This window comes from Paeniglutamicibacter sp. MACA_103, from assembly GCF_045798555.1.
Taxonomy (GTDB): domain Bacteria; phylum Actinomycetota; class Actinomycetes; order Actinomycetales; family Micrococcaceae; genus Paeniglutamicibacter.
This window is the reverse complement of sequence record NZ_JBIXLN010000024.1, coordinates 1-57,671: the sequence shown is the minus strand read 5'-3', so window position 1 is coordinate 57,671 and position 57,671 is coordinate 1. Positions and strand designations below refer to the sequence as shown.

The window sequence follows — 57,671 nt, the reverse complement described above, 5'->3', positions numbered from 1 at the left end:
CTCGCTGTCCATGGTCGCCAAGAATTGCGATGGACTAGTGCCCACCCCCGGGGAGTTGCACGAAGCAGACGAGAGAATCCTGGAAGCTGCGGCAAACTTGTTGGAAATCAACCAGAGCGCATACTCACGCCAGGAGTTCAGCCGCGCTTTGGAAGCCATCTGGAATGTTCTGGGCGACGCCAACGCCTACTTCGCTGAGCAGGAACCGTGGAAGCTAAAGAAGAGCGATCCGGCACGTATGGAGACTGTTCTGTACGTCACGATCGAGGTGGTGAGGCAGGTTGCCATCCTGCTGCAACCTGTTCTACCGCACTCCATGCCTGCCATGCTCGATTTACTTTCTGTTAATGCGGGAGTGGCCCGCAGTTTCGAGAACTACGGTAAGGCATTAGTGCCCGGCACCTTGTTGCCGCCGCCGGCACCGGTTTTCCCTCGGTACGAAGAGCAAGAATAAACGAAGTGCCAATTTCTTATATTCCTGCTCGCGTCCTGATTACGCCGAAGTAACTTGCCGCAAGCCGAAAAGCAATAAATCAAGATACGTTACGATGGGTAAGGTCCTTTTTTGGGATTGGAATCTGCGGGCGCACGGTCCATATGCAGCAATATTGACGCAACTTGCTGTCCCGCGGCACCATCTCGGAGAACTTGGCCAAGATCGAAACACAACCAGAGAGAAAAGCCAATATGCAGAAACTCGTCATTGTCGGCCAAGGATATGTTGGTCTGCCGCTGTCTCAAGGGGCAACCCACGCTGGACTTCAGGTTACTGGGCTGGAACTGAATCCGACCACAGTGGAGAACCTTAACCGGGGTATTTCCCACGTGGATGATATTTCCGATGCCGAATTGTCCGACTTGATCTCGAAGGGTTACCGCGCGAGCAACGACCCAGCCGTGATTTCGGATGCCGACGTCGTGGTGATCTGCGTGCCGACACCTCTGGGCGATGCTGGTAGCCCTGACCTGGGTGCTGTTATTGGTGCGACCAAGACCATCCGTGACAATCTGTCCGGAGAGACCTTGGTCATCCTGGAGTCAACGACGTACCCGGGAACCACCGAGGAGGTCTGCCTCCCGATTCTCACGGAGAATGGGGCTAAGCTCGACGAAGATCTTTTCCTTGCCTTTTCGCCTGAGCGGATCGACCCAGGCAACCTTGTATACGGCTTGAAAAACACGCCGAAAGTCGTGGGCGGGATCTCCGAAGTATCTGGCGACCGGGCATTTGCGTTCTACAGTCAGTTCATCGACACCGTGGTTCGTGCCAAAGGCGCCAAGGAGGCCGAGACGGCGAAGCTTCTGGAAAACACCTATCGGCACATCAACATCGCGTTGGTCAATGAAATGTCCAAGTTCTGTAACGAGATGGATATTGACCTCTGGGACGTTATTGACGCAGCGAAGACCAAGCCTTTTGGTTTCCAAGCTTTCTACCCTGGGCCGGGTGTTGGTGGACACTGCATCCCGATTGACCCGAACTACCTCAGCTACTCGGTACGCAAGTCATTAGGCTACCCCTTCCGATTCGTTGAATTGGCGGAAGAAATCAACAACTCAATGCCGCGCTATGTCGTTGATCGCGTCCAGGAAGTCCTCAACCAAAGCGCCAAAGCGCTAAATGGTTCAAAGGTACTTTTGCTAGGCGTTACCTATAAGCAGAACATCGCTGACCAGCGTCACTCGCCGGCGATACCGGTTGCCGAGGTCTTCTTGGAGCGCGGTGCCGACATTTCCTTCCACGATCCGAAGATTGCGGAATGGCAAGTCTCTGACCAGACTTTCACGCGCGTCGAGTCCCTTGACGAGGCAATCAAGAATGCTGACGTCGTCGTCCTGTTGCAGAACCACGTCGGCTACGACCCTGATGCGATGGCTGAAGCCAGCCAGGCCTTCTTTGATACCCGGGGTGTTTCCACCAACGGGAACGCTGTTCGTCTGTAGCGAGGATTGAAACAACAGATGAAAAAGAAACTTCGCGGTTTTCAGCCTTGGCAGCTGATGGCTCTGGCCGTTGGCTTGTTTGGAATTGTCGTCGGCATGATCGGTGGCGCTTTTGACATCCTTGCGTTAGCTGTTTTGGGCCTAGGTATAGCATTGGCGGCTACCTGTGTGCTGGTTTTACTTTTCAGCCGGCAAACTTGGCGTCAGCTGAAAAGGCTTGACTCCAAAGTGAATAGCGTATCCCTGGAAGGCTTTGCTCCCGTGTACGTCACGGGAGCAGGCGCTTCTGAGGGCGTGCAGCCGAAGGTTTCGGTGAATGCTCCACGCCTGGGCCTAGATTTTGAATGGGCGAGGCGGATGCCGCATATTCGTCCCCACATGGAAACATTTGCTCTGCGCTCGAAGAGCGTTCGGGTCCGTGACTCCATCGCGCTAGCAGCCACTGGGGGCGCCTACCGGTACCACGAGCTTCGTGAGCTGTTGGCTGTTGCTGATATTGGAATGATCGATCGAGCCAGGCTTGAGATCGTTCGTAACTGGGACGTCGAAATGTTGCTCACATTGGCCCGCTTGGCTGCCAACCAGCGAGCGTTGGAAAGCGACATGGAAGATTCGGTTCGATTATTCGCCTTGATCGAACGCTACTTCGGGATCAAGGCTCTCGGGCGCAATGACCGTTTGGTCTACGTGGAGGTGCTGACTGAGACCGGCGAATTAAAGAAACAGCGGGACGCGATTAAGCGCTTCGGACTCAAGAACAAGTTCCCGATCCAAGCGGAGCTCCTGCGCTTGAACTCCGTGGGCTACGTTGACGGTGACATTACTGAACGCTGGGTGGACGAGCTCAACGGGCTGTTCCAGGCGAAGGGCTTCGCGAAAGTTGAGCTCCATCAGGACACCTCGCTGGCACCCTTGGATCGCCTCCGAAGTGCTTCAATCAAGAAGATCGACGGACCGATGGTTTCGGTTCTTGTACCGTCGTTCCGCGGAGGCGAACTGCTGAAGACTGCTTTGACGTCTCTTTTGGAGCAGTCATGGCAAAACTTGGAAATCATCGTAGTGGATGACTGCTCGGGTGAAGAGTATGAGCAGTCCTTGCTCGACGCGGAAGGCATGAGCCCGAAGATCAAGGTGCTTCGCCAGAAGCAGAACCTTGGCGCATACTGTGCCCGGAACGCCGCACTGACGATCGCGCAGGGTGAGTACATCACTGTGCACGATGATGACGATTGGTCACACCCGGATAAGATCGCCATCCAGGTGGAGCACCTGCAAGGCAATCCCGAAATTCCGGGCAATATGTCCTTGCATGCTCGTTCGACCGATGAACTTAAGTTCTTGCGGATCAACAACAACCCGCAGTTTGCACAACCGAATTTCTCTTCGTTGATGGTTCGACGCGGACTGTTTGATGAGATTGGTTCGTGGGATACGGTCAATCGCGGTGCCGATGCAGAGTTCCGCGACCGTATTGTGACGCGTTTCGGAAAGACGGTCCAGTCTGTCGGCGAGGTCCCAATGTCGTTTACACGGACACGCGAGGGTTCGCTGACCGCCGGTGAAATGAGTCGCGGTTTCGTCGATCCATCGCGTCTGCTGTACCTCGCCAGCTACACGAAGTGGCACGGGCAGCACAAGGAAAATCCTGTGGGACTGCGGCGCGGATCAGAACGTGAGTACGTTGTCCCAACAACCATGGAAGCCGGAAAACGAGGTGCAGATCTGGGAACCTATGACGTTGTCTACGTGACGGACTTCCGATTCCCCGGTGGCACCACCACGTTGACACTTTCAGAGATGAAAGCTGTTGCCCTTGCTGGTAAGCGGGTTGGATTCATCCAGCTCGAATCGCCTCTGAATAAGCCATCCACACCGATCAGCGAGGGATTGCTCGCTATGCAGGCGACCGGTGCCGTGCAGCAATTGGGCCTAGCGGATGTGGCACATGCGAAAGTCATGATTGTCCGACACCCTACTGTGGTTACCTTCTTGGATCGTGCTGATTCAAAGATCACCGTTGATCAGGCGTTGTTAATCGTCAATAATCCACCGGTAAATAAAGACGGCACCGGCATGGTCTTTGATCTGGATGCGTGCATACAGAACATGGATCGGTTGTTCGATACCACCACCCATGTGGTCGGAGAATCAGAACTGACGCGTAAGCTTTCAGTGACATTGGTACCGAAGAGTCGTCTGGTTGATGGTACGTGGCCTGGTGTAATTACCAGTGACAGCGTCCCCAACCCTGGTTTTGACAAGAAGCCAGTTCTTGGGCGTCACTCTCGTGACCACGCCCTGAAATGGCCCAGCACCGCGGAAGCCTTCCGCGCGGCATACGTATCTGATTCTTTTGACACTCAGATTCTTGGTGGCGCCAAGGAACTTCATAAAAAGCTAGGGGTGGACGTCACTGATGGCGTGCAGATCCACGAATTTGGTGCGCTGGAAGTCGTAGACTTCTTGGACGATGTGGACTTCTGGGCGTATTTCCATGATGACAAGTTGACGGAATCCTTCGGTATGTCTGCTGCGGAAGCCATGGCTGCCGGCAAGGTTGTCATTCTTCCTGAATACATGGAGTCCACTTTCGGTGAGGGTGCCGTGTACGCGCAGCCGGGACAGGTCGCGGAAGTGGTCCAACGACACTGGAGCAATCCAGCAATCTACACAGCCCAGTCCGAAAAGGCTCGCAAGTTCATCGCGAAGCGCTATGGTGTTGAGGCACTCTTAGGACGCATCGCAGAATACTCACAGAACGAAAATGAAAATGCGGTCTGATTCTAAAGAAGAGAAAGCCTATTTATGAGGTTGATCTCATTTCGGGGCCTTGCGCGCAACTTGCGATATGGTATCGACAGGTTGCGCGCAAAGTTTTCGTATTTGGCGTTGGCTGACGGGAACGTCAAGAATTTCACGTTCAAGCAGTTGTCGAGCGATACGCCTAACGTCCTATTTGTAACCAGTAATGGCGCGGGAATGGGACATATCACTAGGTGCCTAGCCATCGCCACTGCCGGCAGGGATCAATTTCATTCGTCATTCATAACATTGTCGAGTTCCGCAGCCGTGGTTGGCGATCAAGGATTCGAGTATCTCTACTTCCAGAGTGCGGCCAAAACTGGGCAACCAGCTCGACTGTGGAACAACCACTTTTATCAACTCATGATGAGCGTGCTGAAGCGCAACCATTTCGATGCTGTCGTTTTCGATGGTACGTGGGTCTACCGCGGACTTGAGGGGGCCCTGGATCGCTTCCAAGGCACGCGACTAATTTGGCTCCGTCGTGGGTTGTGGAAAAAGGAAGCACGCGCCGACCAATTGATTCGCATGGAAGCCCGCTCGGACGGAATCATCTCTCCGTGGGACGTAGGATGCGGCTACGAAGATGGCCCGTTGAAAGGCAATGGCAATTCAACCGGGGTAAATGGTATTGTCTACCTTCCAACTGGAGCGCCATATAGCCGCGAGGAGTCGTTGTCGGCACTTGGTCTTGATGCTGGTTCCCGTTATGCATTAATTCAATTGGGGGCCGGAAACATTAACGACATCGCTGATGTACGAAGCCAAGTTCTGGCGGACATTTCTGCGCTGGGCCAAAATCGCATAGTTCCAGTATTGGCGATTTCACCATTGAGCACAGAAAAGTTTGACGTCGACGGCGTTCGAATTCTGCGTCGATATCCTTTGTCACCGTATTTGGCTGCTTTTGATTTCGTCGTGTCGGCTGCTGGCTACAACAGCGTCCATGAAATTGTGCGTTGGAATATTCCGTCGTTGATCATTCCGAATGAATTAGCTTCGACTGATGACCAAATCGCGAGAGCTAGGGGAGCCAGCGATCTTCCTTTCTGCATTATGGCTTCAACCAGTGCGGATATTCGAAATGGCATAACGCAACTCGTTAACGGCAGCTATGATGGGTCGCCCATTGCCATGTCCAGAAATCGCCAGCATCACAAAGCAATTCAAGATATTGATGGCGGCGAGCAGGCCGCCGAAGTAATTTTCGACATGATTCAAACAGACTGAGGGAAATTCATTGAACGACTCGGTGGAGAAGGAAGTGGGGCAGCGATGCGTATCCAATTGCTGACACATTCTTTCGGGCCCGAAGTTTCGCCACCCCAACGCCGCTGGTATGCCTTCGTTGAGACATTTCTCAACGAAGGCGTTGACGTAGATGTCGTGGCGCCAAATCGCTATGGTCGCCGGGCTTGGCATCCGTTTAGTCATTTGGATGTCGAAGTTGGCCCTGGGCGGTTCAGGTTACTGACTTTTCCGTTCAAGATGAATGCCAGCCGATGGTCTACAAAAGTATTGGCGCACTTTGCTATGGTGCTTTTCATGGTGCCCAAGTCATTGGTGGCTCTTCGCCCGGATCTTGTTGTGGTGACCGTGCCTGCACTGCCGACGCTAATTGCGGGGTATATCGTATCGAAATTGAGGAGAGTTCCCTTAGTCGTCGAAATGCGTGATGCATGGCCTGAGCTACTTGAAGAATCGGGAATTATCAGATGGAAGCTTGCCGAACGGGTGAGCGTCTGGGTGATACGAGGTATTCAATCGTCAGCCTCACTCGTCGTCGCAGTTACACCCGGACATGCAAAACGACTTGTTGACGATGGCATTGAAACAGTAAGCACAGTCTCGAACGGGTATAGCTTCGCGTCATTGCCTCGTATGAAATCGCATCAATCGAATTGCGATTCGAAATTGCGGGTCCTATACCTCGGTAATCTCGGTGAAAGCCAAGGGTTGGAGCATGTTCTCGACATCGCTGCCGTATCCCAAGAGTGGCTGGACCTACGCATCGTGGGCAGAGGATCTGCCCTCTCAAGATTGCAAAATCGGGCAACTGAACTTGGGCTGAGTGGGATCTTTGTTCCATCGGTGAAGTCCGAGGGCGTTCTCGAGTGGTACGACTGGGCGGACACCTGTCTAGTTTCTTTGCGCGACGATTGGGAAAGCTTCGAATACACCGTGCCATCAAAACTCTTCGAATTGGCGGGCTATGGATGTCATATCACCGGCCTAGTGAGAGGGGAAGCCGCAGACCTAATTTCTGAGTATCGACTTGGCACTAGCGTTGGCGGAGATGTTTTAGGAATCTCACGGACCCTTGGAGAGTTAAGTAATGAAATCAAAGGCTGGAAATTCGATCGGGAAGCTTTGGAAGCCTTCAAGTCCAAATATGATCTTGAATCGCTGGCCCTAGACTATCACCTTTTGCTTAGTGAACACCTGAGCAATCTTCGAGAAGGGCGCAAATAATGCGAACTCAACAATTGTCTGGTCTTCGCGCTTTGGCGTACATTGCCGTTAACGGGCTCCTCGAAGAGCCAGCGCATTTTGCATTGATGGTTTCGCGGCGTTTGTCATCGGCTGCCGGCTTCATGAAGTTGAGTAGCTTGTTAGAAGCTTTGTTGGACTCGAAACTAGTTCCAAAATCTAATGCTCGCCTACGAACGTTGAGCGCCATCTACTTGCTCAAGGGCTCTCCACAACTGTCACTGAAAATTATCGAGTCAGATGAATCGGGTCGTGGACATGTTGCGCGCGCCCGTGCTCTATTTTTTTTGGGAGAACATGAACAGGCAATTTACGAAGTTCGCCGAGCTGGAGGAAAAGGCCGCCGGTTGGAACGTCTAATTGCTGCGGAAATGGAAGTGTTGACCGGAGTTTATTCGGGATTGAAATCAGGTGGTACGCAGCAAAATTCTCGAAGAGCCGCACTGCACCTGGTAACTAATTCACTTCCATTCACCAACAGCGGTTATACACAACGCACTCATAGCGTCTTGTCGTCAATTCATGAAACAGGGTGGGAAATTCTTGCATATTCTCGGATCGGTTATCCCTGGAATGTGGGACAACTTCCTATCAGCGACGTGAGTAAAGTCGACAACATAGAATATCGCCGGTTGCTGCCAAAACGATTGCCCGCATCTCAATTAGGGCGGGTCACACTACAGACTAGTATGCTTCGGGACGCAGTCCGACTCCAATCACCTTCCATTCTTCACACCACTACCGAATTCGTAAATGGTATTTCCGTCGGTACCGTCGCCGCCGAATCTGGTCTGCCTTGGATTTATGAGGTTCGCGGACAACTCGCAGATACATGGTTGTCTGCATGTTCCGAACGAAGTCCAGAGTCATTCAAGTACCGTCACTTCAAAGAATCCGAAGCTGAGGTGGCGAAAGCTGCAAGTGCTGTGATCACCCTTGGTGAAGCTATGAAACAGGAACTCGTTGAAGCTGGTGTCGATACTTCTAAGATCCTTGTCTGCCCAAATGCTGTAGGAGAAGAATATATCTCCAGTTTGCCCCAGAAGTCCGAATGCCGACGTGAGCTGGGTTTGAACGACAGCCACCTATATGTGGGTACCGTCTCCAGTCTTGTCGGCTATGAAGGACTTGACCTATTGGTTCGTTCATTCGCGGAGCTGGCTGATGAAATCAAGAACCTAAGGCTGCTCATCGTTGGCGACGGTACCGAGCGTGATGCCTTGATGTCACTGGCCAAGGATTTGGGTGTAGCGGACCGTTCGATCTTCCCCGGAAGAGTAGAGAAGTCCTTGGCACGCAAATATCACCGGTCACTTGATGTATTCGTTGTACCGCGGCGCGACCTGGCGGTGACCAGGGTTGTCACACCCCTAAAGCCAGTCGAGGCGCTTGCCTACGAAGTTCCGGTCGTTGTTTCGGATTTGCCAGCCTTGCGCGAAATTGTGACGGACGGGGAAGATGGCTTCTACTTCATACCGGAAGACCAGACGGATCTCGTGCTTAAGCTTCGACTACTATTGAATGATGCGAGCTTGAGAGAACGTATGGGGTCAGCTGGACGAGAGAAGATACTGTGCACTCGCACTTGGGCACGAAATGCGGCAAACATCTCAGATCTGTATGACCAGTTGACCGGTCAGTCGAAATCATAATCGAGATTGCACGGCTTCTGCCTCTTTGACCAGTATTATCACAGGTCCGAGAATATGAATTGAAAATGAAAGTAGCATCTAAATGTCTGTAATCGATGTCTGTGTTGTGGGGCTGGGTTATATCGGGCTTCCCACATCGATCGTTCTTGCAACAAGCGGGACACAAGTTCACGGTGTTGACGTCAACGAGTCCGTGGTTGAACGATTAGAGGCCGGCGAAGCGACTTTCGAAGAACCCGGGCTTCAGGATGCTCTGAATGCTGCATTCAGTGCAGGAAATCTGACGGTTTCCAACCAGCTCGTGCCGGCAGCGACCTACATCATTGCGGTGCCGACGCCTATCGATGCAGCCAATTCACCAGATACGACTTACATCCGGGCGGCCGCTCTAGAGATCGCCAAGTCCATTCAAGCTGGCGCTCTCGTGATTCTGGAAAGCACATCGCCTGTTGGCACCACAGAATCCTTGGCGGACATCATTTATTCGTTCCGCGAGGATCTAGTAGACGGTGATCTGTCGTTCGCGCACTGCCCAGAACGAGTTATTCCCGGTCGGATGCTGGATGAGATAAGGACGAACGACCGCATTGTAGGTGGCCTGACGCCTGAGGACGCTGAAAAAGCGGCAGCGATTTACCAAGGATTTTGCTCGGGCGCTATCCACTTGACCGACGCAAAGACTGCCGAACTCACCAAACTGGCTGAAAACTCCTTCCGTGATGTCAATATTGCCTTCGCCAACGAACTTTCAATGCTCGCCGAGGATTTGGGGGTGGATGTCTGGGGAGTGATTGATTTAGCCAACAAGCATCCGCGAGTAAACATCCTTCAGCCCGGGCCAGGTGTTGGCGGTCATTGCATAGCAGTTGATCCATGGTTCTTGGTTTCGTCGGCGCCTGCCAATACGCAGCTGATCCGGGCCGCGCGACATGTCAACGACTCCAAACCTCAGTTCGTGATTGACCGTATTGGACGGGAGATCAAATCCGGCGCTCTTGAAAGTGTGGCAATACTTGGATTGGCTTTCAAAGCAAATGTTGATGATTTGCGGGAGTCGCCGTCAGTTCAAATCGTTCAGCAACTTGCGACCGATTTTCCAGAATTGAAAATCCGGATTGTCGAGCCGTTCGTTACAAGCCTGCCCGAGAACCTTTGTCGTAATACAAACCTCTCACTAGAATCGCTGGAATCCATACTTGCGAGTGAAGAGCTCGTGGTCTTGCTGGTTGATCATGACCAATTTCGGGTTATCTCCCGGCGGGAACTTGCAACAAAGCGTGTCATCGACACGCGTGGACTGTGGCGCGAATTGGATGTCTAAGCTCGTGAAAAAGAAGAAGTTACTGGCCATTTTTGGTACGCGGCCGGAGGCAATCAAGCTCGCCCCGATCATTGAAGCGGCCCGCACATCATCCGTATTGGATTGCGCAGTAGCCGTTACGGGGCAACATCGTGAAATGCTGGATCAAGTTAACGATTTGTTCGGTATTAATCCCGACTATGACCTCAACGTCTTTGCCCGTAAGCAGACCCTCAACAAGTTGGTGTCTCGTATCATTGACGGGCTGGATGTCGTCTTTGACGACTGCCAGCCGGATGCGGTTGTTGTACAAGGCGACACCACGAGCGCGGTCGCAGGTGCAATTGCTGCCTTCTATCGGGGAATTCCCGTTATTCATGCTGAAGCTGGTTTGAGAAGCTATAACCTGTTATCTCCTTTTCCAGAAGAGGCAAATCGAAAGCTCGCAAGTCAGTTGGCCGTCCTACACTTGGCACCAACAATGTTTAATAAGCGAAATCTACTGCGAGAAGCGATTGAAGAAAGTACAATCGTTGTAACCGGAAATACAGTAATCGATGCGCTTTTTATGACACTTGAGCGTAAGGTCGCATTCTCTGACGAACGCCTAAATCGCCTGGAACACTCGGGCAGGCGCATCGTCACCGTGACCACGCATCGTCGCGAAAACCATGGTGAGAAGATGAGCGGAATTGCTCGCGCCATTTCGGAAATTGCTCGAGCTGAGCCCCAAACTGAATTCGTGCTGCCGCTGCACCTGAACCCCGAGGTGCGCGATAGGATCATTCCCGAAATCGAGGGTTTGATTAACGTCACTGTCACGGCTCCCTTGAACTATGCGGAATTTACGAAATTGTTAAATTTGTCGACCGCAGTTTTGACGGACTCTGGGGGCGTCCAAGAAGAGGCACCAAGTTTGGGAATACCAGTATTAGTCATGCGCTCGAACACTGAACGGCCCGAAGGCATCGTGGCCGGAACGGTGAAACTGGTGGGGACTGTCACGGAAGACATTGTTCGTGAAACACGAGCGATACTCAACGATGAGAGCCTCTACACGGCCATGGCAACGTCGGCAAATCCGTACGGTGACGGACGTGCCGCCGAGCGAAGCATCGCAGCGATCGAAAAGCTATTTGGTATAGGTGACGGGGCTGCAGAGTTCGACTCATGGGATCCGAACGAGGACGAGCTGCGCCAAGCTGCGAGTTTGATCGAACGCTAATCGCACTTGAGAGGAAATGCAGCCCTAAGCACAGTGAACGAAACCGGCGTGCATCCATCTTCTGATCAGGCCACTGCCGAGGTCACGGACAAACTACTCCGGTCTCGTAAGCGATGACGACCGCTTGCACTCGATCCCGTGCGTTGAGCTTGGCCAGGATGTGCCCCACATGCGTCTTGACCGTCGCTTCGGAAAGAAACAGTTCCCCGGCAATTTCCGGATTGGACCGGCCCAGGGCAATCAGTTCAAAGACTTCGCGCTCTCTTCTCGTCAGTGACTGCACCGACACGACGTGGGCGCTGTCCGGAAGGGCGGAACGTCTTAGCATCGGCGCTACATGGTCAAGAAGGCGACGGGTGGTGGACGGTGCTATCACGGCATCCCCGCGGTGGACGGTACGGATGGATTCAAGGAGTTCTTCGGGGGGAGCGTCCTTGAGCAAGAAGCCGCTGGCGCCGGCCTGGATGGCGGCCAGCGCGTACTCGTCAAGATCAAATGTCGTCAGGACAATGACCTTGGGGTCGGGAGCTTCTTTGGATTGTCTTGCAAGCAAGTGCTCGGTTGTCTCGATGCCATTCATTTCAGGCATGCGAACGTCCATGAGAATGACATCAGCCGCTGCCAATGCCGGGGAAGCGATGGCCTCGCGGCCGTTGGATGCTTCCGCCACCACTTCGAGGTCCGCCTGGGAATTGATAAGCATCCTAAAGCCGCTGCGGACCAGGAGCTGGTCGTCGACCAGTGCGACGCGGATGGGGTTTTCTTTTGGCAAAAGTTCTAATCCTCGGTGTAAGGGATGAATACGGAAACGCGGAAGCCTCCGCCGGGTGCGGGCCCTGCCTCGACGTCACCCTCGTAGAGGGCAACGCGCTCGCCCATTCCCCGGAGGCCCTGTCCCGAATCGGAGCTGCCTAGGGCGCCGGCTCCGCGCCCGTTGTCCGAAACCAGCAGCTGGAGTCCCCGATTGTCCCAACGCAGTCTCACACGGGCCACTGCTTCGGGTCCGGCATGCTTCAGGACATTGGTCAGGGCTTCCTGCATGGCCCGGTACATGGTGAGCTCGGCACCTGCTGGAAGCTCACGCCGAGCGGTGCCTTCCTGAACGAAATTGATGGCCAAGCCACTCATGCGCGTGGCATCCAGCAATTCGGGAACATCGACGAGCGCGGGAAGGGGCCGGGTTGAAGCCTCTTCATCGCTGCGCAGCACGCCCAGCAGCCGGCGCATCTCGCGCAGCGAGCTTCGCCCCGTCTGCGAAATCGTGGCGAGGGTTTCCCGGGCGATCTCCGGATCGTGTTCACTTGCATAGCGCGCACCATCGGACTGGGTGATGATCACCGACAGTGAATGGGCAACGATATCGTGCATCTCCCGCGCAATGTGGCTGCGTTCGTCGGCGGCGGCCAAGGCGCGTTCCTGCTCCCGCTCGATTTCGAGCCTCCGGGCACGGTCCTCGAGCGTCTGCAACGCCAACCGTCGGGTCCTGGCCAAATCCCCAAAGGTCCAGGCCACCAAGATCAGGAGGCCAAGCCCGATAAAATTGCGCACCGCACCTTCCGGTGAACTGCCTGCGGACCAAGCCCCTACTCGAATGCTGGCAAGAAGAGCGCCCACGAAACCCGCGGCGAGCCCCGCGAATGACTGCCAGCGTCTTCCAAAGGCGGCCAACGAATACACCGTAATAGGCACGGCAATTTGGGAAGGCAACAACTCGTCAGTGACTGCAACTTGGATGAGGTGGGCGAGGACAATGATTCCGGCGGCCAGGCCAGGATGCCGGCGTCGCCAAATCAAGGGAAGCGTTTGCACGGAGCCCAGGATGGCCAATTGCCAGCCGTTCCCCGAAATTCCAAGCATGATTCCAGCGAGAAGTCCGAATATGAGCCATATCCCGAGGCCAAGGATGAGGTCGACCTTGTGTGGATTCTCGCGAATCCACTTATCTAGGCTGCGGTGTGGCGTCATTGGTTCCTGCGTCGGCAACGGGGCTGGTTCTTCCTTGATTAGCCTACGGTGTTGAAGCAGGGCATTCGTCATGCCAAGGCATGAGATTTGAAGCGGAATCAAAGCCCCGGTTCACAATATGAGATGGGTTGCTCACATAGTGATACGAGTCGATAAACTCGTAGGCATGAGCGAATCCTTGAATATTGCCGTCATTCCAGGTGATGGCATTGGTCCTGAAGTAATTGCCGAAGCCGTAAAGGTCTTGAAGAAGGCAACCGAAGAATCGGGCGTGCAGTTGGTGCTGACCGACTACAAGCTCGGTGCCGAGCACTGGCTGGAGACGGGGGAGACCCTTCCGGAGGAGACGCTCACTGCGCTCCGTGGCCATGACGCCATCCTCTTCGGTGCTGTCGGTGCGGCCCCGGGGGATACCCGTATTCCGTCGGGGTTGATCGAGCGCGAAATGCTCCTTAAGCTGCGCTTCAGCCTGGATCACTTCGTGAACCTGCGGCCCTCCAAGCTGTACCCAGGAGTACCTAGCCCGTTGGCAAACCCCGGTGAAATCGACTTCATCGTCGTTCGCGAAGGCACTGAGGGGCCATACGTCGGTAACGGCGGCGCCTTGCGCGTGGGCACGCCGCACGAAATTGCCACCGAAGTGTCCATCAACACTGCCCACGGTGTCGAGCGAGTTGTGCGCGACGCTTTCCGCCGTGCCAATGAGCGTACCCGCAAGCATGTGACGCTGGTCCACAAGCACAACGTGCTGGTGTTTGCCGGCCACCTGTGGCGCCGGACCGTTGAGGCAGTCGCTTCCGAATTCCCGGATGTCACACACGATTACCTGCACGTCGATGCCGCAACGATCTTCATGACGACCAACCCCTCGCGCTTTGACGTCATCGTCACCGACAACCTCTTTGGCGACATCCTCACCGACCAGGCCGGCGCCATCACCGGCGGCATTGGCCTGGCCGCATCCGGGAACATCAACATGGACCGCACCGCGCCATCGATGTTCGAACCGGTTCACGGCTCGGCCCCGGACATCGCCGGTCAGCAAAAGGCCGACCCGACCGCGGCAATCCTTTCGGCAGCCCTCCTGCTGGACCACGTCGGTCTTCCCGATGCGGCCCGCCGGGTTGAGGAAGCAGTGGAAAGCGACATTGCTTCGCGCGACGAGATGACCGATCCGCGCACCACGGCCGAGATCGGCGATGCAATCGTTGCCGCACTGGCTTAAGCTGGTGACTAGGTTCATTTAGGAACCAATTCTTAGGGTGGCAAGCTCTTGCTGGCTTGCCACCGCAACACCCTGTCGAAGAGGAAGCCTGACGGCATCATGGAATTCATTGAAGATCTCTCAACTCACCGTAAAAGCGATCAGGAACGCGCCAACATTTTGGCGAACCCAGGTTTTGGGGATTTCTTCACTGACCACACCGCGGTCATCGACTGGTCGGCCGACGGAGAAGGTCCGGAGGGCACCTGGAGCAACGCGCGCATCGAGCCCTACGGTCCCATTGCCATGGATCCTGCGGCTTCGGTTCTGCACTACGGCCAGGAAATCTTCGAAGGCCTGAAGGCCTACCGCCATGCGGACGGAAGCGTGTGGACGTTCCGTCCGCACGCAAACGCAGCCCGCCTGAATCGATCCGCCGAGCGTTTGGCCCTTCCGCAGCTGGACGAAGAAGCGTTCGTAGAGTCGTTGCGCCGACTGGTCACGGCAGACGTCGAGTGGGTCCCAAGCGGTGACGGCGAAGCTCTCTACCTTCGTCCCTTCATGATTGCCACAGAAGCTTTCCTGGGTGTTCGCGCCGCTCGGAAGGTTTCCTACCGCGTAATCGCTTCTCCCGCCGGCAACTACTTCGGCGGCGAACTGAAGCCGGTGGGTATCTGGGTGTCGCACAACTACGCCCGCGCAGGACGCGGTGGAACCGGCGCCGCCAAGTGCGGCGGCAACTACGCCGCTTCCCTCGTAGCCCAGCTCGAGGCCGAACAAAACGGCTGCAAGCAGGTGCTGTTCCTGGACCCGTTCAACGACGAGGCCGTGGAAGAGCTCGGGGGGATGAACGTCTTCTTCGTCATGAAGGGCGGCAAGCTCGTCACCCCGCGCCTGACCGGAACCATCCTTGAGGGCATCACACGTTCTTCCATCATCCAACTCGCCACGGACCGCGGCCTGGAGGTTGAGGAACGCACCATCACCCTGGGTGAATGGCGCGAAGGCATTGCCAGCGGCGACATCCAGGAAGTCTTTGCCTGCGGAACCGCCGCCGTCATCACACCGATTGGTGTGTTGAAGAACGGCGAGGAGCACATCGGTGATCCGGACGCGCCGACAGGCGAAGTGACCATGGCCCTGCGAGAGGAACTGCTGGGCATCCAGACTGGTGCCGTCGAAGACCGCCACGGTTGGCTGGAACAACTCGCCTAGGCGAAATGCGTGCGTGGTGGGGGAGGGAATCGAAAAGAATCCCGCCCCCACCGCCGTTTAAGTCGGGTGTGCAGGGCAATGTTCCATAGAATGAGTTACATGCGCATTTTGGTCACCGGCGGTGCCGGCTACATTGGATCCCACACGGTCTTGCTTCTTCTGGAAGAGGGGCACGAGGTCCACGTCTTCGACAACTTGAGCAATTCTTCTCCCGAGGCCTTGAATCGAGTTGCTGAAATCACCGGGCGCGAGGCACGGCTACACGTCGGCGATCTGTTGGACCAAAGGCAGTTGGATGACGTCTTTGCCGAGCTGAAGCCCGATGCCGTCATCCATTTTGCGGGGCTGAAAGCCGTTGGAGAGTCTGTCGATTTCCCTTTGAGGTACTACCGCAACAACGTCACCGGAACCTTGAACCTCCTTGAAGCGATGGATTCCCACGACGTGCACACGCTGGTGTTCAGTTCGTCAGCGACCGTCTACGGTGACGCCGGGGTCGTGAAATACCGCGAAGACTTGAAGCTGGACGCCGTCAACCCGTACGGCCGGACCAAGATGCACGTGGAGCAAATGCTCGAGGATGTTGCAGGCTCGAGTGACAAATGGCATATTGCCCGCCTCAGATACTTCAATCCCGTGGGCGCACACGAGTCAGGGCGGATCGGGGAAGACCCAACCGGTATTCCCAATAACCTGATGCCCTTCATTTCCCAGGTTGCCGTTGGTCGCAGGCCGGTCCTGCGCATATTCGGCAACGACTACGCGACACCCGACGGCACAGGAGTCCGGGACTACATCCACGTCGTGGACCTGGCCGCCGCGCACCTTGCTGCACTCGAATACTGCATTGACCATTCAGGAGCCCACGCCTGGAACATAGGCACCGGCCACGGCAGCTCAGTCATGGAAGTCCTGCATGCCTTTGAACGCGCATCGGGACGAGACATTCCTTTCGAGCTCGTCGATCGTCGTCCCGGCGACCTTGCAGAATACTATGCAGATCCCACGCTAGCCCGCGAGGAAATCGGCTGGAAGGCCGAGCGCGGATTGGAGGAAATGGTGGCCGATAATTGGCGCTGGCAGTCGACAAATCCAGACGGGTATCCGGACGCGGATCCAGCGGACCTGCCAGACACGGATCCATCCGAAGAAGACGGAGTCAAGGGATCGAAACCCAAACGCGCAACCGGCCCCAACGAAACCACTAAGCTATAAACCATGCGTATTGCTCGTTTTGTCGTTGACAGTGACCCCATGTACGGCGTCGTGGAAGATGACGAGGTCATCGTCATTTCCGGTGACCCTTTCTTCCAAGGAATCAAACCAACCGGAGCCAAGCACAAGCTTGAGGATGTCCGGTTGCTTGCCCCGATCATTCCACGCTCCAAGGTGGTGTGCTTCGGACGGACCTACGCCGACCACGCAGCCGAACTTGGCAACGAAGTGCCTGCGGAGCCCTTGATGTTCCTGAAGCCCAATACCGCCGTCGTCGGGTCGGGCGACCCGATCACCCTGCCAAGCTTCTCCGAGGAAATTTCCTACGAGGGCGAGCTTGCGGTTGTCATTGGAAGGATCTGCAAAGACGTCCCCGCAGAGAAAGCCCAAGACGTGATTTTCGGCTACACCATCGCCAATGACCTCACCGCGCGCGACGCCCAGCGGACCGACGGACAATGGGCACGCGCCAAGGGTTGGGACGGATCCTGCCCGCTGGGACCATGGATCCAGACCGAGCTGGACCACGAAGACACCCAACTGACCACCCGCCTTGATGGGAACGTCGTCCAGGACGGCAACACCTCCGAAATGGTCTGGGGAATCAACGACCTGGTTGCGTATGCATCCCAGGCCTTCACCTTGCTTCCCGGCGACGTGATCCTTACCGGCACGCCGGCGGGAGTTGGCTTGGTGACCGAGGGACAGCGTGTGGAAGTAGAGATCGAGGGAATCGGCACCTTGAGCAACCCGTTCCGTCGCTAGACTTCTCGTTTCTTCTCTTCTTTGTTGGCCCCGGTTTCCGGGGCCAACTGACTTTAACCAGCTCCGACCGCGTGCGTGAGCAGTGCGCTTGCCGGTTGACCAGGCGCGGGGACATAGAATGGTCACATCATGACTGATGTATCCCTCATTCCCACCGTGACCGATGAAACCCCCGTCCGCGTACGCTTCTGCCCGTCTCCGACCGGCACACCGCACGTAGGCCTGATTCGCACCGCCCTGTTCAACTGGGCCTATGCACGCCACACCGGCGGAAAGATGATCTTCCGTATCGAAGACACCGACGCCAAGCGCGACTCCGAGGAAAGCTACCACCAATTGCTTGACGCCTTGGATTGGCTGGGGATCACGTGGGATGAGGGCGTCAATGTCGGCGGGCCGCACGAACCGTACCGCCAGTCCCAGCGCGGGGACATCTATCAGGACGTCATAGCCAAGCTCCGTGCCGGCGGGCATGTCTACGAATCCTTCTCCACCCCCGAAGAAGTGGAAGATCGCCACAAGGCTGCCGGCCGGGACCCGAAGCTGGGCTACGACGGCTACGACCGCGACCTCAGCGAAGAGCAGATCGCCGCCTACCGTGCCGAAGGTCGCGAGCCGGTGTTGCGCGTGCGCATGCCGGATGAGGACCTGACCTTCACCGACCTGGTCCGCGGGGAAATCACCTTCAAGGCCGGATCCGTTCCGGACTTCGTGGTGGTGCGTGCCAACGGCCAGCCGCTCTACACGCTGGTGAACCCGGTTGACGACGCGCTGATGGGCATCACCCACGTGCTGCGCGGCGAGGACCTGCTCTCCTCGACCCCGCGCCAGATTGCCTTGTACCGCGCATTGATTGCCATCGATGTTGCGAAGTACATGCCGCTCTTTGGCCACTTGCCTTATGTGATGGGTCAGGGAAACAAGAAGCTTTCGAAGCGCGACCCCGAATCGAGCCTCTTCCTTCACCGGGACCGCGGCTTCATCCCCGAGGGCCTGCTGAACTACCTTTCCCTGCTTGGCTGGTCCCTGAGCGCAGATGAAGACATCTTCACCCGGGACCAGCTCATCGAGGCCTTTGACGTCCACGACGTGCTCTCCAATCCGGCACGCTTCGACATCAAGAAGGCCGAGGCCATCAACGGCACCCACGTGCGCATGCTTGAGCCGGAAGACTTCCGCGCTCGCTTGGTTCCTTACCTGCAGGCCCATGGCTTGGTGGGGGAGCAGCTTACCGATCGCCAGAACGAGATCCTTTCCGAGGCCGCACCACTGGTCCAGGAACGCATCACCCTGCTGGGCGAGGCCCCGGACATGCTCGAGTTCCTCTTCACCGAGGACTCGGCCATCGAGCCTGCCGCAGACGCATTGAAGGGTCTGCCGGAGAACACCGCCGAAGTCCTGGATGCCGGCCTGGCCGCGCTCGAGGCCGCGAACCAGTGGGACGCCGAGACGATCCAGGACGTCTTGAAGTCTTCCCTGGTTGAGGGTCTCGGCATCAAGCCGCGCCATGCGTTCGGCCCGATCCGCACCGCCGTGTCCGGCAAGCGGATCTCCCCGCCATTGTTTGAGTCCATGGTGATCCTGGGCAAGGAATCCTCGCTGAACCGCGTGCGAGCCTTCCGGGCAACCCGGTAGCCAGGAAAAATAGAGAATCGTGGACAACGCGACTAGCGCCCTCAACCCAACTCACGGAACACCTTCCGTGGCCCGGGTTGAGGGCGTTCTTTTTGACATCGACGACACCCTGGTGGACCTGAACTCCGCTGCGATCAAGGGCTTTCACCAGCTCACGGCCGAAGACTTCAGCGGCGTGCCCGCCGCCGTGCGAGAGCACGTGGCCCGAGACTACGCAGACGACGCTGCCGGCGCCTACGAGCGCTACATGGCTGGGGAGCTGACATTCCTGGGGCAACGTGTCGAGCGCATCCGGCGCGCCTACGGCCTCGTGGGGTTCGAAGCCCCTCCCGCCGCGGCCCTTGGAGCATGGAGCGCACGCTACGAAGAGGTGGTGCAAAGCATGTGGGCACCGTTCCCCGACGTGCATGCCTGTCTCGACGCGCTGGATGCCATGTCCATTCCCTATGGTGCGGTCAGCAACAATGGCGAGAGCTACCAGCGCAACAAGTTGGAGCTGTCGGGCCTTGGCCGGATCGAGATGCTTGTGGGTTCGGATACGGCAGGTGCACCCAAGCCGGATCCGCGCCCGTTCCATGCCGGCTGCCGGATGCTCGGCACCACACCAGGGTCCACCCTCTATGTGGGGGACAACCCCGTCAACGATGTCCAGGGAGCCAAGGACGCGGGGCTGCAGGGAATCCTCCTGGATCGTGCGCCAGATCACAAAAACGGGTCCGCCGAAATCCTGCAAAATCTCGGCTCCTTGGCCGCAATAATCGCCGGAAATACGGGGTTTTTGGCCCACTAGGATCCTAGTGAACCCCCGATTTGTACTTTATGCAGATCCGCCGGTATAGTTATTTCTCGTGCTGAGGCGCACGAAAGCTTTCGAAAAGAAAGCCGGAGAGCAAATCAACGCTGTGGGGTATGGTGTAATTGGCAACACACTGGTTTCTGGTACCAACATTCTAGGTTCGAGTCCTGGTACCCCAGCGTCACGGTCTTCGCGAAAGCGAGGACCGGTTTGCGTGGGGGACGAAAGTCCTCCACGCAAAGCATACGGCCCCATCGTATAGCGGCCTAGTACGCTGCCCTCTCACGGCGGTAACGCGGGTTCGAATCCCGCTGGGGTCACGATTCATCTGAATCGGACGGTAACAGTCCTAAAACGTTGCAGCTATGCGGCCCCATCGTATAGCGGCCTAGTACGCTGCCCTCTCACGGCGGTAACGCGGGTTCGAATCCCGCTGGGGTCACCAGCACAAATGGTTCCAAGCTTCGGTTTGGAGCCTTTTGTCATTAAGGCGAATTTTCTGATTGGTCTTCGATAACTTGGGCCAGCTTGCGAATAAAACGCCGAAGTGTTTGGCATGATGTAGTGGTGACTACTAGCAATGGCTCTGAACCCCACGGTTCGCCACCACTCTCGGCCGTGCCGGCCGACATGGAAGCCATCAATCTGCTCACCGACGTCCGCACGGATCTTTCGGGCAGCATCCTGCCGCTGGACATCTCCGGAGTCGACCAGGCACGTGAAAACGCCCGCACCGCCGTGGAACAACTCGACGACTACATCCTGCCGCGTTACCGCAGCTTGGACGCGCCGTTGCTGGCCGTGGTGGGCGGATCAACCGGGGCAGGGAAATCCACTCTGGTCAATGCGATTGTCGGACACCCCGTTACCCGTGCAGGAGCCATCCGACCCACCACGCGCCAACCCATCCTCCTGCACCACGAATTGGATCGTGCATGGCTGGAGAACGACAGGATCCTTCCCGGCCTGCGACGCATCACCGGAACGGCCGTCAGCCGGAGCCAAGCGATTCCCGCGGCACAGGTCGGGGCCACGCCGGACGCAGCCCTGACCGACTCGATCATCCTGTTGCAGGACGACGCGGTTCCCCGCGGCATGGCCATCCTGGATGCGCCGGACGTGGATTCCATTTCGGATGAAAACCGGCGCCTGGCCGGACAGCTGCTTGCAGCAGCCGACCTCTGGATTTTTGTCACCACCGCGAACCGGTATGCGGACGCGGTTCCTTGGAAGCTTCTCTCCGAGGCCGCGGGACGCAACATCACGGTGGCCGTGGTCTTGGACCGGGTGCCCCCGGGAGTCGAGGAAGAGATAGCCGGCGACCTGCGCGGCATGCTTCAACGCGAAGGGCTGGGCTCGGCCGAGCTCTTCGTGGTTCCGGAAGTGGATCTTGATGAGATGGACATGTTGCCGGCAAGCGCAGTTGCGCCGCTGACAGCCTGGCTGGGCGCATTGGCTGCCAACGCCGAATCGCGGGCAGCGATTGCCCGCCAAACCCTGGCGGGAGTCCTTGGCCGGCTTGCCGATCGCAGCGACGTCATTGCCTCGGCCATGGCGGAGCAGGACACCAGTGGCGCCCGGCTGGCCCAATACGCCGACGAGGCCTTTGAACTGGCGCACGCCGGGATACTGGCCAGCGTGCAAGACGGAACCTTGTTGCGCGGCGAGGTCCTGGCACGCTGGCAAGACTTCGTGGGCACGGGGGAATTCTTCCGCTCACTGGAATCCGGAATCGGCCGGTTACGGGACAGGATTGGTGCCTTCTTCACGGGAAAGCCCAAGCCCGTGGGCAACGTGGAGGAAGCCATCGAGAGCGGCCTGCATGCGGTGGTGGTCGACCAAGCCGCGAAGGCCAGTGAAACCACCGAGGAGCGCTGGCGCGCCGACCCGGCAGGAAACGCCCTGGTAGGCACCGCCAACCTCGGGTCCCTGTCTCCCGGATTCTCCGACCGGGTCGCCGAGCAGGTCCGTGCCTGGCAGGGTGACCTCATGGAGATCATCCGCACCGAGGGCGCGAACAAACGCATGACCGCACGCATGGTCTCCTTCGGCGTCAATGGCGTGGCGGTGGCCCTGATGGTGGTTGTCTTTGCCTCCACGGCCGGTTTGACCGGGCTCGAAGTCGGAATCGCGGGAGGGTCAGCGGTGGTCGGACAAAAGCTCCTCGAGGCAATCTTTGGCGAGGACGCGGTGCGCAGGCTGACCAAGCAAGCGAAGGATTCCCTGGCGGCCCGTTGCGCGGATCTCCTGGAGACGGAAAAGCAGCGTTTCACCGCACGACTCGAAAACATCCCCACTGCACAGGACGCAAATCGCATGAAAGAGAATTCGGCTGCCATACGCCGACTGGCCCGGGAGCAAGGTGCATGAGCCGCCGCCGACAAACCACCACCGTGAGTCCGCTTGAACTTCGGCTCGATGCACTCAAGGAAGCCACCGAGCTGGGTGCCGACCGCATGGATCCGGCGGTAAGCGAGGCCTCGTGGCAGATCCTTGAACGGGCCTCTACTCGCAGGACGCTCTCCGCAGAGCACACCGTGGTCGGCTTTTTCGGTGCGACCGGCAGTGGAAAGTCCTCCCTCTTCAATGCGGTGGTGGGCCAAGACCTTGCACGGGCCGCGGCAACCCGGCCGACGACCAGCCAACCCCTGGCAGGAATCTGGGGCCGGGCCGGCTCGGACCCACTGCTTGATTGGCTGGGGGTGCAGGAGCGCCACGTGCTTGACACCCCCTTGCGCCTGGAAAAAAAGGGATTCTTTGGATCCGAGAAGGATGCCAGCGGGCTGATCCTTTTGGACCTGCCGGACTTCGATTCCACGGTCGCGGCAAATCGTGAGATCGCCACCAAGTTGGCCGGGCAAGTGGACGTCTTGATTTGGGTCCTGGATCCACAAAAGTATGCCGACGCGGCCGTCCACCATGATTTCATCAGGCCGCTGGCAACACACGGCTCGGTGACCTTGGTGGTGCTGAACCAGATCGACAAGCTCAAGCAGGACCAACGCGAACCCGTCATGGATTCGTTGCGTTCCATCCTGCTCGCCGACGGCTTGGCCAGCCCGAGAATACTTGGCCTTTCGGCGCTGACCGGCGAAGGCATCGACCTATTGCGGCAGGAAATCGCCCGGGTCGTCACCCAACGCGGTGCCGCCACAAACCGGCTGACCGCCGACGTGGCAACGATCGCCGGGCGGATGGCCGAGGGGTCTCGGCAAGAAGAACTCAAGTTGCCTGGGGAGCCGGGGAAGAAGGCGCTGATAGGGGAGCTTGCCACGGCCGCGGGCGTGGATACCGTGGTGGATGCAGTGCGCACTTCCTACCGGTTGGACGCCCACAAGAAGACGGGCTGGCCGCTGACCCGTTGGCTGGCCAAGGTCCGCCCCGACCCGCTGCGCCGACTTAATCTCAAGAGCACGGATGTCAATCCCAAGCTCAACCGAACCTCCCTGCCGGCCCCCGGCGCCGCACAAATAGCCCAGGCGGATTCCGCGGTTCGCCGCTACGCCGATGAAGCAAGCGCCGGTGCGCCCGAGGCCTGGCAGGGATCGATTCGCCGCGCCGCGCGCTCCGGCGGGGCGAAACTCCCGGATGAGTTGGACCAGGCCATCGCCAACACCAAGATCGGCGCCACCACCGGGGCCTGGTGGTGGCCGGTGGTCTCCGTCATCCAATGGATATCGTTGGTCACTGCCCTTGCCGGAGCGCTATGGCTGGGTGCCTTGTTTGGAGCCCAATACCTCCAGCTCACCTTGCCCGAGGTTCCCAAGGTCGAAGGTTTCCCCGTCCCCACCTTGATGCTTGTCATCGGCATACTCCTGGGAATCGTCTTGGGACTGGCCACAGGAATAATCGCCCGCATCGGGGCCGCCGGTCGTGCCCGCAAGGCCCGGCGTGCGCTGCATGCCTCGATCGGAGCCGTGGCGGAGCGATCCGTCATTGAACCGGTGGGCGCGGAAATCACCAGACACAACCTTTTCATTGGAGCTTTGCAACGTGCCCGCAGCTGATCTTTTGACCGTAGGAAATCTTGGCGAAAGCGGGCTGCTGGCCAGGATACTGCCGCGCCTCCAAGGCGCCTCGGCCTTGCTCGGCCCCGGAGACGACGCCGCCTTGATTGCCGCCCCCGGCGGCAAGTTCGTGATCACCGTCGACACCCTCGTGGAAAACCAGGACTTCAGGTTGCGCTGGCCCAGCGGATTTGAAAGCAGCGGCTTTGACGTGGGTTGGAAGTCTGCCGCGCAGAACCTATCGGACGTGAACGCCATGGGTGCCGTTGCGACCTCCGCGGTGATTTCACTGACTCTGCCGCACGCAACACCGGTGTCGTGGGTGGAAGACCTGGCCGAGGGCTTCAGCGCCGCAGTCCGCGAACTTGGTGCCACCTCCTGTGCCATCGGCGGGGGGGACCTGGGGCGGGGGAGCGAGGTGTCGATCACCGCGGCTGTCACCGGAAATCTTGCCACGGACCATCCCGTCCTTCGCAGCGGGGCGAAGCCGGGGGACGTGGTCGCGGTGTGCGGTTCCCTGGGCGTGGCCGCCGCAGGCCTGGCGCTTTTGGATGTGCCGATTTCGCACCTGGAGTGGTCCAAGGATGAACAGGCCCTGGTCGTTGGCCAGCGGCGCCCCGCACCGCCCTTGGCCGCCGGGCCCGCGGCGGCCGGCGCCGGAGCCACGGCAATGATGGATCTTTCCGACGGGCTGCTCAAGGACGGACGCCGCATGGCCACGGCCAGCGGGGTTGTCATCGATTTCGACAGCCGGACCCTCAAAGTCGACGCGCAGCGACTGTGCTCGGCTGCGGCAAGGTTGCGGACAGATCCCATGGAATGGGTTCTCGGGGGCGGGGAGGACCATGGGCTGTTGACCACCTTCCCTGGCGCGCTGGAACTGCCGGAGGGCTTCCGCGCCGTGGGTGTGGTCAAGGAGCCGGTTCGCGGCGGGCTTGCTTCGGGCGTTCTCCTGGATGGCAAGTTACCGGAATCGGCCCAGGGGTTTGACCACTTCGAGGGTTAAAGGGAGAGCAGCTCCCGTTTAGTCCCCGGTTTTTCGCAGGGCCTCGCTCAAGGCATTGGCGGTCTGGACGACGACCTCCTGGTGCGCCTTGCCCGGCTGGCGGGAGAGACGTTCAATGGGCCCCGACATCGACACCGCGGCAATCACACGTCCGGAGGGACCACGCACGGGAGCCGAAACCGAAGCAACGCCAGGTTCGCGCTCGCCCAGGCTTTGGGCCCAGCCGCGCCGCCTGACTCCAGCCAGAATGGTGGGCGTGAAGCGTGCGCCATGTAGCCCGTCCAGCAGCCGTTCGTGGTCCTCCCATGCCAGCAGGACCTGTGCGGCAGAGCCGGCCTTCATGGAGAGCTGGGTCCCCACCGGGATGGTGTCCCTCAATCCCACGGGGCGTTCGGCAGAAGCCACGCAGACACGGTAGTCGCCCTGCCGGCGAAACACCTGGGTGCTTTCGCCGGTGGAATCACGCAATTGGATCAGCAGCGGGCCGGCGGCGGCAATCAGTCGGTCTTCGCCCGCAGCGGAGGCGAGTTCAACCAGGCGCCCGCCCAGGACAAAGCGCCCATGGATGTCCTTGCCCACCAGTCGGTGGTGCACGAGCGCCTGGGCAAGGCGGTGCACGGTGGGCCGGGAGATCTTGGTCAGGGAGACCAACTGGGCCAGGGAAGTGGGCCCGGCCTCAAGGGCATTGAGGATGAGGGCCGCTTTGTCGATGACGCCAACGCCACTTGAAGTGTCCATAGTTTGATATTGCTATCTCACTATTTGAGATGCAAATCCGCTTACTGGATATTACGTGCACGCGAGTGGAAGAGTTGTCATATAGGACTTTTATCAAGTGAGGGAGTCGGTTATGGCCGCACACCAGGCAGCACAGACGCTGGCCGAAAAAGTATGGAATACACACGTCGTGCGCAAGGGCGAGGGAACCGGTGGTTCGCGCCAGCCCGACCTGATCTTTATCGACCTGCACCTGATCCATGAGGTGACGTCCCCGCAGGCATTCGAGGGCCTTCGCCTCACCGGGCGCCAGCTGCGCCGACCGGACCTGACGATTGCCACCGAGGACCACAACACCCCGACGCTGGAAATCGACAAGCCGATTGCCGACCTCACCAGCCGCACGCAGATCGAAACCCTGCGCAAGAACTGCGCCGAGTTCGGTGTGCGCCTGCACTCGCTGGGCGACAAGGAGCAGGGCATTGTCCATGTGGTGGGACCCCAGCTGGGGCTGACCCAGCCGGGCATGACCGTGGTCTGCGGCGATTCCCACACCTCCACCCACGGTGCCTTCGGCGCCCTGGCATTCGGCATCGGCACCTCCGAGGTCGAACACGTCATGGCGACCCAGTCGCTGTCCCTGAAGCCGTTCAAGACCATGGCGATCAATGTCGAGGGAACCCTGAAGCCGGGCGTTACCTCAAAGGACATCATCCTGGCGGTCATCGCCAAGATCGGCACCGGCGGGGGACAGGGCTACGTCCTGGAATACCGCGGCTCGGCCATCCGCTCGCTGTCCATGGATGCCCGCATGACGATTTGCAACATGTCGATCGAGGCCGGCGCCCGCGCCGGCATGATTGCCCCGGATGCAATCACCTATGAATACATCAACGGCCGCCCACACGCACCCCAGGGTGCGGACTGGGATGCAGCCGTTGCCGAATGGGACACGCTGGCCACCGACGAGGGCGCAACCTTTGACGCCGAGGTGTTCCTCGACGCGAATGAACTGGAGCCGTTTGTCACCTGGGGCACCAACCCGGGACAGGGCGTATCGCTCTCGGACACGGTGCCGGCCCCCGAGGACTTCGAAGACGAGAACGCACGTGCCGCGTGCGAACGCGCGCTCGAGTACATGGATCTGAAGGCCGGAACCCCCATGAAGGACATCCGGGTCGACACCGTCTTCCTGGGGTCCTGCACCAATAGCCGCATGGAAGACCTGCGCGCCGCCGCCAGCGTCATCCAGGGACAGGAAAAGGATCCCGACATCCGCATGATCGTGGTCCCCGGTTCGGCACGCGTCCGCCTCGAGGCCGAGGCCGAGGGACTGGACAAGGTCTTCAAGGAATTCGGTGCGGAATGGCGCTTTGCCGGGTGCTCCATGTGCCTGGGCATGAACCCGGACCAGCTCGCCGAAGGTGAGCGCTGCGCGTCCACCTCGAACCGCAACTTCGAGGGGCGACAGGGCAAGGGCGGACGCACCCACCTGGTCTCCCCGCTCGTCGCCGCAGCGACGGCGATCCGCGGGACCCTGTCCTCGCCGTCCGACCTGGGCGCCCCTTCCACGTCCGCAAAAGTAGCCTAAGGATTCATCATGGACAAAATCACCACGCATACAGGAATCGGCGTCCCGCTGCGACAGAGCAACGTTGACACGGACCAGATCATCCCGGCCGTCTACCTCAAGCGCATCACCCGCACCGGATTCGAGGATGCACTCTTTGCAGGTTGGCGCAAGGACCAGAACTTCATCCTGAACCAGGAACCGTTCTCCAGGGGCTCCGTCCTGGTGGCGGGCCCCGACTTCGGTACCGGTTCCTCGCGTGAACACGCCGTCTGGGCGCTGAAGGACTATGGCTTCAAGGCAGTCCTTTCCTCGCGCTTTGCCGATATCTTCCGCGGCAATTCGGGCAAGCAGGGACTAGTGGCCGCCGAGGTGGCCCAGAGCGACATCGAGTTGATCTGGAAGGAAATCGAGAACCACCCGGGAACTGAAGTCACCGTGGACCTCGAGGCCCGCACCGTTACCTGCGGTTCCATCGTTGCCCCTTTCGAGATTGACGATTACACCCGCTGGCGGCTCATGGAGGGCTTGGACGACATTGGCCTGACCCTCCAGCACGAGGAAGACATCACGGCCTTTGAATCCCAGCGTCCGGCGTTCAAGCCGACCACGCTTCCGGCTCGCTATTCCTAGCCTTAGCTGACCGCTTAACGCCGGCCCACGGGTCGGCCGTTGCCGCTGATCATGCCCGGATTCCCGGGAAATATTCAAGCGATAGCCGTGGCGGCGCGACCAGCGTTACATCAGCCATGCAGCCCTCGGCAATGCCGGGGGCTGTATGCTTGCTAAGTCTTTCCTTCGTTTTCGAAGGCCAACAATTTTGGTGAGGTTCTCAAGTTCATGGCGAAAGTCCTAACGATTCATGGTGGCGTGCCACTCAAGGGAAAAGTGACCGTCAGGGGTGCCAAGAACCTGGTTCCCAAGGCCATGGTCGCGGCTCTTTTGGGGGATTCGCCCTCTGTCTTGCGCAACGTCCCTGAGATCAAGGACGTTGCCGTTGTCACCAGTCTGCTGAAGATCCACGGCGTCACCGTCAGCAAGGACGAGGCGACCGGCGATCTGACCATGGACCCCAGCGGAACCAAGACCGCCACGAGCAACGAGATCGACACGCACGCCGGCGACTCGCGCATCCCCATCCTTTTTTGCGGCCCGTTGCTGCACAGCCTGGGCGAAGCCCTGATTCCGAATCTCGGTGGCTGCAAGATCGGCGACCGCCCGATTGATTTCCACCTGGACGTGCTGCGCCACTTCGGTGCCGTAATCGACAAGGCCGGACCCCTCGGGACCAGCATTCGCGCACCCCACGGGCTGACCGGTGCCAAGATTTCCCTGCCCTACCCGAGTGTTGGCGCCACCGAGCAGGTGCTGCTGACCGCCGTGCGCGCCAAGGGCACCACCGAAGTCGAGAACGCGGCCATTGAGCCGGAAATCCTTGACCTCATCTCCCTGCTCCAAAAAATGGGCGCCATCATCACGGTTGGCCGCGACCGCGTCATTCGCATCATCGGTGTCGAGCGCCTGAACGGCTACAACCACAAGGCATTGCCCGACCGCAACGAATCCGCGTCCTGGGCCTCCGCCGCCCTGGTCACCAACGGAGACATCTACGTCGAGGGCGCAGCCCAGCGCGACCTGACGGCATTCCTTCACACCTACCGCCAGATCGGTGGAGAGTTTGAAGTCACCGACGGCGGAATTCGCTTCTTCCATCCGGGCGGGGAGCTCAAGCCCCTGATCCTGGAAACGGACGTCCACCCCGGATTCATGACCGACTGGCAGCAGCCCCTGGTCGTCGCGCTGACCCAGGCGACCGGCGTGTCCATCATCCACGAGACCGTGTATGAAAACCGTTTCGGCTTCACCAACGCGCTGGTGGAAATGGGTGCCAAGGTCCAGCTCCACAGCGAATGCCTCGGCGCCATTCCGTGCCGCTTCGGCCAGCGCAACTTCCAGCACTCCGCCGTCATCACCGGGCCGACCCCGCTGACCGGTGCCGACATTGACATCCCGGACCTGCGCGGCGGATTCTCCCACCTGATCGCAGCACTGGCCGCGGAGGGCACAAGCCACGTCACCGGAATCGAACTGATCAACCGCGGCTACGAGAAGTTCATGGACAAGCTCACTGACTTGGGTGCGCGCGTCGAGATGAACGAAATCGCCTGATCCGCATAGGCTGACCTGCATGAAAGAATCTCGCGGCACAAAAACCGCGTTTGCAATAGCGGCCGGAATCGTTCGGCCAGTCATGAACCTCATGATCGGCCGAACGTGGCGGGACTTCGACAAGCTGCCCAGCGGCGGATTCATCCTCTGCCCCAACCACGTGACCGAAATCGATCCCCTGGTTGTCGGGCATGCGATCTACAGCAGCAAGCGCTACCCGCGTTACCTGGCCAAGGAATCCTTGTTCAAGGTACCGGTTCTCGGCACCTTGCTGCGTCGCACCGGTCAGGTTCCCGTCGCCAGGACCTCGGCGGGGGCGTCCCAGTCATTGAAGACGGCTCGGGAAGTCCTTGACGCAAACGGGGTCATCATCATCTACGCCGAGGGCACCCTGACCAGGGATCCGGACCTGTGGCCCATGCGCGGCCACACCGGCGCCGCCCGGTTGGCGCTGCAGACCGGGGCACCGGTGATTCCCATGGCACACTGGGGGGCCCAGGACTTGTTCCCCCGCTACGCCAAGGGAATCAAGCTATTTCCGCGCCGCCACGTGACGGTCGTCGCTGGCGACCCGGTTGACCTTGACGACCTGCGGGACGTCCCGTTGACGCGGACCGTTCTCACCGAAGCCACCGAACGCATCATGCGCGCCATCACCAAGGATGTTGCCATCCTGCGCGGAGAGAAGGCGCCGGAGATCCTGTGGGATCCGGCCGACCACGGCCAGGCAGCCCAGGGACGCAATTTCGAGAACGGTTCGCCATCCAAGCAAACGAAGGAAAACGAATCATGAGGCCAGCTCCAAGGAAAATCGCCGTCATGGGCGCGGGAAGCTGGGGCACTACCTTTTCCAAGGTACTGGCCGACTCCGGTGCCGAGGACGGGACCCAGGTCATGATCTGGGCGCGTCGTGAAGAGGTTGCGGTCGAGATCAACACCCGCCACACCAACTCCCGCTACCTGCGCGAAACAGTCCTGCCCTCCAACATCACCTCGTCGTCGAACACGGCCGAGGTCCTTGCAGGCGCAGAGCTGGTGGTCCTGGCGGTGCCGGCCCAAAGCTTGCGCGAACAGTTGCACTCCTTCAAGGATTTCCTGGAACCGAACGCGGTGCTCATGTCCTTGATGAAGGGTCTTGAACGCGAGACCGATGCCCGCATGAGCGAAGTGATTGCGGCCGAGGTGGAAATTTCCCCTGAACGCATCGCGGTGCTTTCCGGACCCAACCTGGCCATGGAAATTGCCCGCAAGCAGCCCACCGCATCCGTGGTGGCCTGTACGGATCTCGACACGGCCACCTGGATCGCTTCCTTGTGTTCGACGGACTATTTCCGTCCTTACACCAATACGGACGTTATCGGCGTCGAGATCGGCGGGATTGCGAAGAACGTCATTGCGCTGGCCGTGGGCATTTGCGACGGCCTGGGCATGGGGGACAACACCAAGTCCTCGATCATCACCCGAGGACTTGCCGAGACCACGCGTCTTGCCCTGGCATTGGGCGGAAGCTACGAAACCCTTTCCGGCCTTGCCGGCCTGGGCGACCTCGTGGCCACCTGCTCGTCCTCGCTGTCCCGCAACAACACAGCCGGCCGCCTGCTGGGCCAGGGCCTGTACCTGGACGAGGTCAACGACCGCATGTCACAGACGGCCGAGGGCATCAAGTCGGGCCGGGCCGTGTTGGACTTGGCCACGCGCCACAATGTAGAAGTACCCATTACCGAAGCTGTCGTCATGGTTCTGGAAGGCACGCTGAGCGTGGAGAACATGGGAGCACGCCTGTTGGGGCGTCAATTAAAGTCTGAAGGTGAGCTCAAATGAGTCAAGTGAACGCGCACAAGCCCCGGGTCATGCTGCTCTTCGGAGGCCGCTCCTCCGAGCACCCCGTCAGCTGCGTTACGGCGGCGGGGGTACTCGACGCCATCGACCGGGACAAGTACGAGGTCGTTCCCGTTGGTATCACCCGCGAGGGAGCCTGGACCCTGGTGGACCAAGACGTCAGCGCCTGGTCGCTGGCCAACAGCCAGAAGCCCGAAGTGACCGCCGGATCCGAGGTCCTGCGGCTGACCGGTGAACCGGGCAGCCACGAACTGCTTGCCTCCAACGACAGCCACGCCGTGCGCAGCCTGGGAGACATCGACCTGGTGTTCCCGCTGCTCCACGGCCCCTTCGGCGAGGACGGCTCGCTGCAGGGAATGCTTGAAATGGTGGACGTCCCGTACGTGGGTTCCGGCATCGCCGCCAGCGCCATCGGCATGGACAAGCACTTCATGAAGGTGGTCTTCGAGGCCGCCGGATTCGAAGTGGGACCCTACGTTGTCATTCCTGACAAGAACTGGGAACGAGAACGGGCCGCATGCCTGAAATCGGTGGAAGGTCTCGAATACCCCCTATTCGTCAAGCCCGCCCGTGCCGGATCCTCCGTCGGCATCTCACGCGTGGACACTCCTGACGCGCTGCCGGCAGCCATCGAGGCCGCACGCATCCACGACCCCAAGGTGATCGTGGAACAGGGGATCGTTGGCCGAGAAATCGAATGCGGCGTCCTGGAGGGACGCGGTTCGTTGCCGCCACGGGCCTCCATGCCCGGGGAAATCGTTGTCGAGGACGCCGGCCACACGTTCTATGACTTTGATGCCAAGTACGTGGACGGCGCCGCGGCCCAGCTCAGCTGCCCGGCCGCGCTGGATGCCGAGGCCACGGACGAAGTGCGCCGATTGGCGGCCGAGGCCTTCGACGCGGTCAATGCCGAAGGGCTCTCACGTGTTGACTTCTTCTACACCCCCGACGGCAAGTGGATCATCAACGAGATCAACACCATGCCCGGGTTCACGCCGTCAAGCATGTACCCGCACATGTGGTCCAAGACCGGCCTTGAGTACGCCGACCTCATCGACGAATTGATCGCCTTGGGACTTGGCCGCAAGACCGGACTGCGCTAACAATTTCATTACTGCCGAGGGGCGTTTCACCAAGCATTGGCTTGGCGAAACGCCCCTCGCTGGTTAACCGGTATGGACCCTAGGGGACATCGACCGTCTTGGTCACCGTCGTGCAGGTTCGCTGCGCCGGGATTTTCGATGCAGCGGAAGACAGCGTGGCCAGGATGGTGCTCGACGGAATCACGTTCGGATCGAAGACCAACTCCGTGGCCGGGGTCCGGCCGTAGGTGGTCAACGTCCAGGATTCCTCGCCCTCCTTTGCGAGCCAGTCAACGCCATTGACGCTGACACATGGATCGGTGGATGGCGGTGGGGGAGTGACACCGCAGCGTAGCACCAATTGCGCCGGGTCTCCCCAGACGGCAGTTGCCTGGCTATTGGTCTGGCGTTTCTGCTGCTCTGAGATTTCCGGGGGCAGCACCACCATCATTTCGGCACACAATGGATTGCCCGCATCATCCGCCGGCTGGACATTTGCGATCGGGGAGCACCCCGAGAGGACGAACAAACCCGCCAGCGATGCGGCGATTGTCGTGGCTAATTTCACGCCGCCCGCCCTGCGTTGAGCTTCGTCGCTGGAAAAAGACTGTGAGTTCGAGGAATCTGGGCTGGTAAAAATCAATCTGGGCACTTAAACAGCCTACCGGTCGCGCGACATGACTAGGATGTAAAGGAGTATTTGCTTGAGAGGCATAAATGACAAACCTGAACGGGTCCTTTGAGGACACCGGCTACGTGCAGCCGAAAAAAAAGAAGCGCACCGGCCTGATGATATTGCTGGGTGCAGTAGCCCTGGTCCTGATCGCGCTGCTTGTGGCCGGAGGGTACCTGTTCTCGCTTGCGCGCAGCTTCGACAACGGAACCACCAAGTTGCCGGATGCATTTCCCGAGGAAACGTTGCGGCCGCAGAAGGCAGAGACCGCGAAGGACGCGGTGAACATCCTGCTTCTGGGCAGCGACACCCGTGCCACGAACCAAGGTGATGACGAGTTTGCCAAGCTGCCAAACGGCGGACGTTCAGACACGATGATGCTGGTGCACGTTCCGGCGAATCGTGAAGGCGTGTATGTCACCTCCATCATGCGCGACACCTGGCTGGACATCCCCGGGCACGGAAAGGCAAAGATCAATGCCGCATTTGCCTATGGCGGAGTCGCGCTGACGGTCCAAACCCTCGAGGGCTTGCTGGACACGCGCATCGACCACGTCGCCTCGATCGACTTTGAGGGATTCAAAGGCCTGACGGACGCGCTCGGAGGGGTGGAGATCAACAATCCCATCGCCTTTAAGCAGAATCTCTCGAACGGATACTTCTTTCCCAAGGGCGTGCAAACACTGAACGGCGAAGAGGCCCTGGCCTTCGTTCGGGAACGCTACGCATTCAAGGACGGCGACTACCAGCGCGTCCGCAACCAGCAGCTTTTCGTCAAGGCCGTCATGAGCACCCTGATGTCCAAGGAAACCTTGACCGATCCGGGCAAGATCTCGGAGACCGTCAAACAGTTTGCGCCCTATGTCGCCGTCGATGAGACCCTGGACGCCGTCAAGGTTGCAACATTGGGGGGCTCGATGGCCAATGTCCGCTCCAGGGACATGACCTTCTTTACGCTTCCCAACAGCGGAACCGGACGCTCAGCGGACGGACAATCCATCGTCGTTCCCGACATGGCCGTGATTTCCGATTTCGCCGAGGCCTTGAAGCAGGACAAGGTGGGACAATTTGTAGAGGATAACGGTCTCTAAGGATCAAGTGATCATTCACACCATGAACCAAAAAATCCACGCCAATTCCAAAGCGATGTCAATGTGGCTCGAGCGGATGGTCAAGAGCCTGGGAAACCATAGCGATCGCCTTAACGCGATCAATATTTTCCCGGTGGCTGACGGGGACACCGGCAGCAACCTTTACCTCACGGCCCGCAGTGCCCACGATGCGATATCCAAGCTGGAAACCGAGAACATCGGCGAGCTTCTCACCATGGCCTCGCGCGCTGCGATGGAATCGGCACGGGGAAACTCCGGGACCCTGCTTGCAGTCTTCATGGCAGGTCTGGCTGAACCCCTGTGCGGCGTGGAGCGTATGACGGCACCCATATTGGCCACTGCCTTGGAACGCGGCAAGGTCAGGGCCTGGTCGGCCCTCAGCGACCCGGTGTCCGGGACCATGCTCTCGGTCATGCAGGTAGTTGCCGACACGGCCCGGGCCACGCACCGGGCCAGCGAATTCGAACCCGAAAGCAAGGCAGCACTCGTTGAGATGCTCGGCACCCTGTGCATTGCCGCGAAGGCAGCCGTGGTGGCCACCGAGAACGAGCTCGGGGAACTGCACAAGGCCCAGATTGTCGACGCGGGTGCGGTGGGAATGTTGATTATCCTGGACGAACTTCGTGGCGTTCTTCTGGGACAGGTCATTGACCCCGACGAATACTCCAAACTTCATGGCTACGACATCCAAGATCCACACATCCACCAAAACGTTTCAGCTGACACCGGTGTCGAAGTCATGTGCACCATCAGCCTTGATGCATTGGGCGCAGCAACCTTGCGGGGACAACTGGACACCATTGGCGATTCCGTCATCATGAGCCCGGTCAATGCCACCGAGGACGGTTACCGTTGGCGCGTGCACGTGCATGTGCCCGAGGCGGAGAGCGCCTTGAACGTCATCCGAGGCATCGGCTCCCCGGTCAACGTATCTGTGACCGATCTATGCACCCATGACGGCTAGCCTGGAATTCACCAGCGAAACGCCACTCGACACCGTCCTTGGCGCCGCTTCGGCGCGCAAGGTGGAAACGGCGTTTGGATATTCCACTGTAGGCCAGCTGCTCTCACACTTCCCCCGGAGATACATGGAAATCGGGGAGCTCTCCAGGATTTCCGAACTGCCGGTCGGGGAGGACGTCACGATCGTCGCCGAAGTGAAGTCGGTGAACCAGCGCCGCATGCATTCGCGCTCGGGGTTCCTGCTGGAGGTGGTTGTCAGCGACGCGCTCGGTCCCGAGCAGTCAACCCTGCGAATGACCTTCTTCAACGGCTACGAAGCCAAGAGGGATCTGCAGGTGGGGTCCACCGCCATGTTCAGCGGCAAGGTCACCATCTACCGCAACCACATGGAACTCACGCATCCCGAGTATTCCCTGCTTGACACCGCGGAGGAAGCCGATCCGCGTCCGATTCCGATATATCCGGCTACCGCAAAGTTTCCCAACAAGAAGATCAGGGAAGTCATGGACTTGGTTTTGGCCGGGGTCGGCCCCTCGGGATTCCAGGAATTCATTCCGGAACCAATCCTGCAAACCCAGCGCATTCCGGTGCGGGTCGTGGCCTATGAAAATATCCATAGGCCGCAAACCGTCGCCCAGGGCTACGCCGCAAGAAAACGCTTTGCCTTCGAAGAGGCATTCCTGCTGCAGCTGGCCCTGGCCCAGCGAAGGGTCCACCGCATGCAGCAACCGGCAATTGCCCGCCGAGGCACCGGCGATGGGCTCTTGGCTGCCTTCGACCAGACCCTTCCGTTCACGCTCACCGACGGCCAGGTGCTGGCCGGCATGGAAATCTCCGAAGACCTGGTGCGCGGCCATCCGATGAACCGGCTGCTGCAAGGAGAGGTCGGCTCGGGAAAGACCCTCGTCGCATTGCGGGCCATGCTGCAGGTCATCGACTCGGGAGGGCAGACTGCATTGTTGGCTCCCACCGAGGTGCTTGCCCAACAGCACTACCAGTCCATCAAGAAGCTGCTCGGGTCCCTGGGGACCGGTGGAGAGCTTGGGTCCGACCCACGCGCCACCCGCGTTGACCTCTTGACAGGTTCGGCAGGAGCCGCGGAGCGCAAGCGTGTCCTCCTTGGCGCGGCTTCCGGGGAGACCGGCATCTTGGTGGGAACGCACTCCCTGCTTTCCGACATGGTCAGTTTCGTGGATCTCGGCCTGGTGGTGGTGGACGAGCAGCATCGCTTCGGCGTCGAGCAACGCGATGCCCTGCGCTCAAAGGCCGACACGCCGCCGCACATGCTCGTCATGACGGCCACCCCGATTCCACGCACCGTGGCCATGACGGTCTTTGGCGATCTCGAGGTCAGCCTCATGAGGACACTTCCTCCGGGGAGGGCACCGATTTCCACCCACCTGGTGCCCCTGCAACTGCCTGCCATGCAGCAGCGGCTCTTTGCACGAATGGCCGAGGAAACCGCGAAAGGACACCAGGTTTACGTGGTGTGCCCGCGAATCAGCGAGAAAGCCGTTGAGGACGATTTCCTGCCCATGCCCATCGAACCCGCAGCCAATCCCGGTGACAGCGACGGCCCGGCCAAGCCAGCCACGATGACCGTTGAAAAGATGATGGAACTCCTTGAGTCCATGGACATATTCGCCAACACGCAGATCCGGGCCTTGCACGGGCGCATGCCCAGCGAGGAGAAAGCGGAGGCGATGCAGGCCTTTGACAGCGGACGGGCTTCCATCCTGGTCTCAACCACGGTGATCGAAGTTGGCGTCGACGTACACAACGCCACGCTGATGGTGATCATCGATGCCGAGAACTTCGGGATCTCCCAGTTGCACCAGTTGCGCGGGCGCATTGGGCGTGGCGGCCTGCCCGGTACCTGCCTGATGGCCACCTGGCTGGACGCCGAGCACCCTTCGGTGACGCGTCTGCGGGCCGTGGAGTCCACCACGGATGGGTTCCTGCTTGCGGAATCGGATCTCAACGAACGCCGTGAGGGCGACATCCTGGGGGCGAGCCAATCCGGGGCCCGGTCCACGCTTAAGGTCCTGCGCGTGATGAGGGATGCAAAACTCATTGCCCGGGCTAGGGAAGCGGCCGAATCCATTGTCGACGGCGAAGACGGGCTGGGGTCATATCCCGGTCTGCAGGCGGCCGTTGAGGAATGGGTAGACGAAGACATGCAAGCATTCCTGGAAAGGGGATAGATCCACAATGAGTCGCATCGTTGCCGGCGCCGCCGGAGGCCTTTCACTCAAAAGCGTTCCCGGGGACTCCACCCGGCCGACCACCGACCGGGTCAAGGAAGCCTTGTTTTCGAGGCTCGAAAGTTACGACGTGCTGGCCAACTCACGGGTCCTGGACCTTTATGCAGGAGCCGGTTCGCTGGGCCTCGAAGCGGCCAGCCGAGGAGCTCGTTCGGTTCTGTTGGTCGAACTTGCTCCCAAGGCCGTCGCGGTCTGCCAGGCCAATGCCGGACTCGTCAACAAGGCGCTGCGCAACGAGTTGGTCAGCGTTCGCCGCGGCTCGGTGGATTCCGTCCTTGATTCCTTCGCCCCGGTCGCTGGGGGAAGCGCCGGAAGGACCTGGGATGTCGTCTTCATGGACCCTCCCTATCCGCTGACGGAAGAGGAGCTGGCCACGACGCTGGAAAAGGTTGCGCTGGTCCTCGAGGTTGGGGCAACGGTCGTGGTCGAACGATCCTCGCGATCCGCCGAACCTACGTGGCCGGACGGGTTGGAGAAGTTTGCCGAAAAAAAATACGGAGAAACCCGCCTATGGTTTGCCGAACCCGTCGAGCTCGGCGCCGAATAGAACCGTTCCAGGGTGCGGTCCTGCGGCCCGCAACCTGTCCACCACGGCCAGGTCGAGGCGCGATTGGGTGCCCGCCAGAATCATGTTTCCCGGGTACTTTCGGGAGAAGATCTCGGTGGGAGCACTGGCCGTGACAGTGGCAAAGACTTGCGACATCGCCTGGACTTGGCTGTCAGCGAAGGCAAACGGCGGATCATCACCGACATTGACCAAGACGAGTCCGTCGGGACGCAACAGGTCGTTCATTTCCGCATAGAATGCGGGGACCGTCAAATGCTGCGGTGCGCCGAAGCCACTGAAGATATCCAGAACGATGATGTCGAATTCCTCGGTGGCCAATTCATGGGTCAGCACGTTTCGCGCGTCCCCAATAATCGTCTTCAGGTTTCCTGCATCTGCCATGGGCAGGGAGTCAAGGACAAAATCGAGCAATTCCCTCTCCAGGTCCACGGCGACCTGAATGCTCCCGGGCCTCTTGTGCTCAATGTATCGAGCCAAGGTCAATGCCCCGGCCCCCAAATGGAGTACCCGAAGAGGCCGTCCGGGCTCCCCGTACTCGTCGACATGGTTGGCAAGCCGCCGAAGGTACTCATAGAAGATTTGTTCCGGATGGTCCACGTTCACGTGTGATTGCTCGGCACCACCCAGTGCCAAGACCCAGGCACCGGCAACGAAGGCATCTTCCTCCAAGGTGGCGTGGGCTCCGAGGTTGCTCAGCCAACGGCTCGCACGATTCACCAAGATCAGCCACCCACCTTGGCTGACAGGTGGGAGAGGCGGACTGCTGCTTCGGTGAGCAGTTCCGGCTTCTTGCAAAACGCAAAGCGCATCAGGCTTCGAGTGCGCTCGGCTCCGTCTGCGTGGCAGAAGACGGACAAGGGAATGCCCGCGACACCTACTGATTCAGGCATCTGGCGGGCCAGGTCCAAGGCATTGTCAAAACCAAGGGGAGCAACGTCCGCGACGATAAAGTACGTGCCCTGCGGTCGGTAGACCGTCATGCCGGCAGCCTCAAGACCCTTGGCCAACACCTCGCTACGTTTGCCAAGGTCCTCGGCAAAGTCGGTAAAGAATGCTGACTCGGAATCCAGGGCTTCTGCGACCGCGGGCTGGAATGCCGTGCCGGAGGAGTATGTCAGGAATTGCTTCACCGTGCGAACGGCGGCAACGAGGTCGGCCGGCCCGGTGGCCCAACCAACCTTCCAACCGGTAAACGAAAAGGTCTTCCCGACCGAGGAAATCGTAATGGTGCGATCCCACGCGCCAGGCAACGTGGCAATGGGTGTGTGGGCAACGCCGAAGGTGAGGTGTTCATATACCTCGTCGGAGACGATCAGGCAATCATGCATGGTTGCCAATGCAACGATTTCGGCGAGCATTTCCTTGCCGAAGATGGTGCCCGTGGGGTTGTGGGGATTGTTCAGCACAATCATGCGTGTGCGTTCGTTGAAGGCTGCACGTAGGTCGTTGATTTCGGGCTGGAAATCCGGTGCGTTCAGGGCCACCGTCTTGTGGACGCCGCCTGCCAATCCGATGGTTGCACCATAGGAGTCATAGAACGGTTCAAAGGTAATGACCTCGTCTCCGGGCCCAATGAATGCGAGTATGGCCGCGGCAATGGCTTCGGTTGCACCCGTCGTGACGACAACTTCGTTCCCGGGATCCACATCCAGCCCGTAAAAGCGTTTTTGGTGCTTGGCAATGGCCGTGCGAAGGGGAAGGATTCCCGAGCCGGGGGCGTATTGGTTAAGATCGCCTGATATTCCCTGGGCAGCCAGAACTTTGAAGATCCTTGGGCCATCGGCATCTGGGAATCCCTGCCCGAGATTGATGGCCTCGTGCTTCACGGCAAGGGTGGTGATTTCCTCAAATATGGTGACCCCGAGGTCACCAGCGGGGGAAAGCAAATTGGCGCCGGCAGCCATGCGCTGCCAAGGGAAATCGAATGTGGACATGGTCCATTATCCCGTTAGTCGGTGGCTCGCGGGCGAATTAGCGGAAAACGACACGTTGAGTCATCAAGCAGCACGAAGCAGTCGTGCCCAAGCAGGCTTGGTAGATTTCAGGGTATGCGTCGAGCCGTTTGCCCCGGGTCCTTTGACCCCATCCATAATGGTCATGTTGAGATCATTGCCCGTGCCAGCAACCTCTTTGATGAAGTCATCGTGGCAGTGTCAACGAACTATGCCAAGAAGTATCGCTTCGAACCCGACGAACGCCTGGAAATGGTTCGGGAAACCATTGGGGGACTACGGGGTGTCAGCGTCGAACCGATGGGGGACGGCCTGCTTGCAGACTTCTGCAAACTGCATGGCGCCGACGCCATCGTCAAGGGATTGCGCTCCACAGTTGACTACCAGTACGAGACTCCGATGGCCGTGATGAACCGTCACCTGACTGGTGTTGAAACCGTATTCCTTGCGGCCGACAACCGCTATATGCACCTGTCATCGTCCCTGCTGAAGGAAGTCCAGTCACTTGGCGGCGACGTTGCGGATTACCTGCCGCGGACAGTGTTGAAGAGATTGCGATCGAACACGCCCTGAAGATCGACGAGTTAGTTGGGCGACTAGGCCATGAAGTAATGTCGAAGCTATGACTGATTACCGTCGATTAATCAAAGCCGTCATTCCAGCAGCTGGATTGGGCACGCGTTTCCTCCCGGCCACCAAGGCGATGCCAAAGGAAATGCTGCCGGTTGTTGACCAGCCCGCCATTCAATATGTTGTGGCAGAGGCGTCGAGGGCCGGACTCACAGACGTCTTGATGATCACCGGACGCAGCAAGCGGGCCCTTGAAGACCACTTTGACCGTGTTCCTTCCATGGAAGCGACGCTTGAGGCCAAGGGTGACACCGAAAAGTTGCGTCGGGTCCAAGAAGCCACCGATCTGGGTGAAATCCATTACATTCGCCAGCGCGACCCCAAGGGCCTGGGCCACGCAGTCCTCTGCGCGAAACAGCATGTTGGTAAAGAGGCATTCGCCGTATTGCTGGGCGACGACCTCATCGATGAGCGCGACGAACTGCTCTCGATCATGATCGACGTGCAGGAAAAGACCGGCGGTTCCGTCATCGCCGTAATGGAAGTTGAACCGGATCAGATTAGCGCCTATGGCTGCGCAGATGTTTCCGCAGTTGACGGCGAGGGTTACGTCAAGGTCAACGGGTTGGTGGAAAAGCCGGCCGTAGAGGATGCTCCTTCGAATTTGGCCGTCATTGGCCGTTACGTTTTGCACCCGCGGGTCTTCGAAGTGCTCGAAGAAACAGCGCCTGGTCGGGGTGGCGAAATACAGTTGACCGATGCCCTTGAGACCTTGGCCGCGGCCGACGGGCCGGGCAGTGGTGTCCACGCCGTCGTGTTCCGTGGGCGCCGCTATGACACCGGTGACAAGCTGAGCTACATCCAGGCCGTTATTTCCTTGGCATGCGAACGCGAGGACCTGGGACCGGACCTCCTTCCATGGCTTAAGGACTTCGTCGCGGGACGCTAAGATTTCTGTAGATGGCAAGGCTAACCCAGCATCCTCACAGGGGCGCTGGCTAGCCTTGCTTTGTTTGTACGAAAGTTGTCGACCGAAACATTGCCTCGCGTCGTCCGAGACTTCTCGTTCTGGTCTTAGGGAGACGTTGATTGACTAATAAAAAAGAATTCCCGGGCGAATACGTACCTCGTCGCCTTGCTCGTCGCAAGAAACGCACGGGCCTCATCGTGCTCCTAAGCACGACTGCCGTGATTGTGGTTGCAGCTGTGGTGGCCAGTACTTATCTGGCGAACCTCGCCCAGACGTTCGATTCAAAGACCCGAGTCATCGGTGAAGCTTTTCCGGACGAGCAAGACCGCCCGATCAAGAACCCCGACGACGGATCCCTGAACTTCCTGTTGCTCGGCGTTGACCACGGGGCGGATGGAACGGAGACTGCCGATCTGCTTCAGGCCGGCGGCACCGACCAGCGGTCCGACTCGATGATGCTGATGCATATTCCGGAGGACCGTAAGGGTGTCTACGTGATGTCGATCATGCGTGACCTCTACACGGACATTCCCGGCCATGGAAGCCAAAAGATCAACGCCACGATGGCTCTTGGGGGTGTACCCCTGGTGGTCCAAACGGTCGAAGGGATGCTCGATACCAAGATCGACCACGTGGCGATGGTCGACTTTGACGGTTTCAAGGAGCTGACCACGGCGCTGGGCGGCGTCACTGTGCACAATGACATCGAGTTCTATTCGACCGACAGCAAGAAGTACTTCTACCCGGTCGGCGACATAGAGCTCAAGGGCAACCAGGCGTTGAGATTCGTCCGTGAACGCAAGCCCTTCGTTGATGGCGACTACCAGCGCGTGCGCAACCAGCAGAAATTCATCAAGGCTGTCATGAACGAGATGCTGTCCAAGGACACCTTGACGAATCCGGCCACTATTTTTGAGGTCATTGACAAGCTCTCGCCCTACCTTGCGCTGGACGAGAGCTTGGATTCGGCCACGGCGGCAGGTATCGGACTGCAGCTGAAGGACGTACGCGCTTCGAACATCAAGATGTTCACGTTGCCGACGGCCGGTCTCGGCACGTCGCCGGACGGACAATCGATCGTTCTGCGGGACGAACAAGCGCTGGTAGACCTCGGAGAGGCACTTCGGACCGACACTCTCAGGACCTACTTGGACAGTGCAAATATCGACGATTGAGAATTGATACATAGATCACACATGGCCCTGTCGCCGGATGCAAACCGGCCATCAGCATGCGTATCTACTAGACTTCATTAGGTTCGTCGGCGTCAGCAGGCGAGTAAACCGTGATCAACGAGGTAACGAGAATTATGACAGCTGCCGAATATGCGGCGCAGTACGGCCTGAACAGGGTCGGTGCTCGTCCGGACCTGGTGAGCTATCTCAAACAGGCATGGGCCAGGCGCGACTTTGCGTTTGAGCTCGCCAGAAGCCGGCTGCAAGCATCAAACCAGCGGAACCGTCTGGGCATGTTGTGGGTTGTCATCAAGCCGACCATGAATGCCCTGATGTACGGGGCGATTTTCGGGATGCTGCAATCCAGCAAGCCTCATGATTTCCCTGTCTACGTCGTCATTGGCGTGTTCTTGTTTGAATTCTTCACCGGATCCGTGAACTCGGGTGCAAAGTCCATCACGGGCAGCGCTTCCTTGGTCCAGTCCTTGGCGTTTCCGCGGATCACCTTGCCCATCGCGGCGGTGATTCAGCAGTTCCTCACGTTGGTCCCCATGTTAGGAGTCATGTTTATTTACTGCATGATTCTGGGAACGCCACCTAAATGGAGCTGGCTCATGGTGATTCCGTTGCTCGTGCTATTCACGATGTTCAACACAGGTATGGCGCTGATATGCGCCAGATTGACCGTGCACGTCCGAGACTTCACACAGATTCTGCCGTTGATCACCAGAATCCTGTTTTACACCTCCGGAGTGCTTTTTAGTGTCGACCGCATCTTGAATGCGTTCCCAGTGCTCGTCCGAATGTTCGATTTCCACCCCATCTACCAGGCCCTGCAAATTGCCCGTGGGTCCATCATGAACGGCGTGGAGTATCCCTCGTTCTACTGGATTGTTTTGTCGGTATGGGCTGTCGCCGCCTTGGTTTGCGGCACCATTTATTTCTGGGCTGCGGAGGAGCGTTATGGTCGAGTTGACTAGTTTTGATGATCTGATCAACCCCCGGTTGCATGGCAAGTTCGAGCCCGAGCCTGTCTACGATGTTGCACCCGAATCATCACCGGTGAATGCGTCGGTCGAAATTGATCAAGCACGCACGCCAGTGGTCATCGTTGATAACCTTCACGTCAAGTACCAGGTCTATTCGAGCGGCAAGTCCGTTGGTGCCGCGGGTGCTAAGCGCCTGCTGCAGTCATCGACCCGCGGCATTCGGGAAGTCCATGCCGTCAAGGGTGTGTCCTTTGTTGCGTATGAGAACGAATCGATCGGTGTGATTGGCTCGAACGGCTCGGGCAAGTCGACGCTCATGCGCACCATTACGGGTCTGACCAGCCCTGCGGAAGGCTCCGTTTACGCCTCGTCGCGCCCGAATATGTTGGGAGTCGGCGCGGCATTGATCCCTGACCTTTCCGGTGACAAGAACATCATGCTTGGTGGTCTGGCCCTTGGGTACAACCGCCAAGAAATCAACGAGATGCGCGAAGACATCACCAAGTTCGCAGAACTCGAAGAGTTCATCGACCTGCCCATGCGTACCTACAGCTCCGGCATGTCCGCGCGGCTGAAGTTTGCCATCGCGGCCTCCAAGCAACACGACATCCTCATTGTCGATGAGGCCTTGGCCGTTGGAGATGCCCGTTTCCGCAAGCGCAGCGAGGCCAAGATCCGTGAGATCCGCGAGAACGCCGGAACGATCTTCCTCGTCTCCCACTCGATGGGATCGATCCTGGATACCTGCAACCGGGTGATCTGGATTGAAAAGGGCGTCCTGATGATGGACGGAGACGCCAAGACGGTCGTCAATGCCTATAAGGCCAAGAAGAAGTGACTGCTGCGCAGAACTTGGGCGTTTCCTACGTCATGCCGGTGCTCAACGAAGCCGATTACCTGCGCGATGCCGTCGCGAGCGTGCTTGGCCAAGACTACGCCGGGGACAAGGAAATCGTCTTGGCTTTGGGGCCCAGCACGGATGCGACGGACGACGTGGCCGCGCAGCTGGCAACCGAGGATGGCCGGGTCAAGCTGGTGCACAACCCGCAGGGGCGCACACCCATCGGGTTGAACCTCGCCATCCAGGCCTCGCAGTATCCGATCGTGGTGCGCGTGGATGCGCACAGCGAGTTGTCTCCCTCCTATACTGCGCGTGGTGTTGAAACCATGTTCCGTGTCGGTGCCCACGATGTCGGTGGACTCATGGATGCACGGGGCAAGACCCCCCTGCAGCGTGCGATTGCCGCGGCGTACCATTCCCCTTGGGGGCTGGGCGGCGCTGCCTATCACAGCGGCGCGCCGGAGGGCCCTGCCGAATCCGCCTACCTGGGTATTTTTCGCCGCGAGGTCTTTGACGAGGTCGGCTACTACGACGAGTCGCTGCATCGAGCCCAAGACTGGGAACTCTGCCTGCGCATTCGCCAGGCCGGGTACAAGGTTTGGTTCGACCCCGAACTGGAGACGGCTTACTACCCCCGCGATACCTACAAGGCACTTGCCGAACAGTCCTATGCCTCCGGCGTCTGGCGGGGTGAGTTGTCGCGTCGATACCCCGACGGTAAATCGATCCGTCACGACCTGCCGCCGCTCATGGTTGTCGGAACCACCCTGGGGGCCGTTGCCTGGTTGATCGATCCGTGGCTCACGGCAGAGGCGCCCGGTGCCGTGCGGTTTGTACTGAACTTGCTGAAGCTCGCACCGGTGGGCTACGCCGGCCTGGTGGTCTTTGCTACATTGACCGGCAAGAAAACCACCTTGAAGGAGAAGCTTTTGATGCTCGGAGTTCTCCCATCCATCCACTTCCCGTGGGCCGTTGGCTTCGTCAAGGGACGTGTGCGTGGTGCCCAGGGAACCTTGGACCGGGGGAGGGTGCGCGCATGAGCGATGAAACCATCCGACCCGCCAACCCGACGCTCGAGCAGCTGCGCGCGGTGTGCCAGCCCCCGGAAGTCCGCGCCCGGCGCAACGCCGAGCACTGGACGGCGGAACTCTACCTGCGTCACATCTCCATCTACCTGACGGCCGTCCTGGTGCGCACACGCATCAGCGCCAACGGCGTCACCGGACTCATGATCCTGGCCGGCTGGCTCATGTCGGCCGCCCTGTTGATCCCGGGCGTGTGGGGACCGCTGCTGGCAGTGGTCCTGTCCCAGGTGCAGCTCTACTTCGACTGCAGCGACGGTGAAGTGGCGCGCTGGCGCGGCACCCAGTCCCCGCGCGGCATCTTCATCGACATGGTCGGGCACCACACCACCGAGGCCCTGATCCCCATTGCCCTGGGCTATCGCGTCTTCGTCGAATTGCAGACCCAGGGGGCAGACGCCTCCCAGGCCTGGCCGACGCTATTCATCGCCGCGGTGCTTTCGGTGCTGCTGGTGCTGAACCGCTCGCAAAGCCTGATGGTCCACGCTGCCCGCAGCATGGCCGGGCTCGGCAAGCTCCCGGACACGGCGGAGGCACGTGCCGTGTCCCGGACCAGCCTGGTCGGGAAACTGCGCTCCGCAGCACGTTTCGCGCCCTTCCACAAGATGCTCCATGCCGTGGAACTCAGCCTCCTCATCCTGGTGCTCTCCGTTGTCTCGGCCGTCGTCGGTGTTCCCGGCATTGCCGAGAAGTGGATGCTCTGGATCCTCCTGCCGGCGGTGGTCCTGGTGAACATCGGGCACTTTGTCGCGACCATGGCCTCATCCCGGTTGCGGTGATCCCTTGATGAGTCAAGCAGGCAATCTTCCCTCGGTCGGCGTAGTGGTCCTGACCATGGGCAATCGGCCCGAGGAACTGGACCGCGCATTGAAGAGCCTCTTGGGCCAACATGAGGTCGAGTTGGACGTGGTCGTCGTGGGCAACGGCTGGGATCCTGTCGGGCTTCCCGCAAGCGTTCGCGGCCACTACCTGGAACACAACCTGGGCATCCCGGCCGGCCGCAATGCGGGCGTCCCGCTGGTCAAGGGGGAGTACCTGTGCTTCCTGGATGACGATTCCTGGTTCCTGGATCCGGACTTCCTCGAAGAGGCGATCTCCAGGTTCGAGAGCCACCCGCGGATGGGCCTTTTGCAGCCGCGGATCACCGACCCGGCGAGCAACGACGATCCCACCCGGTGGATCCCGCGACTGAACAAGCGCACGGCCGGGGAATCGAGCCGGGTCTTCCACGTCGGCGAAACTTGCCTGCTGATGCCCCGCCACATCTTCGAGGAGACCGGGGGATGGGCCGGAGGTTTCTGGTACGCCCACGAGGGAATTGAACTTGCCTGGCGCGTCTGGGACACCGGGCATCACGTCTGGTATGCCGGCGACATGAGGATCGGCCACCCCGTGGTCGACCAGCGCCGGCACGAGGAGTTCTACCGCCTCAACGCGCGTAACCGCGTATGGCTGGCCAAGCGCAACCTGCGCTGGCCCTTTAGCTGGATCTATGTGTCGAGCTGGGCATTGGTGGAAGCCATGCGCTTGCGCAAGAACCCCAATGCGGTGCGGCAATACTTCAGTGGATGGCTTGCCGGCTGGCGGGAAAGCCCCTGGTACTCAACACCGCGGCGAAAACTCAAGTGGTCCACCCACCTGCGAATGCTGTTGGCCGGCAGACCACCCGTAATCTAAGATCTTCGATCCCTGCGCCTTAGCGCGCAACAAAGCAGTAAATGGAGTTGAACATGGCAAAAACAGTCCTGACGTATGGCACGTTTGATCTTTTCCACATCGGTCACTTGAATATCCTCAAGCGCCTGAAGGAAAAAGGCGACCGCTTGATTGTCGGCGTATCCACCGACGAATTCAATGCCATCAAGGGCAAGAAGCCGATTGTTCCCTTCGAGCAGCGCATCGAGATCGTCAGGGCCATCAAGTACGTCGACGAGGCCATCCCGGAAGACAACTGGGAACAGAAGCGCCTGGACATTGCCAAGTACGGCGTCAACGTCTTCGGCATCGGCGAGGACTGGAAGGGCAAGTTCGACGACCTGGGCGACGAGGTCGAGGTCGTGTACCTGCCCCGCACCTCGGGCATCTCCACCACGGAATTGAAGCGGGTGCTCAGCGCATTCGACGAACGCCACGTCGCCAAGCTGAAGGACACCCTCGACAGCCTGAGCCAGATCGTCAAGGAACTGAGCTAGGGGAATTCGCCCTCTGGCCAACTGCCCGGAGTTTGTGGGCTGATTTGTCGCGCCCCGGGCATGGGCGGTCCATGCCCTAAAGCCGTGAACGTCAGGGACGGGGCACGGGCCAACGGCCCTCGGCAGGAATCGACGGCTTCCAAGCCACCATGAGGCAGCAGCGCGTCATGGAGCTGGCGGGTCGCCCATGACCGGGCAAGGATTTTCCGGGACAGGGAACCGAGCGTTCCGAGCATGCAACAAACGGGAGATTATGAGCACCGCAAAGCCAACGCACTTCAGGCTCGACATCCAGGGTCTGCGCGCCATAGCAGTCGGTCTCGTGGTCGTCTACCACCTGCTTCCGCAGAGCATCACCGGCGGATTCATCGGTGTCGATGTTTTCTTCGTGATCTCCGGTTTCCTGATCACCTCGCACCTGATCAAGCATCCACCCCGTAAGCCCAAGGAGTTCGGGACCTTTTGGCTGCGCCGCATCAAGCGGCTCATTCCGGCGTCGATGCTGGTGTTGTTCACTACCGTTATCGCGGTCCGGGTACTGGCGCCGGAATCCTTTTGGCGGGACAACACGCTCCAAGCGATCGCCTCTGCGTTCTACTCGCAGAACTGGTTCCTGTTGGCCACCAGTGTCGACTACTCGGCCGAAGACAATGCCCCCACGGCGGTCCAGCACTATTGGTCGTTGGCAGTGGAGGAACAGTTCTATCTCTTGTGGCCACTGTGCATCGCCGCCCTCTGGTGGTTTGCGGTCGGAAAGAAACTCAACCCCAAGCGATTTGTCCTTGTGGGCATTTCCCTCATTGTCGCTCTTTCCTTGGCTTATTCGATCCTCTTGACCTCCGTGGAACCAGCGGTTGCCTACTTCTCCACCTTCACCCGCGCCTGGGAACTTGCCTTGGGCGCCGTGGTGGCCTTGGTCCCCGCTCCGCGCAAGCGATTCAGCTCCTCGCCTGTAGGTGCCGTGATTGCCTGGATGGGCATTGCCGGGATCATTGTTTCAGGCGTCGTCTTCGATTCGGCCACGCCATTCCCCGGCTACCAGGCCGCCCTGCCCGTCGTCGGGACGGCAGTGGTGATCTGGGTTGCCGCGACCTCGCGCTACTCACCAACCACTTTGCTTTCCTCGAGGCCTTTCCAGTTCCTGGGTGCCCATTCGTACTCGATCTACCTGTGGCACTGGCCGGTCCTTGTCCTCTTGCCGTTCGTATCCGGCCCCTTGGGCACCTTGGACCTGGTGGCCGTGGCGCTGGTAACCATCCTGCTGTCGATGCTCACCAAGAAGTATGTCGAAGACGCATTCCGCAAGACGCTTGACGTTTCGTCCCTGTTGACGCCCCTACGATTCCTGGTGGCGGCCACGGCCTGCGTCGTGCTGGCCGCGGCAGGTGTAGCTGGCGAAGCCCGAAAGCGGGAGGAGTCCGCATCGGTTTCACTGGAAGCCGCCCTCAACGGCGGAGTTGCCTGCTTCGGCGCTGCGGCGCTCGCTGACCCAAGCGGCGATTGCCAAAACACGGCGGACCGGGAGCTCATACTGTCCCCGGCACTTGCCAAAACCGACAAGTCCGCCGCCTACGACGATGGTTGCTGGTCCAATGCACCATTCGAGAAGAAGCCCACATGCACCTATGGGACCGGCAAGACGCAGGTGGCGCTGGTGGGCAACTCTCATGCGGGGCATTGGCTTCCGGCACTCGAAAAAATGGCTGCGGAAAAAGACTGGACCATTACCACCTTCCTGGTGTCCCGGTGCAATCCGACCGCCGCCACGTTGAAGTTTGACGCCGAAATCAAGGCGCAGGGCTGCGCCGACTATGGCAAATGGGTCTTGGACCAGACGGCCCAAGGCCAGTTTGACCTGATTATTTCATCCGAACGCCAATCGGTTCCGGTAGCTGGCCATTCGATGAAAACTTCTGAGGCCCCGGCCCGCGCCGGATATGAAAACTACCTGCATCGGTGGACGGCCTCAGAGACACCGATCGTGGTCATCCGCGACACACCGTACCCCGGAGCCACACTGCGGAACATTCCGGACTGCGTCGCCACGGCAACCGACGCAAATGCGGAGTGTTCGGGGAGCACCGACAGATGGGAGTGGATGGATCCCCTGGCTGATGTCGCGGCTGAAGGCTCGCACGAGAACGTGGCGGTCATCGACCCCACCCGGTATTTCTGCCAGGACGGGACCTGCCCCGCGGTGATCGGAGGGGTCGTCGTGTACTTTGACGCGTCCCACATCACTGCCACCTACGCCGAAACCCTGACTCCTTTCCTAGAAAAGGATCTAGACAAAGCGTTGGAGAAGATTACCTAGCGCGGGGCGGCCGGGTGGCCCTTGACCGCGGGTGGGGGAGTCGCCGGCGTGGTTCAGGCGCCGCTGCCTCCGTCCGTGGCCAGTGCAACTAGGCTCGTTCGACGGCACCCGTGAGGGCGATCGCGGCGGAAATGAACCTCTCGGTTGCCCGGCCCAAGGCCGGATCGCCAAAGACGTTGTTGCGCAGCGACCGTTGCCGTTCGGATGGGCGCTCTCCGCCCAGCCTCGCAACTGTGTTGAGAAGTTGCCGTCCGCCCTCTTCGTGCAACAGCGTCTCGGCATGTTCCAGGGACAGCGATTGTTCCGCGGCCAGCTGGTGGATCATCGGGGTGTCGGTGCTGTGAAGCAGCAGCAGCGGCTTGTCCAGTCCGATCGCGTCCATGGCCATGGCCGAGATGTCGCACACCACGATGTCCGAGGCCATGATGCTGAGAGACGGATCGCCCGACACCTCGACACGGTGCCCGGTGCCTGGTCCCTTGGATGGTGCGGCCTCAATGGCTTTTTCAATGCGGGCAAGTTCCTGACGCGCCTTGACCGACCAGCTGCCCGTCTTGGGGTGCGGCCGAAACACGAGGGTGAAGCGGTCATCCGACAACAACGTCTCGACGAGCTTGGTTCCAACCGAAGTGACGGACGTGTAGGCCATGTTCTTCCCGTCGCCCTCCCACGTCGGCGCGTAAAGTACCGTGGTTCGCGCTGCGGTACGTGGTGCCAACGGTCCTGAATCTGCGTCGTCGAGCTGAGGCCTGCCGATTTCAACCAGTTTGGCCGGATCAAAGCGGGGGATGCATTCCAGGATTCGGGTTCGGGCCGCATGGCCGGCAATGAAGGCGAAGTCATAGGCCTTGAGTTGGTTGGAGACCATCGATGATTTCTCGCTTTCACCGTGGCTCAGGTGAACATGCGCCGGGCCGTTGATCCGCAGCATGGTGAAGTTTGCCTGTGAGTTGTTCACGTAGAAAATGCCTGAGGTTCCCCAGGAAGCCAGGGTCGTCTCGATGTGTTCCATGGAACGCGAAAGCAGGATCGGCAGACTGGTCCGCCCGGCCACCTGGCGCGCGGTGAGTGCATTCATGATCACCAGGCATACGCCGTGTCCGCTGCGCTGCAGGGCCTCAAAGGGTGCCAACCATTGTTCCAGTTGGTAGCTCTGGCCAGGCGCGTCGGCAAAGAATGCTACGAAATCAACGGTCTCGGATGGCCCGGGCACGTCGTTCCCAAATTTCTTGCCGACCCTTTTCTCCACGGCCAGGGCATGGAGTTTCTTGGACATGAGTTGAGACTGTCGCAGCACGGCATCAAATGTGGTCACCAGACCATCCTATGTGCGCCTTCGGTGGCGCCGGGATCCGGACGGCGGAACTCCTCAGGGAAAATGAATAGACTGGTTGAGCGGCAAACGTATCTGCGCGCATTGAATTCGATTTCTAGAAGGTTGTGTTTATGAGTCTTGAATCCGGTTGGAAGGGCCGCGTTGGTGCCATGGTCCCGCCCGGATACTGGCGACGGGCCATCGAACTCATGGACAACAAGACTCCCGCTTCCTCAACTCCGATTGCCGCGCTCCGACGGTTGCAGGCCGAGGCCTTCGAGGGCAGTCAACCGGGTTCCGCCCATCAGGTCCAGTGGCAGGGAGACACGGCACTGGTCCGCGTCAACGAGCGTGAAGCGCCGATGCTTTGCTCCCGGTTGAAAACCGCCGGCTTTGCCCTCGTGCCGATCGCCAAGGACGCGCTTGTCCCCGGGGCCCTGTCCGGCTGGAGCTGCGCGACGAAGTCCCAGACCGGCCGCCGAAGTGACCTCGTTGAGGCGATTGGCGTTCGTCTGTTGGTGATCCCCGGCGGCAGCGCTGCTCCCGCCAGAAACATCCTCGAGGTCACCGAACCCATAGACCTCGTCTACACGTGGGTGGATGGTGCCGACTTAGGCTGGCAAAGGCAGCGACGCGATACCCAGGCACGGATTTCCGGAGCCCTGCCGCCAACAGCGGACGACGCGGCGAGGTACACCTCGCATGACGAGCTGCGCTATTCCCTGCGTTCGGCGGAGGCATTCCTTCCCTGGGTCAACCACATCTATGTGGTGACGGCGGGACAGCGCCCCGAATGGCTCGACGAAGCCCATCCAAGGATCACGCTGGTAGACCACGGGGAGATCTTCGAGGACCAAGACGCGCTCCCCACCTTTAATTCCCATGCCATCGAGTCCCAGTTGCACAGGATCCCGAACCTCGCCGAACGATTCATTTACGTCAATGACGACGTCTTCTTCGGCCATTTACTGGGACAACAGGTTTTCTACACGCCAACGGGCTATCCCAAGTTCGCGCTCTCCGACGGGAGATTCGATCTCGAAGACACCGAGAACCTTCCAGTGAACATCGCCGCGCAGAACAACAACCGGCTGTTGGAAGCAACCTTTGGGAAATCATCGGCCCACAAGTTCAAGCACGTCGCCCATGCCCAACTCAAGTCAACCTTGAGAACCATTGCGCAGCGGCACCCGTTGGAAACCGGACAAACCGCCAGGGCAAGGTTCCGAAGCGAGACCGACATTTCCATTCCCTCGGCGCTGGCTCACTATTACGGATGCGCCTTGGGCAAGGCGTTCCCGGGAGAGATCGACTATCGATACATTGATCTCGGCTCGGAGCAAGTGCATCTGAAGCTGGCCAGGCTGTTCCTGCAAAAGCGACCCCAGATGTTTTGCCTCAACGAGGTCAGCACAGGCCGGCACGAGCACATTGACCGCACATCGACCGTCAGGGAATTCCTGCAGCACGTGTATCCCTGGCCATCATCCTTCGAATCGGGCGCCGGACGACTTGCCGACGACGGGGCCCCATGACGAAGCCGTTCTGGGCCGCTGGGCCGCCACCCGACGTACGGGTCGCATGGCCGGTTCCAGATGGGCGCCAAGGCCCCCGGGCGCTTGGAGAATACAGTGATCCCCGCCGCTACGAATTTCCCAGATTGAAAGGTTGCTTCGTGAAGCAAACACCCAAGACCTTGGCGAGCATGGTCCAGGACCTGTATGGAAAGGGCCTGCACCGGAAGGACGCACGGCGGAAGACCCGGACTCTCAAGGGTTCCATCTCCCTCAAGGTCGCTCAGGAGGGTCGTCTCCTTCAGGTAGGTGCCGTCACAGGCCAAAAGCCCCTGGGATTGAGTGTGGTCTACGGAAAGACCGTCATCACACGCTCCGCGTTTGACTCGCTGGAGGAACTAGCCCCGGATGCCTACGCGTCTGCCGGTGTCATCGACCTCGGTTCGCTGTGCCAGCAATGGAATTCGGCAGCGCCCGGGCTCCTGGACGAGTTGGACGGGGAGGCCGACGCTGCCGAAGGCATAGTTCGAGTCTGTCTCGAATACGAGGGCGCGGTCGGCGCACTGCCGCTCGGAGTCGCGGCGATCGAGATTGCCGGCACAGCCGGCACCCTGACGCGCGCCGAGGTCAGCGAGTCCGTGGACGCAGGCTCAATCGCGGTGGGGGAGCCGTTGCGGTTCCACCGTGTCCTCGGGAAGGCAGCCGATACGGACCTTGATCCGCTTGCAGGATACGAAGCGCACGACGGGCTTGCCCGTCCGTACATCAACAAGCGCGGTGAACTCGTGATCGCCATGAACCGCGAGATCCGGCACAACGTTACGCTGCGCACCGACGCAACGGCGGTAGTTGCGGGTAACCTGCGGCTTTCGGGCGTCGCCTACAGCCGGAGCTCGCGCCTGACCTCCGCCCGCTTGCTGATCCTTGGCCGGCGAAGCGGCCAGGAATTCAGCGGCACCGTAGACCTCCGGATCATTGAGGATCAGACCCGCCAACGCTATGGTTTCGGCAGGTACACATGGGCCGCCGAGGCCGCCCTTGCCGACGTGGACTGGGAGAGCATCGAGTCCACAGACAACTTTGACCTCTATCTCGAGTTCGACATCGAGGGTGTCGACGAGCCGAAACGTGTGCGCGTGGCCAGGACGCCGTATGCCATTCGAGCCACCACGCGAGCGGGCGATTTCACCCGCGACGGCAAGACCTTGGTCGTCAATCCCTACTACACCTTCAAGGCCAAGGCCACGTCCTTGATTCTCGAGGTAGTTGACGAAGCGTCATTCAAGGTCCTTCGGGACTTCAGCCCGTCTAGGCACCTGCTGGGTAGCCGCGGACGAAAACCTGTCTGGCTGATTGGTGAATTGCCGTACAAGGCCCAGGACAACGGCTACCACTTCTTCCGGTACATCCGCGAGAACCATCCCGAGATCGACGCGTACTACGTCTTAGATCTGGCATCACCCGAATACGAGAACGTCCGTCCGCTCGGAAACGTCATCGGGTACCAGTCGAAGGACCACTTCGAGATCGCCTTGGCCGCGGACAGGATCATCGGTTCGCACCACCCCGACTACCTTTACCCAACGCGGCATCCGTCATTCATGGCGAAGTCCCGTGCCGGGAAGGTGTTCCTGCAACACGGCGTCATGGGTACCAAATGGATGGTCCCGAACTACGGAAAGAAATCCGCCGGATTCCATACGGACCTGTTCTGCGTCTCTTCGGACCGCGAGAGGTCCTACATCGTCAAGGACTTTGGTTACGATCCAGGCGAGGTGGTCGTGACCGGTCTGCCCCGCTTCGATGCGCTGTTTGACACCGATGTTCCGGTCGAACCCCGGCAGGTCCTCATCATTCCGACATGGCGGGATTGGCTCCAAAATGAAGAGGGGTTCATCGATTCCGACTACTTCCAGCAGTGGAACGATTTTTTGCACGACCCGGCGCTGGCCAAGCTGGTGCGTGAAAACCAGCTGGAATTGGTCTTCTGCCTGCATCCGAACATGCAGCATCTTCGATCCCACTTCGCCGGCGCGCCGGTCCGAATCGTGGGGCAAGGAGAAATCGATGTCCAGTTCCTCATGAAGCAGAGCGCGGCCATGGTCACGGACTACTCAAGCGTGGGCTTCGACTTCAGTTTCCTGGACAAGCCGGTTCACTACTTCCAATTTGATCGGGAACGGTTCCTGGGCAATCTGGGGTCGCATCTGGATCTGGATCGCGAACTGCCCGGACGCATCGCCTTTAGCCGTGAGTCCCTTGTCGCCACCCTGGAGGCTACCGTGGCGCGGGGCATGAGAATGGAATCCACCTACCGCGACCGCGCGTCACGCTTCATCGTGGCTCGGGACCGGGGCCATTCGTCCCGGGTCTTCGAAGCAATCCGGGACATGCACCTGCCCAAGCTCGGTGTGAGAAGTCTGCGCCAAAGCGAGCTGGCAGAACGCGCACAAAACCGCTTCCGCCACAGCGGCCGCTACTTCCCGCTCATGAAGCGCATGCAGGCACTGGTGTCCCGCATGCCCATGGATCGAGACCTGGTGGTATTCGAAGCCGGCCTCGGCAAGCAGTATGCCGATTCGCCGCGTTACATTTACGAGGAACTTCTGCGACGCGGAGACACACGGAAAAAGGTCTGGATCTACTCCGGTCCCCATGAATTCAGCGACCCGAGTACCACGACTGTCAAACGACTTTCGCCGGCATACTTCTGGAATCTGGCGCGCGCCAAGTACTGGGTGGTCAACCAAAACTTGCCGTTCTACATGACGCGGCGCAAGAACGGCGTCTACGTCCAGACCTGGCACGGAACTCCGCTCAAGCGCATGCTCAACGACATCGAAGACATCCACGGTCGCGACGAAGGCTACCTGGACCGCGTGACGCGTGCCATCAGCCAGTGGACGCACCTCCTGTCGCCAAGCCCGTACGCAACCGAGGCCATGAGAAGCGCCTTTGCGTACAAGGGTCCCGTGCTGGAGCTTGGGTATCCACGGAATGACCCGTTGCTGCGCCCTGAGTCGAAGGTAAGGGCCCAGGAGATCAAGACCACTTTGGGAATCCCCGAAGGCCACAAGGTTGTGCTCTACGCGCCGACGTTCCGGGATGATTCCAGCAACGGCAAGGGCCGATTCACCTTTGAGCTCCCCTTCGACCTGGAATCGTTCAACGAGCGCTTCGGCGAAGACACCGTGTTGCTGCTGCGCATGCACGTATTGGTCAGTTCCGGTCTCAAGATACCGGAGGAGCTGAGGGGGAGCATCATCAACGTTTCGGCCTACCCGGAGATCCAGGATCTCTACCTCGCCAGCGATGTCCTGATCACCGACTACTCGTCCGTCTTCTTCGATTTCGCGCTCTTGCGCAGGCCGATCCTCTTCTTCGCCTACGATCTCGACAACTACCGCGACAACCTGCGTGGCTTCTACATGGACTACGAAAAGGAGCTCCCGGGGCCCATCGTCACCGACGAGGATCAGCTGTGGAGCACCCTCGGAAGCGCCCTCAAAGGGGAACTGGTGGAGGCCGGGCCCAGCGACGGTTTCATTGCGCGATTTGCCCCCCACGACGATGGCGAATCCGCGGGCAGGGTGGTCGATGAAATTTTCGGCCGCGGCGCTCCTGTGACGCAACGCTCGATCCTCGGTGGTTTTGGCTCCCGTCGCAAACCGCGCTAGGATGTAATGTCGGTCTATGTTCTACAGGAGTCATCATTAGCGAAAAGCGTTCAGATCGTTCGTCGTCACACGGCATCGATCGCAGTTCGCCCCTGGTTTTCTTAACCAAGGATCTCGGGCGAAGCCCGGGAAACATGACGACCCTTGATGAGGTGGTCGCCGCACCCGCTGAAATCGGTGTGGCACTCATCGGAGTCCGTGAAGGATCGGAAGTTGATCTGGATCTGCGATTCGAAGCCGTGCACGAGGGCATTCTGGTCTCCGGAACCGCCACTGTTGAAATCAGCGGTGAATGCGGACGGTGCTTGGAAGCCATGGCGTACGACTTCGATGCCGACATTCAAGAACTCTTCTACTACGAGGGCTTACACGAGTTCACCGAAGAAGAAGAGCTTGACCAGTACCAGGTTGTAGATGATCGTATTGATCTCGAACCGGTGCTCCGGAATGCAGTGGTGACCGCGCTGCCGTTCCAACCGGTATGCCGGGAAGACTGTGCAGGGCTTTGCTCCGAATGTGGAAAAAGCCTGAATGAGGATCCTGAGCATCACCATGAGGTCTTGGATCCTCGTTGGGCAGCGCTTGCCGGGCTGACCGACATCGTCGCAGAGGACGCGACACAGAGTACACATTCAGTCGAGAGAGAAGAGAAGTAGCCGTGGCTGTCCCGAAGAGGAAGATGTCCCGCTCAAACACTCGCGCCCGTCGCGCCCAGTGGAAGGCAACCGCGCCTACCCTGGTGAAGACCATGGAAAATGGCCGCGTCACCTACAGCCTGCCGCACCAGGCAAAGGTTGTTACGGATTCCGCAGGCACCGAGTTGTTCCTTGAATACAAGGGTCGCAAGGTCGCAGACGCGTAAGTCTGTCTGATGCCTTCAACAGAAGAGCTTTTGAAGCGTG

Annotated in this window: 48 protein-coding genes and 3 tRNA genes (1 of these 51 running past the window's edge); 44 read left to right on the top strand and 7 right to left on the bottom strand. The window is 59.5% G+C overall.

The window, feature by feature from the left end; translation table 11 throughout:
• The 8 genes from metG to wecB form a co-directional block, all read left to right on the top strand.
• On the top strand, window positions 1-454 hold the 3' end of the coding sequence (gene metG, locus ACIPVK_RS12715) for a methionine--tRNA ligase (RefSeq protein ID WP_407612357.1). Its footprint begins 1,100 nt before the window's first position; only the last 454 of its 1,554 coding nucleotides appear in the window; its start codon lies off the left edge, out of view; the stop codon is at window positions 452-454.
• 233 nt (window positions 455-687) lie between these two features.
• Window positions 688-1,944 carry a nucleotide sugar dehydrogenase gene (locus ACIPVK_RS12710; RefSeq protein ID WP_407612356.1) on the top strand — a complete coding sequence of 419 codons (1,257 nt, stop codon included), beginning with the start codon at window positions 688-690 and terminating at the stop codon, window positions 1,942-1,944.
• Window positions 1,945-1,962: 18 nt separating this feature from the next.
• Window positions 1,963-4,725, top strand: a complete 2,763-nt coding sequence (locus tag ACIPVK_RS12705) for a glycosyltransferase (protein WP_407612340.1) — start codon at window positions 1,963-1,965, stop codon at window positions 4,723-4,725.
• A gap of 24 nt (window positions 4,726-4,749) precedes the next feature.
• Window positions 4,750-5,976, top strand: a complete 1,227-nt coding sequence (locus ACIPVK_RS12700; protein ID WP_407612339.1) for a glycosyltransferase — start codon at window positions 4,750-4,752, stop codon at window positions 5,974-5,976.
• 45 nt (window positions 5,977-6,021) lie between these two features.
• Window positions 6,022-7,218 carry a glycosyltransferase family 4 protein gene (locus ACIPVK_RS12695; RefSeq protein ID WP_407612338.1) on the top strand — a complete coding sequence of 399 codons (1,197 nt, stop codon included), beginning with the start codon at window positions 6,022-6,024 and terminating at the stop codon, window positions 7,216-7,218.
• A complete protein-coding gene (locus tag ACIPVK_RS12690; RefSeq protein WP_407612337.1) occupies window positions 7,218-8,888 on the top strand; it encodes a glycosyltransferase family 4 protein in 1,671 nt (556 codons plus the stop codon). The genes ACIPVK_RS12695 and ACIPVK_RS12690 overlap by 1 nt, the downstream gene beginning before the upstream one ends.
• Before the next feature lie 82 nt (window positions 8,889-8,970).
• Window positions 8,971-10,209, top strand: a complete 1,239-nt coding sequence (gene wecC, locus ACIPVK_RS12685; RefSeq protein ID WP_407612336.1) for a UDP-N-acetyl-D-mannosamine dehydrogenase — start codon at window positions 8,971-8,973, stop codon at window positions 10,207-10,209.
• Window positions 10,210-10,213: 4 nt separating this feature from the next.
• Complete coding sequence (gene wecB, locus ACIPVK_RS12680) at window positions 10,214-11,413, top strand: non-hydrolyzing UDP-N-acetylglucosamine 2-epimerase (RefSeq protein ID WP_407612335.1); 1,200 nt, start codon at window positions 10,214-10,216, stop codon at window positions 11,411-11,413.
• Window positions 11,414-11,495: 82 nt separating this feature from the next.
• On the opposite strand, the gene ACIPVK_RS12675 is transcribed toward wecB, so the two are convergent.
• Together ACIPVK_RS12675 and ACIPVK_RS12670 are read right to left on the bottom strand one after the other, a co-directional pair.
• Window positions 11,496-12,185: a response regulator gene (locus ACIPVK_RS12675; protein WP_407612334.1), complete on the bottom strand. Its 690-nt coding sequence runs from the start codon at window positions 12,183-12,185 to the stop codon at window positions 11,496-11,498.
• 5 nt (window positions 12,186-12,190) lie between these two features.
• A complete protein-coding gene (locus ACIPVK_RS12670) occupies window positions 12,191-13,378 on the bottom strand; it encodes a sensor histidine kinase (protein ID WP_407612355.1) in 1,188 nt (395 codons plus the stop codon).
• 166 nt (window positions 13,379-13,544) lie between these two features.
• On the opposite strand from ACIPVK_RS12670, the gene ACIPVK_RS12665 reads away from it, so the two are divergent.
• The 12 genes from ACIPVK_RS12665 to thiL all read left to right on the top strand — a co-directional run bounded on the left by ACIPVK_RS12665 (window position 13,545) and on the right by thiL (window position 25,221).
• A complete protein-coding gene (locus ACIPVK_RS12665) occupies window positions 13,545-14,603 on the top strand; it encodes a 3-isopropylmalate dehydrogenase (RefSeq protein ID WP_407612333.1) in 1,059 nt (352 codons plus the stop codon).
• Window positions 14,604-14,702: 99 nt separating this feature from the next.
• Window positions 14,703-15,797, top strand: coding sequence for a branched-chain amino acid aminotransferase (locus tag ACIPVK_RS12660; RefSeq protein ID WP_407612332.1), 1,095 nt, complete (start codon window positions 14,703-14,705; stop codon window positions 15,795-15,797).
• Between the two features lie 99 nt (window positions 15,798-15,896).
• Window positions 15,897-17,012, top strand: a complete 1,116-nt coding sequence (gene galE / locus ACIPVK_RS12655; RefSeq protein WP_407612331.1) for a UDP-glucose 4-epimerase GalE — start codon at window positions 15,897-15,899, stop codon at window positions 17,010-17,012.
• A 3-nt stretch (window positions 17,013-17,015) separates the two neighbouring features.
• On the top strand, window positions 17,016-17,777 hold the full coding sequence (locus ACIPVK_RS12650; protein ID WP_407612330.1) for a fumarylacetoacetate hydrolase family protein: 762 nt from the start codon (window positions 17,016-17,018) through the stop codon (window positions 17,775-17,777).
• Window positions 17,778-17,906: 129 nt separating this feature from the next.
• Window positions 17,907-19,412: a glutamate--tRNA ligase gene (gene gltX, locus ACIPVK_RS12645; protein ID WP_407612329.1), complete on the top strand. Its 1,506-nt coding sequence runs from the start codon at window positions 17,907-17,909 to the stop codon at window positions 19,410-19,412.
• A gap of 67 nt (window positions 19,413-19,479) precedes the next feature.
• Window positions 19,480-20,202, top strand: coding sequence for an HAD family hydrolase (locus tag ACIPVK_RS12640; protein ID WP_407612328.1), 723 nt, complete (start codon window positions 19,480-19,482; stop codon window positions 20,200-20,202).
• Between the two features lie 113 nt (window positions 20,203-20,315).
• A tRNA-Gln gene (locus tag ACIPVK_RS12635) sits at window positions 20,316-20,387 on the top strand.
• A 68-nt stretch (window positions 20,388-20,455) separates the two neighbouring features.
• Window positions 20,456-20,528 (top strand) — tRNA-Glu (locus ACIPVK_RS12630).
• A 49-nt stretch (window positions 20,529-20,577) separates the two neighbouring features.
• Window positions 20,578-20,653 (top strand) — tRNA-Glu (locus tag ACIPVK_RS12625).
• Window positions 20,654-20,838: 185 nt separating this feature from the next.
• Window positions 20,839-22,578 (top strand): dynamin family protein, encoded by a 1,740-nt coding sequence (locus ACIPVK_RS12620; RefSeq protein ID WP_407612354.1) that lies wholly within the window; start codon window positions 20,839-20,841, stop codon window positions 22,576-22,578.
• On the top strand, window positions 22,575-24,215 hold the full coding sequence (locus ACIPVK_RS12615) for a GTPase (protein ID WP_407612327.1): 1,641 nt from the start codon (window positions 22,575-22,577) through the stop codon (window positions 24,213-24,215). Before ACIPVK_RS12620 ends, ACIPVK_RS12615 begins: the two co-directional genes overlap by 4 nt.
• Window positions 24,202-25,221 carry a thiamine-phosphate kinase gene (gene thiL / locus ACIPVK_RS12610; RefSeq protein ID WP_407612326.1) on the top strand — a complete coding sequence of 340 codons (1,020 nt, stop codon included), beginning with the start codon at window positions 24,202-24,204 and terminating at the stop codon, window positions 25,219-25,221. Before ACIPVK_RS12615 ends, thiL begins: the two co-directional genes overlap by 14 nt.
• Before the next feature lie 18 nt (window positions 25,222-25,239).
• Here the strand turns inward: thiL and ACIPVK_RS12605 are convergent, their stop codons facing one another.
• A complete protein-coding gene (locus ACIPVK_RS12605) occupies window positions 25,240-25,959 on the bottom strand; it encodes an IclR family transcriptional regulator (RefSeq protein ID WP_217390441.1) in 720 nt (239 codons plus the stop codon).
• Between the two features lie 112 nt (window positions 25,960-26,071).
• On the opposite strand from ACIPVK_RS12605, the gene leuC reads away from it, so the two are divergent.
• From leuC to ACIPVK_RS12575, 6 genes are all read left to right on the top strand, one after another.
• Window positions 26,072-27,529, top strand: a complete 1,458-nt coding sequence (gene leuC, locus ACIPVK_RS12600; protein ID WP_407612325.1) for a 3-isopropylmalate dehydratase large subunit — start codon at window positions 26,072-26,074, stop codon at window positions 27,527-27,529.
• 9 nt (window positions 27,530-27,538) lie between these two features.
• Complete coding sequence (gene leuD / locus ACIPVK_RS12595) at window positions 27,539-28,141, top strand: 3-isopropylmalate dehydratase small subunit (protein WP_407612324.1); 603 nt, start codon at window positions 27,539-27,541, stop codon at window positions 28,139-28,141.
• 207 nt (window positions 28,142-28,348) lie between these two features.
• Window positions 28,349-29,677, top strand: a complete 1,329-nt coding sequence (gene murA, locus ACIPVK_RS12590; RefSeq protein ID WP_407612323.1) for a UDP-N-acetylglucosamine 1-carboxyvinyltransferase — start codon at window positions 28,349-28,351, stop codon at window positions 29,675-29,677.
• 19 nt (window positions 29,678-29,696) lie between these two features.
• Entirely contained in the window at window positions 29,697-30,470 is a 774-nt protein-coding gene (locus tag ACIPVK_RS12585; protein ID WP_407612322.1) for a lysophospholipid acyltransferase family protein, read from the top strand.
• Window positions 30,467-31,498, top strand: coding sequence for an NAD(P)H-dependent glycerol-3-phosphate dehydrogenase (locus tag ACIPVK_RS12580; protein ID WP_407612321.1), 1,032 nt, complete (start codon window positions 30,467-30,469; stop codon window positions 31,496-31,498). The genes ACIPVK_RS12585 and ACIPVK_RS12580 overlap by 4 nt, the downstream gene beginning before the upstream one ends.
• Window positions 31,495-32,619 carry a D-alanine--D-alanine ligase family protein gene (locus ACIPVK_RS12575; protein WP_407612320.1) on the top strand — a complete coding sequence of 375 codons (1,125 nt, stop codon included), beginning with the start codon at window positions 31,495-31,497 and terminating at the stop codon, window positions 32,617-32,619. Before ACIPVK_RS12580 ends, ACIPVK_RS12575 begins: the two co-directional genes overlap by 4 nt.
• A gap of 79 nt (window positions 32,620-32,698) precedes the next feature.
• Here the strand turns inward: ACIPVK_RS12575 and ACIPVK_RS12570 are convergent, their stop codons facing one another.
• Window positions 32,699-33,166, bottom strand: coding sequence for a DUF3515 domain-containing protein (locus ACIPVK_RS12570; RefSeq protein ID WP_407612353.1), 468 nt, complete (start codon window positions 33,164-33,166; stop codon window positions 32,699-32,701).
• Between the two features lie 149 nt (window positions 33,167-33,315).
• Between ACIPVK_RS12570 and ACIPVK_RS12565 the strand changes: the two genes are divergently transcribed.
• Genes ACIPVK_RS12565 through rsmD form a run of 4 tightly spaced genes read left to right on the top strand, consistent with a single transcriptional unit; the run spans window position 33,316 to window position 38,157 of the window.
• A complete protein-coding gene (locus ACIPVK_RS12565) occupies window positions 33,316-34,362 on the top strand; it encodes an LCP family protein (protein ID WP_407612319.1) in 1,047 nt (348 codons plus the stop codon).
• Window positions 34,363-34,369: 7 nt separating this feature from the next.
• Window positions 34,370-35,347 carry a DAK2 domain-containing protein gene (locus ACIPVK_RS12560; RefSeq protein WP_407612318.1) on the top strand — a complete coding sequence of 326 codons (978 nt, stop codon included), beginning with the start codon at window positions 34,370-34,372 and terminating at the stop codon, window positions 35,345-35,347.
• Window positions 35,337-37,550, top strand: a complete 2,214-nt coding sequence (locus ACIPVK_RS12555) for an ATP-dependent DNA helicase RecG (protein ID WP_407612317.1) — start codon at window positions 35,337-35,339, stop codon at window positions 37,548-37,550. The genes ACIPVK_RS12560 and ACIPVK_RS12555 overlap by 11 nt, the downstream gene beginning before the upstream one ends.
• Window positions 37,551-37,557: 7 nt before the next feature.
• Complete coding sequence (gene rsmD, locus ACIPVK_RS12550; protein ID WP_407612316.1) at window positions 37,558-38,157, top strand: 16S rRNA (guanine(966)-N(2))-methyltransferase RsmD; 600 nt, start codon at window positions 37,558-37,560, stop codon at window positions 38,155-38,157.
• Here rsmD and ACIPVK_RS12545 read toward each other — a convergent pair.
• The gene (locus ACIPVK_RS12545) at window positions 38,119-38,895 is read right to left on the bottom strand and encodes a spermidine synthase (protein ID WP_407612352.1); all 777 of its coding nucleotides are present in this window, start codon (window positions 38,893-38,895) and stop codon (window positions 38,119-38,121) included. The genes rsmD and ACIPVK_RS12545 overlap by 39 nt on opposite strands.
• A 5-nt stretch (window positions 38,896-38,900) precedes the next feature.
• Window positions 38,901-40,112 carry an aminotransferase class I/II-fold pyridoxal phosphate-dependent enzyme gene (locus ACIPVK_RS12540; RefSeq protein ID WP_407612315.1) on the bottom strand — a complete coding sequence of 404 codons (1,212 nt, stop codon included), beginning with the start codon at window positions 40,110-40,112 and terminating at the stop codon, window positions 38,901-38,903.
• Window positions 40,113-40,226: 114 nt separating this feature from the next.
• On the opposite strand from ACIPVK_RS12540, the gene coaD reads away from it, so the two are divergent.
• The 10 genes from coaD to ACIPVK_RS12490 all read left to right on the top strand — a co-directional run bounded on the left by coaD (window position 40,227) and on the right by ACIPVK_RS12490 (window position 50,263).
• Window positions 40,227-40,703, top strand: a complete 477-nt coding sequence (coaD, locus tag ACIPVK_RS12535; RefSeq protein ID WP_407612314.1) for a pantetheine-phosphate adenylyltransferase — start codon at window positions 40,227-40,229, stop codon at window positions 40,701-40,703.
• Between the two features lie 49 nt (window positions 40,704-40,752).
• Window positions 40,753-41,649: a UTP--glucose-1-phosphate uridylyltransferase GalU gene (galU, locus tag ACIPVK_RS12530; protein WP_407612313.1), complete on the top strand. Its 897-nt coding sequence runs from the start codon at window positions 40,753-40,755 to the stop codon at window positions 41,647-41,649.
• A gap of 140 nt (window positions 41,650-41,789) precedes the next feature.
• Window positions 41,790-42,845: an LCP family protein gene (locus tag ACIPVK_RS12525; protein ID WP_407612312.1), complete on the top strand. Its 1,056-nt coding sequence runs from the start codon at window positions 41,790-41,792 to the stop codon at window positions 42,843-42,845.
• 110 nt (window positions 42,846-42,955) lie between these two features.
• Window positions 42,956-43,825 (top strand): ABC transporter permease, encoded by an 870-nt coding sequence (locus ACIPVK_RS12520; protein ID WP_407612311.1) that lies wholly within the window; start codon window positions 42,956-42,958, stop codon window positions 43,823-43,825.
• Window positions 43,809-44,672, top strand: a complete 864-nt coding sequence (locus ACIPVK_RS12515; protein WP_407612310.1) for an ABC transporter ATP-binding protein — start codon at window positions 43,809-43,811, stop codon at window positions 44,670-44,672. The genes ACIPVK_RS12520 and ACIPVK_RS12515 overlap by 17 nt, the downstream gene beginning before the upstream one ends.
• Window positions 44,669-45,715 (top strand): glycosyltransferase family 2 protein, encoded by a 1,047-nt coding sequence (locus ACIPVK_RS12510; protein WP_407612309.1) that lies wholly within the window; start codon window positions 44,669-44,671, stop codon window positions 45,713-45,715. The genes ACIPVK_RS12515 and ACIPVK_RS12510 overlap by 4 nt, the downstream gene beginning before the upstream one ends.
• Window positions 45,712-46,536 (top strand): CDP-alcohol phosphatidyltransferase family protein, encoded by an 825-nt coding sequence (locus ACIPVK_RS12505; protein ID WP_407612308.1) that lies wholly within the window; start codon window positions 45,712-45,714, stop codon window positions 46,534-46,536. The genes ACIPVK_RS12510 and ACIPVK_RS12505 overlap by 4 nt, the downstream gene beginning before the upstream one ends.
• Window positions 46,537-46,543: 7 nt before the next feature.
• Window positions 46,544-47,434, top strand: a complete 891-nt coding sequence (locus ACIPVK_RS12500; RefSeq protein WP_407612307.1) for a glycosyltransferase family 2 protein — start codon at window positions 46,544-46,546, stop codon at window positions 47,432-47,434.
• A gap of 53 nt (window positions 47,435-47,487) precedes the next feature.
• Window positions 47,488-47,949: an adenylyltransferase/cytidyltransferase family protein gene (locus tag ACIPVK_RS12495; protein WP_407612306.1), complete on the top strand. Its 462-nt coding sequence runs from the start codon at window positions 47,488-47,490 to the stop codon at window positions 47,947-47,949.
• Between the two features lie 253 nt (window positions 47,950-48,202).
• Window positions 48,203-50,263 (top strand): acyltransferase family protein, encoded by a 2,061-nt coding sequence (locus tag ACIPVK_RS12490; RefSeq protein ID WP_407612305.1) that lies wholly within the window; start codon window positions 48,203-48,205, stop codon window positions 50,261-50,263.
• Between the two features lie 88 nt (window positions 50,264-50,351).
• Here the strand turns inward: ACIPVK_RS12490 and ACIPVK_RS12485 are convergent, their stop codons facing one another.
• On the bottom strand, window positions 50,352-51,578 hold the full coding sequence (locus ACIPVK_RS12485) for a CDP-glycerol glycerophosphotransferase family protein (RefSeq protein ID WP_407612304.1): 1,227 nt from the start codon (window positions 51,576-51,578) through the stop codon (window positions 50,352-50,354).
• Window positions 51,579-51,787: 209 nt separating this feature from the next.
• Here ACIPVK_RS12485 and ACIPVK_RS12480 point away from each other — a divergent pair, with 209 nt between their 5' ends.
• From ACIPVK_RS12480 to rpmF, 4 genes are all read left to right on the top strand, one after another.
• Entirely contained in the window at window positions 51,788-53,113 is a 1,326-nt protein-coding gene (locus tag ACIPVK_RS12480; RefSeq protein WP_407612303.1) for a stealth conserved region 3 domain-containing protein, read from the top strand.
• Window positions 53,114-53,253: 140 nt separating this feature from the next.
• The gene (locus tag ACIPVK_RS12475; protein ID WP_407612302.1) at window positions 53,254-56,769 is read left to right on the top strand and encodes a CDP-glycerol glycerophosphotransferase family protein; all 3,516 of its coding nucleotides are present in this window, start codon (window positions 53,254-53,256) and stop codon (window positions 56,767-56,769) included.
• A gap of 92 nt (window positions 56,770-56,861) precedes the next feature.
• A complete protein-coding gene (locus ACIPVK_RS12470; protein WP_217390510.1) occupies window positions 56,862-57,425 on the top strand; it encodes a DUF177 domain-containing protein in 564 nt (187 codons plus the stop codon).
• Window positions 57,426-57,427: 2 nt separating this feature from the next.
• The gene (gene rpmF / locus ACIPVK_RS12465; protein WP_007273166.1) at window positions 57,428-57,631 is read left to right on the top strand and encodes a 50S ribosomal protein L32; all 204 of its coding nucleotides are present in this window, start codon (window positions 57,428-57,430) and stop codon (window positions 57,629-57,631) included.
• Window positions 57,632-57,671 lie beyond the last annotated feature (40 nt).

Coding starts and splice junctions, on each gene's coding strand:
- ACIPVK_RS12555 (WP_407612317.1), top strand. CDS start 35,337: ATGACGGCTAGCCTGGAATTCACCAGCGAAACGCCACTCGACACCGTC.
- ACIPVK_RS12580 (WP_407612321.1), top strand. CDS start 30,467: ATGAGGCCAGCTCCAAGGAAAATCGCCGTCATGGGCGCGGGAAGCTGG.
- murA (WP_407612323.1), top strand. CDS start 28,349: ATGGCGAAAGTCCTAACGATTCATGGTGGCGTGCCACTCAAGGGAAAA.
- ACIPVK_RS12670 (WP_407612355.1), bottom strand. CDS start 13,378: ATGACGCCACACCGCAGCCTAGATAAGTGGATTCGCGAGAATCCACAC.
- ACIPVK_RS12540 (WP_407612315.1), bottom strand. CDS start 40,112: ATGTCCACATTCGATTTCCCTTGGCAGCGCATGGCTGCCGGCGCCAAT.
- galE (WP_407612331.1), top strand. CDS start 15,897: ATGCGCATTTTGGTCACCGGCGGTGCCGGCTACATTGGATCCCACACG.
- wecC (WP_407612336.1), top strand. CDS start 8,971: ATGTCTGTAATCGATGTCTGTGTTGTGGGGCTGGGTTATATCGGGCTT.
- ACIPVK_RS12565 (WP_407612319.1), top strand. CDS start 33,316: ATGACAAACCTGAACGGGTCCTTTGAGGACACCGGCTACGTGCAGCCG.
- ACIPVK_RS12660 (WP_407612332.1), top strand. CDS start 14,703: ATGGAATTCATTGAAGATCTCTCAACTCACCGTAAAAGCGATCAGGAA.
- gltX (WP_407612329.1), top strand. CDS start 17,907: ATGACTGATGTATCCCTCATTCCCACCGTGACCGATGAAACCCCCGTC.
- ACIPVK_RS12505 (WP_407612308.1), top strand. CDS start 45,712: ATGAGCGATGAAACCATCCGACCCGCCAACCCGACGCTCGAGCAGCTG.
- ACIPVK_RS12515 (WP_407612310.1), top strand. CDS start 43,809: ATGGTCGAGTTGACTAGTTTTGATGATCTGATCAACCCCCGGTTGCAT.
- leuC (WP_407612325.1), top strand. CDS start 26,072: ATGGCCGCACACCAGGCAGCACAGACGCTGGCCGAAAAAGTATGGAAT.
- ACIPVK_RS12615 (WP_407612327.1), top strand. CDS start 22,575: ATGAGCCGCCGCCGACAAACCACCACCGTGAGTCCGCTTGAACTTCGG.
- ACIPVK_RS12605 (WP_217390441.1), bottom strand. CDS start 25,959: ATGGACACTTCAAGTGGCGTTGGCGTCATCGACAAAGCGGCCCTCATC.
- ACIPVK_RS12650 (WP_407612330.1), top strand. CDS start 17,016: ATGCGTATTGCTCGTTTTGTCGTTGACAGTGACCCCATGTACGGCGTC.
- ACIPVK_RS12575 (WP_407612320.1), top strand. CDS start 31,495: ATGAGTCAAGTGAACGCGCACAAGCCCCGGGTCATGCTGCTCTTCGGA.
- rsmD (WP_407612316.1), top strand. CDS start 37,558: ATGAGTCGCATCGTTGCCGGCGCCGCCGGAGGCCTTTCACTCAAAAGC.
- ACIPVK_RS12705 (WP_407612340.1), top strand. CDS start 1,963: ATGAAAAAGAAACTTCGCGGTTTTCAGCCTTGGCAGCTGATGGCTCTG.
- galU (WP_407612313.1), top strand. CDS start 40,753: ATGACTGATTACCGTCGATTAATCAAAGCCGTCATTCCAGCAGCTGGA.
- ACIPVK_RS12500 (WP_407612307.1), top strand. CDS start 46,544: ATGAGTCAAGCAGGCAATCTTCCCTCGGTCGGCGTAGTGGTCCTGACC.
- coaD (WP_407612314.1), top strand. CDS start 40,227: ATGCGTCGAGCCGTTTGCCCCGGGTCCTTTGACCCCATCCATAATGGT.
- ACIPVK_RS12700 (WP_407612339.1), top strand. CDS start 4,750: ATGAGGTTGATCTCATTTCGGGGCCTTGCGCGCAACTTGCGATATGGT.
- ACIPVK_RS12695 (WP_407612338.1), top strand. CDS start 6,022: ATGCGTATCCAATTGCTGACACATTCTTTCGGGCCCGAAGTTTCGCCA.
- ACIPVK_RS12585 (WP_407612322.1), top strand. CDS start 29,697: ATGAAAGAATCTCGCGGCACAAAAACCGCGTTTGCAATAGCGGCCGGA.
- ACIPVK_RS12665 (WP_407612333.1), top strand. CDS start 13,545: ATGAGCGAATCCTTGAATATTGCCGTCATTCCAGGTGATGGCATTGGT.
- ACIPVK_RS12710 (WP_407612356.1), top strand. CDS start 688: ATGCAGAAACTCGTCATTGTCGGCCAAGGATATGTTGGTCTGCCGCTG.
- ACIPVK_RS12490 (WP_407612305.1), top strand. CDS start 48,203: ATGAGCACCGCAAAGCCAACGCACTTCAGGCTCGACATCCAGGGTCTG.
- ACIPVK_RS12690 (WP_407612337.1), top strand. CDS start 7,218: ATGCGAACTCAACAATTGTCTGGTCTTCGCGCTTTGGCGTACATTGCC.
- leuD (WP_407612324.1), top strand. CDS start 27,539: ATGGACAAAATCACCACGCATACAGGAATCGGCGTCCCGCTGCGACAG.
- ACIPVK_RS12495 (WP_407612306.1), top strand. CDS start 47,488: ATGGCAAAAACAGTCCTGACGTATGGCACGTTTGATCTTTTCCACATC.
- ACIPVK_RS12480 (WP_407612303.1), top strand. CDS start 51,788: ATGGACAACAAGACTCCCGCTTCCTCAACTCCGATTGCCGCGCTCCGA.
- ACIPVK_RS12620 (WP_407612354.1), top strand. CDS start 20,839: ATGGAAGCCATCAATCTGCTCACCGACGTCCGCACGGATCTTTCGGGC.